Origin of the sequence: Neisseria sp. P0008.S004 (genome assembly GCF_051962755.1) — a bacterium.
GTDB lineage: Bacteria > Pseudomonadota > Gammaproteobacteria > Burkholderiales > Neisseriaceae > Neisseria > Neisseria subflava_A.
In genome coordinates this window covers 1-55,134 of record NZ_JBQCUZ010000003.1, presented here as the reverse complement: position 1 = coordinate 55,134, position 55,134 = coordinate 1, and the positions used below count along the sequence as shown (strand labels likewise).

The following is a 55,134-nucleotide window of genomic DNA, read 5'->3' as shown; positions in this document are numbered from 1 at the left end:
TTTGGTATTGGTTGATACCGATACTCCGGCAGGTGTAGAAGCTTGGAAAGAGTCGAAGAAAACTTATCCGGAAGTACCTGTGGCTATGTTTTCTTCCGAGTTGCCGACAGTAACGACTCCTTATTTGGCTAAGCCGGTCAAATTTGATACCTTGTTTCCTGTTTTGCGCAGCCTGGCTCAAGGCGGTAATGTTTTTGAGCCGTCTGAGCAACAAGCGGCTGAAGAGAATAAAAGACAATCAAATTCCGATGGCACTAGAAAAGCAACCATTCGCCGATTTAATCCAAATAAAGGCTTGTTGGGTGCGCTGAAATTTGCCAGTCAAGGACACCAAGATATTGCCGTCTTGCATGAAGGCAAGCCGATATTAATCGTGTTTCCTAGTATTCAGCGTGTACTGTTGACAGTCACTGCCAATGAGTTGGAGAAATTGTGTAAGAACGATAACTTGGCTGTCGTGTGTAAGGCTGTTCCTGATAATCCTCAATGGAAAGAAAAAGCCAAAGTCACCATTATGTCATGCTTGTGGCAAATGGCTATTTGGACTGCATCAGGCCGTCTGATTTATCCGATGACGCCGCAAACTGTTTTTACACTCAAGCGGTGGCCAAACTTAACCCGTTTGGCACATGTTCCGGAATCTATGCGTCTGTCGGCATTTCTGACAAAAACGTCTGTTAATCTGAACATCCTCTATAAAGTTATGCCTTTAGAAATGCCTGATATTTTAAATTATTTATCGGCAACATATATGACAGGCTTTTTGGCAACAGATACAGAGTTTGCAACTGATGCGAACAATACGCCTTCGTTGAATGAACAGATTGATGTGAATAGCAAAGACGTACCTGAAACAGCAATGAGCAAAGAGGCTCAAAAAATTGCCGGTCCGTCGAAAGAACAACCTCGCGGCCTGTTGCAACGCCTGATGCGTAAGTTGCTGGGTAAATCGTAAAGGACACGTCATGAAAGAAAATAAAATTATCTTTACCGGTCCTGTTGGCGTAGGTAAAACCACTGCAATTTCAGCTTTATCTGATGAACCACCAGTTCAAACCGATGCATCCGCATCCGATATGACACTTGTCCGCAAGGGGTACACGACTGTGGCGATGGACTACGGTGTCATTCATTTGGATGAGGAAACCAAGGTTCATCTGTATGGTACGCCTGGTCAGGAGCGTTTTAATTTCATGTGGGAAATTCTGAGCCAAGGCAGTATGGGCTTGGTGCTTCTTTTGGATAATACAAGAAGCAATCCATTGAAAGACCTGCAATTCTTCTTGGATGCATTCCGGGAGTTGCTGAAAAAAGCGCCTCTGGTTGTAGGGGTAACAAAGATGGATATCCGATCCTTACCAAGCGTGGATGTTTATCAAAAATATTTAGCACAGAATAATTTTAATGTCCCGGTTTTTGAGATTGATGCGCGTCGAGAAGACGATGTAAAACAATTGGTTACTGCCATGTTGTTCTCAATTGACCCCGGATTAGAGGTATAAGATGGAAGCGACACTTTCTTTACAAGCAAATTTATATCCTAAGATTACACCGGCGGGTGCGTATTATGCTGTTTCAAATGATACGCCCAGTGCCAGCAGAACTTTATTGTATGGCCTGTTGCGTGCAGAGCCGTCTGAAACCATCAGCAGCGAAAAAATCTTGGCATGGGCGGATACCAGCGACATCAATACTGCTTTGAACCTGCTGTATCGGCTCCAACGCTTGGAATTTTTGTATGGTGATGAAGAAATCAGTACAGACGATATCCATTTGACTGACGAGCAATTGCCTACATTGTTGGGACAGTTGTCTAATTCTGGCAAGGCTTTATTGGCTGATGAAAACGGTTTGTATTTTGCCAATGCCAATTTCCATCACGAGGCTGCGGAAGAGTTGGGCCTTTTGGCGAGTGAAGTAGCCAAAATGGAAGACAAACACCGTCTTTTGATTCGCAATAACCTACATATCAATAATAGCGCATGGGGTATTTGTGATCCTTCAGGCCAAAGTGAATTGACCTTTTTCCCCCTGTATATTGGCATGACCAAGCTGATTTTGGTAATTGGTGGAATGCCTGACTTAAATAAAGAGGCTTTTGTTACTTTGGTTAAAGTGCTGTATCACCGATACGGCAGCCGTTGATTTTTGCCTGACCGATATTTATTTTAGAATGGAGCGACTATGCAACAACTATTAATCTCTGTATTAAGCGATTTGAACAATACTTCTGCGGATATCACTGCCTCTGCAGTTATTTCTACAGACGGCCTGCCGATCGCAACCATGCTGCCTTCCCACTTGAATGCAGACCGTGTAGGTGCGATGTCGGCAACGCTTTTGGCATTGGGCAATCGTTCCGTACATGAGTTGGCTTGCGGTGAGTTGGATCAGGTAATGGTTAAAGGTAAAAATGGCTATATTCTGTTGAGTCAAGCAGGTGAAAATGCAGTGTTGGTATTGATGGCAAAAGAAAGCGGTAAATTGGGCTTGATTTTGTTGGATGCGAAACGTGCAGCCAAACAAATTGCTGAAATCTTATAAAATTTTTATAAATTAAAAAGATATAAAAATATTTTTGTTTTTATATAGATTGTTGCTTGACAGGTTTCTGATATTTTCTATATAATTCCATCTTTAATTCCCCGATAGCTCAGTCGGTAGAGCGACGGACTGTTAATCCGCAGGTCCCTGGTTCGAGCCCAGGTCGGGGAGCCAAATTTTAAAACCACCATGTTACATGGTGGTTTTTATTTTATCTATTTATTAGTATTTTTAATATATTGATAATGCGTGGTGAGATGATTGCAGTTAATGCTTCAATTTTCAGACGGCCTACCAGCATATTTAAATATCTCATTTATTTTTTTAGCTATACATAATATTTATAGAAGAAATAATATCTTATTGTTATCTATGGAAAACGCACATACATTACATTCTTCACCACGCTTTCGGTTCGCATTAAAAAATGCGGCATGGCATTTGTTGATTAGTCTGATTTTGGCAGGATTGGCCGCTTTGTTAGTATTTGGAGTTTGGTATCCTTATCCGTATGCCGAGCTGACAGGCGGATTGGCTTTATATAAACTGGTCATTTCAGTAGATATTGTTTGCGGCCCGTTGCTGACTTTGATTCTTGCCAGTCCGAGCAAAAAACTTAAAGAGAGGATTGTTGATTTTTCCTTAATCGGCATGATTCAGCTGGCTGCTTTAATTTATGGTTTGTGCAACGTATCTTTGGCGCGTCCAGTGGTTTCCGCATTCGAAACCGATAGGATAAATGTGGTAACTGCTGCAGAAATTGATGTAAATGATTTGAGCCATGCTCCGAAGGATTTGCAGGATTTATCTTGGTTTGGCGTACGCCGTGTTGGGTTGCGTGAAGCGATGAGCCCGGACGAAGCTAACCAAGGTCTTGATTTGTCTTTGAAAGGTGTTGAACCGAGTATGAGGCCTTCTTGGTGGTTGCCAGATTCGCAGCAGGAACGTGAGAAAATTCGTAAAGCAATGAAACCGTTGTCTGTCTTGGCAAAAGCCCGTGGCATGAATGAGGAGTCAATTTTGGAACAGGCTTCGCTGAGAAATGATGGGAAAGAGTTGTATTTCTTGCCGTTTACCAGTGCGCGAAGTAAAGAATGGGTTGTGATATTGAATGAACAGGCAGATTTCTTGGGTTATGCGCCGATTGATGGTTTTATCAAGTAAGAAAAGGCCGTCTGAAAGCTGGTAAGTGCTGGTATAGGCTGTTTTTAAAAGAAAATATGCTGTCAGATTTTGCCTTTCTTTCGTCAAACTGATAAACTGATTGCCATTATTGTTGATCGAGGTATAAATTTTTCATGAAAGACGCAGAGCAGAGTAGTTGTTATACCGCTTCTTTCCCTTTATTTATGTCCGAACTTTGGCAGTCTGTCCGTTTTAAGCGGAGCGGCTGCCTTTTTGTATTTTAAAGGAACACAATCATTATGGATTTCAGTTGGTTGGCAGAGCCGCATACTTGGATAGGCTTTGCCACGCTTCTGGTTTTGGAAGTTGTTTTAGGTATTGATAACCTTGTTTTCGTAGCGATTTTGGCAAACAAGGTTAAGCCGTCGCAACGTGATAAGGCGCGGATAACGGGCTTGGGCTTGGCCGTTGTTATTCGGATTTTCATGCTGGGCTTTATGGCGCACATCATGACGCTGACGCGTCCTTTGTTTGAGTTGGGCGGCCTGGAGATTTCCGGTAAAGACATGATTATGTTTGCCGGCGGTATTTTCCTGCTTTATAAAGCGACTACCGAGCTGCACGAACGACTTGAAGGCCACAATCAATTTGCTGTTGCTGAAGGGCAGAAGAAGCATTCTGCTTTTTGGGGCGTTGTGGCGCAAATCTTGATTTTGGATGCAGTTTTCTCTATCGATTCTGTTATTACGGCAGTGGCGATGGTGGATCATATTGTGGTGGCAATGGGTGCGGTTGTTGTGGCGATGACGGTGATGATTTCTGCCAGCAAACCGTTGACTGCCTTTGTGGACAAGCATCCAACCGTTGTGATGTTGTGTTTGGGTTTCTTGTTGATGATTGGTTTCAGCCTGATTGCAGAAGCCTTCCATTTCCATATTCCGAAAGGCTATTTGTATGCGGCGATTGGCTTCTCGATTTTGATCGAACTGTTTAATCAGGTTTCGCAAAAGAATGCCCGTAAAAATGACTATATCAGCACTTCTTGGCGTAAGCGTACCGCTGAAAATGTGTTGGGCATGATGGGTATCCGCGAAAGCATTTTGGCAAAAGCAGGCGACAACGGCGGCGATGACGAGCATTTTGAAGAAAACGAAAAATCCATGATTCGCAGCGTGCTGACTTTGGCGGAACGCCCGATTATGGGCGTGATGATTCCGCGTCGGGAAATCGAGAAATTGGATATTTCCCAAAGTCGGGAAGAACAAAATGCGCAGTTGAAAAATACGCCGTATAGCCGTTTGTTGGTTGTCGGTAAGGCAGGTGTAGATGAGCCTTTGGGCTATATCAGTAAAAAAGATTTGCTGAACCAGCTGCTTGAATCGGGAGAAATCAATATTCAGACGGCCTTGCGCCAGCCATTGATTTTGCCGGACAGTACGACGGCGTTAAATGCGATTGAATTGTTCCGTCAAAGCAGCGCGGATTATGCGTTGGTGGTGGATGAATTTGGCGCGGTGTTGGGTATGGTGACCATGAAAGATTTGTTGGAAACCATTGCCGGTGAGTTCCCAGAGGAATTCGAGCGTGAGGAAGAAGAAGCTGCTCCAGCCAGCCAGGATGAAACGCTGTCTGTGGATGGTGCATTGGAGTATGTGGAATTGGCTTCCCAGTTAAATCTGCCTGCTCAAGAAGAAGATGCGGACTTCCATACTGTTGCCGGCTTGATTATGGAAGAATTGCAAAGTATTCCTGATGTGGGCGACTTCATCGATTATCATGGCTGGCGTTTTGAAGTGGTTGAGAAGGACGGACAACGGATTGCCCGTGTGAAAATCAATCGTTTGCCGGAAGAAGAATAAGGAAAGGCTAATATAGTAAAGGCCGTCTGAAAATGTTCAGACGGCCTTTTTATTGATTTAACTTTAGTTGCCGTAATGTCCTGAGCCTAAAATTCGGTGTGAATGTGCGCCGGTTGCATGGTGGGGATTGCTCGGGACTTGATTGCACCAACAGGCTGCAAGCCAGGCAAAAGCGGCGGCTTCCACCCATTGCGGGTCAAGATGGAGCTTGGCTGTACTGTGCAATTTGGTGTCGGGAGAAAACAGGGTTTCCAAGTCTTGCATCAAAACAGGATTGCGGATGCCGCCGCCGCAGATATAAAGATGATGAATCACCGGAGCAGCTTGTTTGGCCGCGTCAAAAATGGTTTGTGCGGTATAAAAGACCAATGTACGTATCACATCTTCCGGCTTTTCATTACCTTTCAGATGGCCTTGAAGCCAGCTTAGGGAAAACAACTCTCGGCCTGTACTTTTGGGATAAGGGCGGCTGAAATAAGGATGGTCGAGCAGGGAAGCGAGCAGATCAGGGAGGATTTTGCCTTGTGCAGCTTTTTCCCCGTTTTTGTCGTAAGGCTGCTGCCAAATATGTTGCATCCATGCATCCATCAGCATATTGCCGGGGCCGGTATCGAAGCCGAAAGAAGGGCTGTCGTGTGGGAGGATACTGATATTGGAAATACCGCCAATGTTGAGTACGGCGCGGGTTTCATTCGCATCTTGAAACAGCGCTTCGTGAAAGGCTGGAACGAGGGGTGCACCTTGGCCGTTGCAGGCAAGGTCGCGGCTGCGAAAGTCGCCGACAGTGAAAATGCCGGTCAGTTCAGCTAACAGGGAGAGGTTGACCAGTTGAATGCTGTAACCGTGTTCAGGCGCATGGCGGATGGTTTGTCCGTGGCAGCCGATCGCGGCAATGTCTTTGGCCGACAGGTTTTGTTCTGCCAATAGTTGTTGGACGGTTTGGGCGTATAGGCGGCTGAGTGTTTGCGCCAGGATATTGCTTCTGTGCAATTCATTTTCGCCTATGTCTTGCAGTGCCAACAATTCTTGGCGCAGGCCGTCTGAATAGGGTAGAAAGCTGTGGGCAACGGCTCGTTGCCATTGCTTGCCCTGCATTTGAATCAGTACGGCATCGGCACCGTCCATGCTGGTTCCTGACATGATGCCGATATAGTATTGGGGTTGCATTTCGGTTACAGAAAGAGAAGGTAAAACGACATTTTAACGCCTTTTGACGTTTTTACGGGAATTTCGGCATTTAATGTAAATAGTTGGTGCAAGAAAGATTACAAAAAGGTTAAAATAACGCGACTCAACATGTTTTCCAAAAGGAAACTTTCCATGGCTCAAACTCAGTCGAGTGCGAACTTGAAGCTGATTAATACGGTTTTTGCCGCTATGCTTGTGAGCATGGTCGGCTATTTTATTTATTGGGGTTTGGGTTATACCCACTACAACCACTCAGTCCTGTTTATCCTTGCTACCTTTTTCGGCGTCTTCATGGCGTTTAATGTGGGTGGTAATGATATTGCCAACTCTTTCGGTACAAGTGTCGGCTCCGGCACATTGACCATTCCGCAAGCTTTGCTGATTGCGGCAGTATTTGAAGTCAGCGGCGCAGTGATTGCCGGCGGCGAGGTAACAGATACCATCCGTAAGGGTATTATCGATTTGAATGGCATGCATCTGGATCCGATGCAGTTTGTCTTTATTATGATGTCTGCGCTTTTGGCTGCGGCATTGTGGCTGCTTTTCGCATCACGCAAAGGTCTGCCGGTTTCCACGACACATGCCATTATCGGCGGTATCGTCGGTAGTGCCTTGTGTATGGCGGCATTGAACGGTGTGGATTCCGTTGCGCTGATTCAATGGGACAAGTTGGGCGAAATTGCCTTGTCTTGGATTTTGTCTCCGGTATTGGGCGGTATCGTTTCCTATCTGTTGTTTTCACGAATTAAGAAAAACGTTTTGGACTACAACTCTTGGGCCGATAATACGCTCAAAGGCATCAAGCTGGAGAAGAAAGCCTATAAAGAAGAACACCGCCTGTTTTTTGAAGCCTTGAGTGAATCTGAAAAAGTCGAATACGCCACCAAAATGGCGCACGATGCCCAAATTTATGATGAGCCGGACTTTGATCCTGAAGAATTGCAGTCTGAGTATTATCGCGGTCTGCACCGCTTTGACAGCCGTAAGGGCGAAGTAGATTCTTACAAAGCCCTGCACTCTTGGGTGCCGTTTATCGCTTCTGTCGGCGGCATGATGATTGCGGCCATGTTGATTTTCAAAGGTCTGAAAAATCTGCATTTGGGCATGAGCAACGTCAACAGCTTCCTGACCATTTTCATGATCGGTGCGGCTATTTGGATGGGTACGTTTGTATTTGCCAAAAGTTTAAAACGCAAAGATTTGGATAAATCGACTTTCCAAATGTTCTCATGGATGCAGGTATTTACCGCTTGCGGTTTCGCATTCAGCCATGGTGCGAACGATATTGCCAATGCGATTGGTCCGTTTGCCGCGATTATGGATGTGTTGCGTACCAACAGCATTACTGCCCAAAACGCCGTGCCGCCGATTGCCATGTTGACTTTCGGTATCGCTTTAATCGTCGGTTTATGGTTTGTCGGCAAAGAAGTGATTAAAACCGTAGGCACCAGCTTGGCAGAGATGCATCCCGCGTCAGGCTTCTCAGCCGAGCTTTCTGCTGCCGCCGTCGTGATGGCCGCATCATTTATGGGCTTGCCTGTTTCCAGTACCCATATCTTGGTAGGTGCAGTTTTGGGTATCGGCTTGGTTAACCGCAATGCCAACTGGAAATTGATGAAACCGATCGGCCTTGCTTGGGTTATTACCTTGCCTGCTGCTGCCGTTTTGTCTGTTGTCAGCTATTTGGTTTTGCAAGCCGTGTTTTAATTGATTGCTTGATTTCAAAAGGCCGTCTGAAAGATAGATTTCAGACGGCCTTTACTTATTTTTGTAAAGGATAGATTTTAGTTTGTTTTAACGATGCACAAATCATGCTTTTCAATGTTTGAACTGATACAAGAATAATCAAGGTAATAGAGAAATACCTTATTAGGAATATCTTGGAAAAGATTTTGGGGTTTAGTGAGGATAAACAAAGCTATTTTTAATTAGTCTGCTATAAGGTTAAGGTAATAAAAAAGCCCCAATTCATCGACGTTTAAGTGTCGTATTGAATTGGGGTTTTTCTATTTAGTGTAAGCCTTTACGGCCGTCTGAACATTATTCAGCAGCTTCGTTGGTCTCGGCTTGAGTAGGAGCTACTTCTGCTTCTGTAGTAGCCTTAGCGGCTTGACGTTCGGCTTGTGCAGCCAATGCCTGTTGAACGGCTGGGTGCTGTTGGGCAATGGTTTGTTCTTCTGTACTGACTTCGCCTTTGAAGCGGTTGTTCAAGTCAAAACGTTTGCCGCCGCGAGCCAGGGCTTTCAGATAGCGCGGACGGCGGCAGTGGTTGGCCAGTACGCGTGCAATCAGTGCTGGGTCGTATTGGGGCAGGGCGGCAACCAAGTCTTGGTCGATACCGACGGCCAACGGTTTGAATCGTTTGAATACATCATATTTGCCGTAAATGTGGTCGGCAATCATGTCTGTCTGTTTTTTCTTGCTCATAGTTTGGACGGCAGATTTCAGCGCAGCGCCCAAAGCGGTTTCTTGTGCCATTGCGGTTGTATTCCTCTAATATAAATCCGTATTTTCGTCATACGGCAATAAGGTGCTATTGTAGTATAAAGACTGGGATTTGGCTAAATTTTTCTGAGAATATTCAGAAATAAACGGTTATTTTTCCAATTTGGCAATGTCTGGTGTATTAACCTGAACATCGGCATTTTGCGCACGATGGCGTAAGGCGTGGTCAATCAATACCAATGCCAGCATGGCTTCTGCAATCGGAGCAGCGCGTAATCCGACGCAGGGGTCGTGGCGGCCGTGTGTGGCAAGCTCGACAGGGTTGCCCTCTATATCAATGCTCCGGCGCGGTGTGGCGATGGAGCTGGTGGGTTTGATGGCAATATTTACATGAATGTCTTGTCCGGTGCTGATGCCGCCCAAGATGCCGCCTGAGTGGTTGGATAGAAAGCCTTGTGGCGTGAGCTCGTCACCGTGTTCGCTGCCACGTTGCGTTACGCTATTAAAACCTGCACCGATTTCCACGCCTTTGACAGCATTGATGCCCATCATGGCATAGGCAATTTCTGCATCGAGGCGGTCAAAAACCGGTTCGCCCAAGCCAACAGGGACGTTGGCTGCTTCGATATGAAGTTTTGCGCCGACAGAATCCAATGATTTGCGCACGCTGTCCATATAGTTTTCCAAGTCTTCAATTTGGCTTTGGTTTGCTGCAAAAAAAGGATTTTGGGAAATATATTTGTAACCTTCAAACTGGATTTCTTTTTCACCGACTTGGGTAACGTAAGCGGTAATTTCCGTGCCGAATTTTTCTTTCAGCCATTTTTTTGCAACTGCTCCGGCTGCAACGCGGGCAGCGGTTTCGCGGGCGGAACTTCTACCGCCGCCGCGATAGTCGCGTGTACCGTATTTGTGCCAGTAGGTGTAATCGGCGTGTCCGGGACGAAAACTGGTGGCGATATTGCCATAGTCTTTGCTGCGTTGGTCGGTATTGCGGATCAGGAGGGCGATGGGGGTACCGGTGGTTTTGCCTTCGAATACGCCGGAGAGGATTTCGACTTGGTCGGCTTCGCGGCGTTGGGTAACGTGGCGGCTGGTGCCGGGTTTGCGACGGTCAAGGTCAAATTGGATATCCGCTTCGCTCAATTCTAATCCGGGCGGGCAGCCGTCAATGATGCAGCCCAAGCCTGCGCCGTGGCTTTCGCCGAAAGTGGTAACGGTAAAGATTTGTCCGAAGGTATTGCCTGCCATAGGGATACTCTTTTGAAATTGGGTTTGGAAATTTTTTGCTTATTTGGATAATTCTCAGGCCGTCTGAACGGTGAAACGAGAATCTTTGATTTCGTTTTTACACTTATTCAGACGGCCTTTTGAGATGACTGCTTAGTTTAATTTACCGTGGCACTGTTTGTATTTCAGGCCGCTGCCGCAAGGGCAAGGATCGTTGCGGTGAACAATCAGGCCATTTTGTGCAAGCGCTTCAGGGCTGAAGTCTGTGCCGTCAGGATCGAATGCTTCGGTAACCAAATCGGTTTGCGATTGACCTAGCAATTCTTCCATATCAGGCGCATCGGAGTGGACGGTTTGAACATCGCTGACGCTTTGTGCGGCAGTATGGTCGTATTCGCTGTTGCGCTCGATTTGAACGGCGGTCAGCAAAGCGGCAATGTTTTGTTTGATACCGCGCCACAGATTTTCAAACATGGCGAAAGCTTCGCGTTTGTATTCCTGTTTCGGATTTTTCTGAGCATAGCTGCGCAGGTGGATGCCTTGGCGCAGGTAGTCCATAGCGGCGAGGTGTTCGCGCCATTGGTTGTCGATAACTTGCAGCATAACATTGCGTTCGAAGTCAGACATGGCCTGTTTGCCGACCAATTCGACTTTCTCGGCATATTCGTCTTCGATGCGTTTGATGAGGCGCTCTTTAATGTCTTGGTTGTCCAAAGTGCTGTCTTCTTTCAGCCAGCCTTTAATATCGACATGCAGGCGGAAATCGGCGGCAAGTTGGTGCTCCAGTGCCGGAATGTCCCATTGCTCTTCCATGCTGTCAGGCGGGATGTGGTAATCAACCAAGTCGCTGATAACGTCGGCGCGGATTTCGCGGGTCAAATCGCTGACGTCTTTGCTGGTCAGGATTTCGTTACGTTGATGGTAAATCACTTTACGTTGGTCGTTGGCAACGTCATCGTATTCCAAAACCTGTTTACGCATATCGAAGTTGCGGCCTTCGACTTTACGTTGCGCGCCTTCGATTTGACGGGTCAGCAGGCCGTGTTCGATGGCAACGCCGCGTTCAGGTGCCAGACGGTTGAGGATGGCAGCGGCACGGTCGAGTGCAAACAGGCGCAATAATGGGTCTTCAAACGACAGATAGAAACGGCTGGAGCCGGGGTCGCCCTGACGGCCCGCACGACCGCGCAACTGGTTGTCGATACGGCGGCTTTCATGGCGTTCTGTACCGATAATGTGCAAACCGCCTGCGGCCACAACTTGGTCGTGTTCAGCTTGCCAACCGCTTTCAAGGGCTGAAATTTGCGCTTGTTTTTGCTGTTCGCTCAAGGTTTCATCGGCATGGATGGCTTCGATTTGATGTTTGAGGTTGCCGCCCAAGACAATATCGGTACCGCGGCCGGCCATGTTGGTGGCAACGGTAATCGCGCCGACTTTACCGGCTTGAGCGACAATTAATGCCTCGCGCTCGTGTTCTTTGGCGTTCAGAACGTTATGCGGCAGACCTGCTTTATGTAATAAGTCAGAAACCAGTTCGGAGTTTTCGATGCTGGTTGTGCCGACCAAAACCGGTTGGCCGTTTTTATGGCATTCGGCGATGTCTTTGACAACGGCTTCAAATTTTTCTTCGGCTGAGCGGAAGATTTGGTCGTTGAAGTCTTTACGTTGTACAGGACGGTTGGTCGGGATGATGACGGTTTCGAGGTTGTAAATGCTTTGGAACTCGAAGGCTTCGGTGTCGGCCGTACCAGTCATACCGGACAGTTTGCTGTACAGGCGGAAGTAGTTTTGGAAGGTAATAGATGCAAGCGTTTGGTTTTCGCGTTTGATTTCTACGCCTTCTTTAGCTTCAACAGCTTGGTGCAAGCCTTCGGACCAGCGGCGGCCGGCCATCAGACGGCCTGTAAATTCGTCCACAATCACGATTTCGCCGTCTTGAATGACGTAATGTTGGTCTTTGTGGAACAGGGTGTGTGCGCGCAATGCCGCCATGAGGTGGTGCATCAGGGAAATATTGGCGGCAGAGTAGAGCGAATCGTTTTCCTGCAATAAGCCCATTTGGGTCAGGATTTGCTCGGCGTGTTCGTGACCGGCTTCGCTCAGGATGACTTGGTGTGCTTTTTCATCTACCCAGTAATCGCCTTCGCCTTCTTCGGTTTCTTGGCGGATAAGGTGGGCAGGAACAGCGTTCATTACACGGTAGAGCTGGATGTTGTCATCCGCCTGGCCGGAAATAATCAGCGGCGTACGCGCTTCGTCAATCAGAATGGAGTCCACTTCGTCGACAACGGCAAAGTTCAATTCACGTTGAACTTTGTCGTATTGGTCGGTCACCATATTGTCGCGCAGGTAGTCGAAACCGAACTCGTTGTTTGTACCGTAAGTAATGTCGGCACCATAAGCAGTTTGGCGTTCAAAAGGTTGCAAATCGGCGACGATCACGCCGACGCTCAAGCCTAAGAAGTTGTACAACGGCTCCATAATGCTCGCGTCACGGGAGGCGAGGTAGTCGTTTACGGTAACGACGTGTACGCCTTTTCCTGACAATGCATTCAGATAAACGGCAAGGGTGGCCACCAGAGTTTTACCTTCACCGGTACGCATTTCGGCGATTTTGCCGTTGTGCAGGACCATACCGCCGATCAGCTGTACATCAAAGTGGCGCATGCCCAATACACGGCTCGATGCTTCGCGGCAGACGGCAAAGGCTTCGACCAAGATGTCGTCCAGGCTTTGTCCATCGGCGAGACGTTGTTTGAATTCGGCTGTTTTAGCTTGCAGTTCTGCATCGCTCAAGGCCTGCATTTGTTTCTCAAGCGCGTTGATTTTGGCAACGGATTTACGATATTGTTTCAGCAGGCGGTCGTTGCGGCTGCCGAAGATTTTCTTAGCAATGTTTGTCAGCATGAATAATTCCTGCGCCTTGATATAATAGTGGGCGAAATTGGGATTTTAACACAAGCGCTTGTATAACGCGGTAATGCTGTTTGAAATAAAGGCGGTTTTGCTGTATTTCAATTGTAATTGTTTGGTTAATTTACTGAGAGGCCGTCTGAAATATATGGATTTAGCACAATTAGGCAAGCGCGATCATTTATTGGCGGGCTTGTTGCAACAATCGCAACAATGGCGGAAATTGGATGCAAAAATCAAAACGGTTTTGCCGGCCAACCTGCATCTGCATTTTCAGACGGCCTGCGTAGAAGACGGAAGATTGGTCTTGCTTGCCGCCAACAATATGGCTGCTTCGCGTTTGAAGATGATCCTGCCTGCCATGTTGCCCAAGTTGCAAGCATTGCATGCAGGGGTAAGGGAAGTGGTGGTCAGGGTAGTCCCCAAGCCTCCGACTCAGCCGAAAACCAATAGTTTGCGATTGAGCGAGGCAGCTTTAGACAGTTTTGACGAGGCGGCAGCCAAATTGGAAGGCAAACATCCCGAATTGGCGGCGGCATTGGCAGAATTGGTACGCAAGCACAGCCGTTAAAATTATGTCAGATGAGATTATTGTTAATAAATGTTAAAACTTATTTCATTCGGATGATAGCATCTAATACTAAAGAAATACGACCTAGAAAGTATCTGTTTTCTTTTAGGTAAACTGATGTAAACTTGGCTTGAAACTTTGATTTCGTGTGAAGTTTGTAGCAAAATAACGCCTGAATTTCACATCACGCTATGCGGATAAATTTTAGTTTGGCGTTTGCCTTTTATTAATATATTCGTGTGGTGCTATTAATAGAACTTAACAAAACTCTCATCATTAGGAGATACATCAATGAAAGCTTATCTGGCTCTGATTTCCGCTGCCGTTATCGGCTTGGCTGCATGCTCTCAAGAAGCTGCAAAACCTGCTGAAGCCCCTGCTGCTTCCGAAGCTGCCCCTGCAGAAACTACTGCACCTGCTGATGCAGCTCCTGCTTCTGAAGCCGCTCCAGCCGACGCTGCCGCTGCTCCTGCTGCCGGCAACTGCGCGACTACTGTTGAAGCCAACGACGCTATGCAGTTCAACACTAAAGAAATCCAAGTAAGCAAAGCTTGTAAAGAATTCACCATCACCCTGAAACACACCGGTACCCAACCTAAAGCCAGCATGGGTCACAACATTGTTATCGGTAAAACTGAAGACATGGACGGTATTTTCAAAGATGGCGTTGGCGCAGCTGACACTGACTACGTTAAACCTGATGATGCACGCGTTGTTGCCCACACCAAACTGATCGGTGGCGGCGAAGAATCTTCTTTGACTCTGGATCCTGCCAAACTGGCTGACGGCGAATACAAATTCGCTTGTACCTTCCCAGGTCACGGTGCTTTGATGAACGGTAAAGTTACTTTGGTTGACTAATCCGCCTCAAGTTCGAAAACAGACAGCCTGCCTTGCGCAGGCTGTTTTGTTATAATCTGGAAACATTAATTTAAGAATAAATCCTATGAATCCGTTTGAAACCAAAAGCGTTACTTTTGCCGAACCCATTGAAATGCTGTACGCCTGCCACGGCAAAGTGCGCCGTTTCTGCAATCAGGTTGCCATGTTGTCGGACTATATTGCCGAAAACGGCTGCAATCAAGTCGTTTTGCAAACCATCCGCCAAATTGCCCAGTATTTCAATATTGCCGCACCGTTGCACCATGAAGATGAAGAAGAAAACTTCTTTCCGCTTTTGTTGCAATACGCGCCGCAAGCACAAGAAAGCGTTGACGAGCTGTTGCGCCAACATGTCAGCCTGCATAGCAACTGGGACGGCGTAGCGGCTGAATTTGCCAAGCTTGAAGCAGACAACGCCTATATCCCTGATGCCGAAGCATTCACGCGTTTTGTCGCAGGATATGATATCCATCTGGCGATTGAAGAGCCGCTGTTTGATATGGGCAAAACCTTTATCCCCAAAGAAAAATTGACCGAAATCGGCGAAATTATGGCCGCACGCCGCCGCAAATAAGGCCGTCTGAAACAATCGTCTCAAGGAATACACTATGCTGACCCCAAAAAGTTGCAATTTGTTCAATATCCCTTTTTTCCAGTTTTCCCAGCTTAAAAAATACCAGCCTGAAAGCATTCCGCAAATCAAGGCAGACTATAAAGAAAACTGGCAGGTATGGCAGCAGCTGATCCAGCAGGTTGCCGCTGAATTGGGTGCGCCGTTCGCGCCGCCGCATATCGAACGCTGGTGTAACGGCTGGCAGGTCCGCGCTCATTTCTTTGCCTATTTCAAATACGAACAATATAAAAATTCCGCAGCGATTTTATCGATTTTGCTCAACCGTCGCCGCCTGAGCGTCAGCTTGGATTGGCATTGCTATAAAGCCGATGTTTCCCCAATTGCGCTGCCTGATTACAACCGCTGGCTGGATAATTTTGATACTGAAAAATACGCTTCATTCGATATGTGGCACGGTGCGGAAAGCGAATATGATGATTATCGTACCGTCTCCCAACAAAGCGACGGCGATAGAAAGCTTCGAGACGACAAAGATTTCTTCTGCATCGGGAAACACATCGAACGCGATGATTTAGGCAAGCAGGATGTCGCGAAATGGATAGTGGAAACAGTGGAAGACTTACTGCCGCTGTATGAAGCTTGTCATGGAAAATAACTCAGAATACCGAAAGGCAGACTGCCCATTCAGTATCTTCAAATAAACTCAAGGCCGTCTGAAAATTATATTCAGAACGTTTCAGACGGCCTGTTTCTCAAAGTGAGCAAATATGACCGAAACTCAATCCTTAGAGCTTGCCAAAGCGCTGATTTCCCGCCCGTCCGTTACGCCGGATGACCAAAACTGCCAACAACTACTGGCCGAACGTCTGCAAAAAATCGGTTTTGCCGTAGAAGAGCTTTATTTTGGCGACACCAAAAATGTTTGGTTGCGACGCGGTACTCAGGCTCCGGTGTTCTGCTTTGCCGGACATACCGACGTCGTGCCGACAGGCCCTGTTGAAAAATGGGATTCGCCACCGTTTGAACCGACCGAGCGTGAAGGCCGTCTGTATGGCCGCGGCGCGGCGGATATGAAAACCAGCATTGCCTGTTTTGTTACCGCCTGCGAGCGATTCGTTGCCGAAAATCCCAATCATCAAGGCAGCATCGCGCTCCTGATTACTTCGGACGAAGAGGGTGATGCGCTGGACGGTACGACCAAAGTCGTCGATGTGTTGAAAGCGCGCGGCGAGTTGATTGATTACTGTATCGTCGGTGAACCGACTGCCGTGGATAAATTAGGCGATATGTTGAAAAACGGCCGCCGCGGCTCGCTGTCGGGCAATCTGACCGTCAAAGGCAAGCAAGGCCATATTGCCTATCCGCATTTGGCAATCAATCCCGTGCATACTTTTGCCCCGGCCTTGTTAGAGCTGACACAAGAAGTCTGGGACGAGGGCAACGAATACTTTCCACCGACCAGTTTCCAAATTTCCAATATCAACGGCGGTACAGGCGCGACCAATGTTATTCCGGGCGAGCTGAACGTCAAATTCAATTTCCGCTTTTCTACCGAGTCCACCGAAGAAGGACTGAAACAACGCGTCCACGCCATTTTGGACAAACACTGCGTGCAATATGATTTGCAGTGGTCTTGTTCCGGCCAACCGTTTTTAACTCAGGCCGGAAAACTGACCGATGTGGCGCGCGAAGCCATTGCCGAGATTTGTGGCGTTGAGGCCGAATTGTCCACTACCGGCGGTACTTCGGATGGACGCTTCATCAAAGCCATTGCCAAAGAACTCATCGAATTAGGCCCGTCTAACGCGACCATCCACCAAATCAACGAAAACGTACGTTTGGAAGATATTCCGAAGCTGTCGGCAGTATATGAAGGTATGTTGAAACGTTTGTTTAAGTGAAAAAGGCCGTATAGGCTTTGAAAAACGATAGGGCGATATGATTCTTTTGCTCTTTTTGTTTTCGTTTAAGTTATCGATAATTGGACAAGGCAAAATATGATTACTCTGCCTTCTTTAAACGACCTTCCATCAAGGTGGAATGAAATCCGAGAGCAGTTGGAAACTGACTTTCCCGTTACTCTCGAAGCCTTGCTGCACGAGCGTCTTACGGAACACGAAGCCAAGCAGTTCGAGCAGGATTTTATCGACCGTATCGGCTGCACGCCCGAAGAATATGTCCGTATCCGCCGAGCCATCCGTCTGTTGGAAGCGCGTTATCCTGATAGTCCGAACGAACTGACTGCGGCCGCGGTTGCCACGCCGTTGGGTGAGATGTTGGCGGTGTTCGGCAGTAAGGGTTTGTGTCTGCTGGAATTTGTCGGGCAGAAACATATGGAACAGGAAATCATGGCTGTCCAAAAAGCTTTGAACGGACAGTTTATTTTCCAAGAAAATGAGCAAACGCAACTTTTGCGTCAAGAATTGGATTTATACTTCCAAGGCCGTCTGAAAGTTTTTGCGACACCTTTGGAAACGATAGGTACAGCCTTTCAGCAGCAGGTGTGGAATGCGCTGCTGACCATTCCTTACGGCGAAACGCGCAGTTATAAGGAGCAGGCGCAACAGTTGGGTAATCCTAAAGCCATTCGTGCCGTTGCCGCTGCAAACGGGCAGAACAAGGTGTCTATCCTGATTCCCTGCCACCGTGTCATCGGCAGCGATGGCAAGCTGACCGGCTACGCAGGCGGTTTGAACCGCAAACAATCGTTGCTTGCCTTGGAGCGAGGTGAAGTTCAGACGGCCTTGTTTTGATAGAGGATAAGGAGCCGCGCTTCGGGCAGGCTTCGCATTCTGAAAAATTGAGCAGCAGAAGGTCGGGGAAGCCCGGAAAAATCTGCATGGAGAAAAATGTTGGGCAACCCCCACGCTAGAAAAAGAGAAATAAGACATGAGCCTGAAAAACCGCCATTTTTTAAAACTTTTGGATTTTACGCCGGAAGAAATCACTACCTATCTCGACCTTGCCGCCGAATTGAAGGCCGCTAAAAAAGCAGGGTGCGAGGTGCAGCGGATGCAGGGAAAAAACATTGCCCTGATTTTCGAGAAAACATCAACCCGCACCCGTTGCGCGTTTGAAGTGGCTGCGCGTGATCAAGGGGCAGGGGTAACTTATCTGGAGCCGTCTGCCAGCCAAATCGGGCATAAGGAAAGCATTAAGGATACGGCGCGTGTTTTAGGGCGGATGTTTGACGGTATCGAGTATCGCGGCTTTGGACAGGATGTGGTGGAAGAGCTGGCCAAGTATGCAGGCGTGCCTGTGTTCAATGGTTTGACCAACGAGTTTCACCCGACTCAAATGCTCGCTGATGCGCTGACGATGCGCGAGCATAGCGACAAGCCTTTGAACCAGATTGCGTTTGCCTATGTCGGCGATGCGCGTTACAACATGGCCAATTCGTTGCTGGTGTTGGCTGCGAAACTGGGCATGGATGTGCGTATCGGTGCGCCGAAAAGTTTGTGGCCGTCTGAAAACATTATCGAGACGGTGCAGGCTGTTGCCAAAGAGACCGGCGGACGGATTCTGTTGACGGAGAATGTGAAAGAAGCCGTGAAAGGCGTGGATTTTATCCATACCGATGTGTGGGTCAGCATGGGTGAGCCTAAAGAGGCGTGGCAGGAACGTATCGATTTGCTGAAAGATTACCGAGTTACGCCCGAATTAATGGCCGCGGCGGAAAATCCGCAAGTTAAATTTATGCACTGTCTGCCTGCTTTCCATAATCGCGAAACCAAAGTCGGCGAATGGATTTATGAGACATTCGGCCTGAATGGTGTGGAAGTAACGGAAGAAGTTTTTGAAAGCGAAGCCAGCATCGTGTTTGATCAGGCAGAAAACCGGATGCACACGATTAAAGCGGTGATGGTGGCGGCATTGGGCGATTGATTGTTACGCTCAATATTGCTTACTGCTTCATTTAATAGAGATTAAATAAAGGCCGTCTGAAAGAAAGACTTTCAGACGGCCTTGTCGTTTGATTGGATTTATTGCCAAATCAGGACTTTGGGTTCGGGTGTTACTTGATAGCCTTCTTTACGCAGTAGTTCGATTAGACCTTTTTCGCTGGGTAAATGGGCAATGCCGACAGCAAAGAGGGTACTTTGTTTGGCAGATTGCTTGCGGATTTCAGGCAGCCATGCCAAGTTGCGACGGATCAGAAGGTCGTTTTTCAGCCAATCGGACATAGCTTTGGCGTATTTGGTATCAACAAGTTTGAGGGTGCGTTGTTCGGTTTCTTCCAAAAGTGGGATGAGTTCTTCAAAGCGGCCGTCTGAATAGGCTTGATGGAGTTTTTTGACATCTTCGGTTTCTTCTTTATAGGTTTTAATACTGGCTTTCAGAAAGTTGAGCATGGTTTCTTCAGGCTGAGCTTTGAAGATCGCGGTAACATCGTCCAAACTTTCTAATGAACCACGCAGCTTATTGATGTCGGCGGCCGCGTTGGTCAGCAACATATCTGCACCGGTTTCTGCGCTATACCCTCGGGGAAATGTACTGCCGGCAAAAATGAATGCCGCCCACGGATGGAGTTTGTCGGCAATTTGGGTGATGGGTCGGCTTTCTTCATTTTGCGAATAGATTTCTTGTAAAAGACGGAAATCTGCTTTGCCGAGCTTACGGCTGAGTGGTTCGGTACTCATGACTTCCTTGAAGTATTTTTGATACATTTTTGCCGTTTCCGGGCTGCTGTCCGGCAATGCGTCAACTTCTGTCGTCAGTTGGGCGGTGGATTGCAACAGTTTGACTGCATCGGAAGACAAGGTTTGATTGGTTCGTCCCATATGGATGGTGCCGAGCAGGTAGGAATCGGGTTGGCCTTCTTTGCTGATTTTCCAAACATTGCTGGTGAGTTTAGGCTGCTGCCAGTTGAGTTCGGCGGGTTTGTTGTCGGATGAAGTTGCGGCGGGTTTGCAGGCGCCCAGGGCAAGGGCGGTCAATGGTACAAGCAGGCAGGCAAGCAGTTTTTTCATGTTTTTCCTTATTGTGGTGTGCGGTCGGCAAGGGCAATTTAGAAATCGAGCAGGTTTTGAACCGGATGTTCGCCCGTTTCGGTTTTTTCCAGTTTGCGGTTGCGGATTTTGGCCTTCCTGAGGGATAGAAGGTGCATGACTTGATGTTTTTGGCTATCGGTCATCTGGAGCCAGTACAAGCGCTCTTCCCGGCTGCGCAGGCAGCCTTTGCAATAACCTTTGGCATTGGCTTCGCAAACGCCGATGCAGGGGCTGGGAATGGGGAAGAAATCGGGTTGATCCATTTTGTGTTGCTTTTGATGTGAAAAAAGGCCGTCTGAAATATAGCACATATGTTCAGACGGCCTAAGTGTTTATACGGTTTGCGAGTATTTGGCTTTGGTTTCTTTATGGCGTAAATGGTAGTCGAACACCATGGCGATGTTGCGGATCAGGAAACGGCCCTTCGGCGTAACGGTCAGGCCGTGCGGTTTGAGGTGGACCAGGCCGAGGGTTTCCAGTTGCTTCATATCTTCCAGTTCCGCTGCAAAATAACGGCTAAACGGAATGCCGAACACGCTTTCGTAAATCCGATAGTCGAGCGAGAAGCGGCACATCAAATCCTGAATGATGTTGCGGCGCAAAATGTCGTCTTGATTGAGCTGGTAGCCGCGCATAATCGGCAGGTGTCCGGCGTCGAGTGCGGCGTAATAGGCATCGATATCGCGCTCGTTTTGGGAGTAGGTGCTGCCGATTTTGCCGATAGAGGACATGCCGATCGCCACCAAGTCGCAGTCGGCATAGGTGGAATAACCTTGGAAATTTCGTTGCAGGAAACCTTCTTTGAGTGCGATGGAGAGCTCGTCGTCAGGTTTGGCAAAGTGGTCCATGCCGATGAAAACGTAGCCTCGCTCAGTCAGGGTTTGGACGCAATATTGCAGCATATCGAGTTTTTCTTCACTGCCGGGTACGACATTGGTGTCGATACGGCGTTGCGGTTTGAAGATATGCGGCAGGTGGGCGTAGTGGTAGAGGGCAAGGCGGTCGGGATCGAGGGATAAGACTGTATCGATGGTGGTTTTGATGCTTTCGGTGTTTTGGTGCGGCAAGCCGTAAATCAAATCGACGCTGACCGATTTAAACCCGGCTTCACGCGCGGCATCAATCACTTCTTTGGTTTCTTCGTAGCTTTGAATGCGGTTGACGGCTTCCTGTACTTTAGGGTCAAAGTCTTGAATACCGACACTCATGCGGTTGAAACCGAGTTTGCCCAATTTGAGGACGGTTTCACGGCTGACTTTACGCGGGTCGATTTCGATGGAGTATTCGCCGTTGGGAATCAGCTGGAAGTATTTACGAATCATGTCGAAGACGCGTTCGAGTTGGTCATCGCTCAGGAATGTGGGCGTACCGCCACCGAAGTGGAGCTGTGCGAGCTGGTGTCTTCCGCCTAAATGAGGTGCCAGCAACTCCATTTCTTTTTCCAGATATTGGATATAGGCATCGGCACGGCTTTTGTCTTTGGTAATGATTTTATTGCAGCCGCAGTAATAGCAGATGGTATTGCAGAAGGGAATGTGGATGTAGAGCGAAAGGGGTTTGTTGAGCGCACCCATGTTGCGCAGGTTTAAAGCTTGGATATATTCGGCTTCTTTAAAGCCTTCATGGAAGCGGTCGGCGGTCGGATAGGATGTATAACGTGGACCGCTTGATGGCAAACTGGCAATTAATTCACGATCAAATTCCGGTAATTCATTGTTTGTGTTGGTGTTATTTGAGATGGGGATGATTTTCATGGTCGGGGCTTGTAGTATGAAGTAAGGAAATTAGGGAAAATTTTAGTCAAAATTTCGATAGTTTGGTAGAATGCCTCATAATGATATGCCGACTTTGACATGGGTCAATAGTTATTCGGCTTAATCAGGGGTTGAGAGAATTAAGCAAATTAAAGGTGCGTTATGGCTACACACAATGCAACACATCAAATGAAAACCTTGTGTTCCACATGTTCTTTACGAGAACTGTGTTTGCCTGTCGGACTAATGCCTAACGAATTTTCACAATTAGATGCGGTTATTCGTCAAAGCCGCCGTCTGAAAAAAGGTGAATACCTGTTCCGTGCCGGCGAGCCGTTTACCTCTTTGTTTGCCATCCGTGCGGGCTTCTTTAAGACAACAGTCGCCAGCCAAGATGGACGAGATCAGGTAACCGGCTTTTTTATGTCGGGCGAGCTGATCGGTATGGATGGGATTTGTTCCCATATTCACAGCTGTGATGCTGTGGCTTTGGAAGACAGCGAGGTATGCGAGCTTCCGTTTACACATATTGAAGAACTCGGTCAGGATATTCCCAGCCTCCGCTCTCACTTTTTCCGCTTGATGAGTCGCGAAATTGTTCGAGATCAGGGCGTTATGCTGCTTTTGGGCAATATGCGCGCTGAAGAGCGATTGGCGGCATTTTTACTCAATCTGTCTCAGCGTCTCTATTCACGAGGTTTTGCCGCCAATGATTTTATCTTGCGGATGTCGCGTGAGGAAATCGGTAGCTATTTAGGGCTGAAACTGGAAACGGTCAGCCGCACCTTATCCAAATTCCATCACGAAGGCTTGATTTCGGTTGAACACAAGCACATCAAAATCCTAGATGCGACGACTTTGAAGAAAATGGTTTCCGGTTGTTCACACGCTATCTGAATCTGAGGCCGTCTGAAATATTTCAGACGGCCTTTTTAACAAGAATTAAAGAATAATTGTTAAGTTGCGCAAGTGATAGTCAAATTTTAAATTGAAAAATCTTCAACAACCGGCGTGTACAGAATGCGGTCGACTACTTCTCTGGTCAGTTTCGGTGCAAACATCTGGATAAAGTCATACGCGTAACCGCGCAGGTAAGTATCCGAGCGTAAGGCTATCCAAGTGGGCGACGGTTCAAATAAGTGTGCCGCATCAATCAGCTGCAAATCTTGATCAACCGCGGGATCGTACGCCATTTTGGCCATCAAACCAACGCCCAAGCCTAAGCGTACATACGTTTTCAATACATCCGTATCGGCAGCCGATAAGGCAACATCAGGTTGCTCGATATGCGCTTTATTAAAGGTACGCGCGATACTGCTGCCGGAATTAAAAGCAAATTCGTAAGTAACCAGCGGAAAAGAAGCCAAATCTTCAAGGCTTAAAGGATTGCGGCAGTCCAAAAGAGGGTGGTCATGCGGAACAATGACGGCATGGTTCCATTCATAGCAGGGCAGTTTGCCCAACTCGGGATGATCGTCAATGCGTTCGGTAATAATTGCCAAATCCGCTTCGCCGCTGCTGACCATTTGCGCAATGGCAGAAGGGCTGCCTTGTTTGATGGTCAAATTGACTTTAGGGTAGTTTTTGACAAATTCCGCAACGATTGTGGGCAAGGCATAACGCGCCTGGGTATGCGTTGTCGCGATGGTCAGCGAGCCGCTGTCGTGATCGGTAAACTCGCTGCCGATATTTTTAATGTTTTGTACATCACGCAAAATTCGTTCCGAAATATCTAACACGGCTTTGCCCGGTTGCGAAACGGAAACCACACGTTTGCCGCTGCGGATAAAAATTTGGATACCCAATTCTTCTTCAAGCAGGCGGATTTGTTTGGAAATGCCGGGCTGGGATGTAAAAAGCGCATCGGCAGCCTCGGAGACATTCAGATTGTGCCGGTAAACTTCAAGGGCGTAACGTAATTGTTGCAGTTTCATGGTAGCAGTACCGAATACGTTGTTATTGTGGATTTTGTGCGACAAACGGCATGTAATTTAACATATTTTGCCCAGTTTTGCCCCGAGTTTTGAAAATGGTTGTTTTTAATGAAAATATCTTTTAATGATATGAAAACAGGAAATTCAGGAAAGAAGAGGGAAAGGGGTTTTGTTGTTTTTGTACAACTTTAGGTAGGTGAATTGTCTGATTTTGCCCTAAATTAATGACACAAGATTGATTTTTCGGCATGATTAACTACTAGGAAGCAGGCACTTCATGATTGTTTGAAGGCATCGAGTATTGACAGTTTGCCTTGCGCTTCTTTATAGTGCAACCTGATATATCCGATTTGCCGCTGTTTTGATACTGCGGCCTGTATATTGGTACTTTGCAGCGGTTGCTTTCCTAGTCCGCCGCATAACAATTTGATGAGGGAATAAAATGACCAAACAGCTGAAATTAAGCGCATTGTTCGTTGCCTTGGTTGCCTCTGGCACCGCTATGGCCAGCGAAGCGCACACCAAACACGGTTACACCGTAAGCAGCCAATCTCAAGAAATCGTCCGTAACAACTACGGCGAATGCTGGAAAAACAGCTACTTCGACAAAGCTACCGAAGGCCGTGTTGAATGTGGTGACCGCGAAGCAGTTGCTCCTGTACAACAAGCTCCTGAGTATGTTGATGAAACTGTTTCTCTGTCTACTAAAACTCTGTTCGGCTTCGACAAAGACAACCTGCGTCCTGAAGCTCAAGAAAACTTGGACTCTTTGGCTCAACGCCTGAGCAACGACAGCGTACAAACTGTACGTGTTGAAGGTCACACTGACTTCATGGGTTCTGAAGAATACAACCAAGCTCTGTCTGAGCGTCGTGCCAACGTAGTTGCTAACTACTTGGTAGGCCGTGGCGTTGCTTCTAGCAAAATCTCTGCAGTAGGTCTGGGCGAGTCTCAAGCTCAAATGACTGCTACTTGTGAAGCTGAAGTTGCTAAACTGGGTAAAAAAGTTTCTAAAGCTAAGAAACGTGCTGCCCTTATCGCTTGTATCGAACCTGACCGTCGCGTTGATGTTAAAATCCGCAGCGTTGTTACTCGTCAAGTTGCTCCAGGCCAAACTATCGAAGGTCAAGGCGAATTGCCTGCTACTGATGAAGGTTGGATCCCAGCTCCTTACAATGGCGTTCACGGTTACGCTAAACCTTAATCGGTTTGTGAAAAATGCCCTGCATATTGCAGGGCATTTTTTTATGGTTTATATTTGAAGAGTCGGGGAATTCATGATTCAAAATAAAAGGCCGTCCGAAAATAAGTCTTTCAGACGGCCTTTTATTAAGACGGATTAGTTTGGCTTGGGCCATTTCCATACGCAAACAGCGGCGAGTATTGTGCAAATCAAAAAGATGATACTGGATAAGCCATGCCAAATGCCGAATGTACCGCCTACTAGAGACAGCAGCCAGTTATCCAGTCCGTACTTGTGTGCCTCGATAACCGGCGTAACCAAAAGATGATTACAGGCTAAGAGTAGCCAAAGTACCAAGATCCACCAAGAGAGGGAGGCAAGTTGCCGTCTGAAAAAGGCATAGGCTGCGCCAAAAATAGCTAAGCCGCATATTGCTGTGATGGCAAATAAAATGCCGGCGATTTCTCCTGCCAGCATTTTGGGCAGGATGCGGAACAGGATAGGGGCAGTAACATAGCCTGCTGTCAGCTGCATACCAAGCCACATGGCGGCAGCGGTTTGGATAATTTTGTATAGTAGATTCATTATGCTTCTCCTGGGAAGATTTTATTTTCTTTAATTATGGTGTTTTTAGGTATAACAAAAGGCCGTCTGAAAATGTTTTCAGACGGCCTTTTGTTTATTTAGATATATTGTACGGCAATGATGTCATATTCACGCACGCCGCCGGGTGCTTGAACTTCTGCAACGTCGCCTTCTTCTTTGCCGATCAGGGCTCGGGCAATGGGGGAGCCAACGTAGATTTTGCGTTCTTTGATATCTGCTTCATCTTCACCGACGATTTGGTAGGTAACTTGTTCTTCGGTTTCCAAGTCTTCCAGTGTCACAGTTGTACCGAACACGATTTTGCCTTCTGCATGGATTTCGGCAGGGTTGATGATGTGCGCCATAGAGAGTTTGTGTTCCAACTCGGCGATACGGCCTTCGATAAAGCCTTGACGCTCTTTGGCGGCTTCGTATTCTGCGTTTTCAGACAAGTCGCCGTGCGAACGTGCTTCGGCGATGGCTTCAATGACTTCTGGACGTGCTACGCTTTTGAGGTGTTGAAGTTCTTGTTTCAACAATTCTGCACCACGGACGGTCAAAGGGATTTTTTGCATTGAGTTCTCCATGAAAGCATGATGATGCTTTTAAAATTTTATCCGGCCACGCGCGGTAGCCGGATTGGAAATAAAAATACAAGCCGCCAAAGCTTGGCGGCTTGATGAATAAATAAGTAATGCCTGTATTCTACCAAATTCTGCCGAAACCGCAATGATTAAAACGGATTTTCAGTAAAGTGTTGTTTTCTGTTCTATTTTGTTTTTTCAGACGGCCTGAAAACTAAATATTGAAGTATTTCAAAGCTGCATGGGAAAAACGGTTTCTTAAATGAATGTTTTTGATTAAAATACCTGATGCTAATTCGTAGTAATTAGTCTGCTTTAACTATACGAAGAGATTATATGGAAACAAAACCAACTCCCCAAAATGAACAACGGGCTAACCGCCGTTATTTGACTGTTTGGCGATGGCATTTTTATGCCGGACTTTTGGTTGCGCCGTTTTTAACCCTGCTGGCTGTTACAGGGTTGGGAATGCTGCTATTTGCCAATATCACCGGTAAAGAAGGCGAACTCATACATGTTTCGCCGCAGGCAGTGGTTCAGCCTTTATCGGCTCAGGCGGAAGCGGCACGGCAGTCTGTGAACCCTGAAACCGCTTCGGTGGTGCAATACATTGCGCCGCGCACCAATGATATGGTTGCCGTGTTCCGTGTGGACAATGACGATAAGGCTGCTATGGTTGCCGTTGATCCCTATACGGCGAAGGTCGTCAATTCAACGCCGCGCAATGACGGCTGGTATCACATCATGGACGAAATCCATGGCGATATGATGATCGGCACGGTGGGCGACTATATACTGGAAACAGCCGCTTCACTGACTATTTTGATGATCATTACCGGGATTTACCTGTGGTGGGCAAAACAGCGCGGTGTGAAATCCATGCTTGTACCGAAAGCAGGTAAAGGACGTACATGGTGGCGTAGCATGCACGGCGCATTCGGCACTTGGGTTTCTTTGCTTCTGTTGCTGTTCTGCCTTTCGGGCGTTGCTTGGGCGGGAATTTGGGGCGGTAAGTTGGTTCAGTCTTGGAGCCAATTCCCTGCCGGTAAATGGGGCGTCGAACCGAACCCTGTATCTACCGTGCCGACCCACGGCGATGTGTTAAACGACGGTAAAATCAAAGAAGTGCCATGGGTTCTGGAGCTTACGCCTATGCCTGTTTCCGGTACGACGAAGGGCAAAAACGGCATCAATCCGAGCGAACCGATGACTTTGGAAACAGTTGACCGCTTTGCCCGAGAAATCGGTTTTGAAGGCCGCTACAAGCTTAATTTGCCTAAAGGCGAAACGGGCGTGTGGACGCTGTCTCAGGACTCGATGAGCTACGATATGCCCAGTCCGACCGCCGACCGCACGGTACACATCGATCAATACAGCGGCAAAGTCCTTGCCGACATCCATTACGATGATTACAACTGGTTTGGTAAATTCATGGCGGTCAGCATTGCGCTGCATATCGGTACGATGGGCTGGTGGAGTGTGCTGGCGAACGTTTTGTTCTGCTTGGCAGTCATTTTCGTCTGCATCAGCGGCTGTGTGATGTGGTGGAAACGCCGTCCTTCGGAAGCGCGTGGTCTGGTTCCTCCTGCGCAGAAAATCAAATTGCCGGTATGGTGGGCAATGGCTGTGCCACTTCTGATTTTGGCTGTGATTTTCCCAACAGCCATTGCCGCAATCGCTGTGATTTGGATTTTGGATACACTGTTGTTGTCGCGTATCCCTGCATTGGCAAGATGGTTTAAATAACCGTCCGATGTGATTAAAGTCCGTCTGAATCTTTTGTTTCAGACGGCGGCCTTTTGTATAAAGGTTAAAAGAGGTAGGGAAGTTACGATTCTGTTTGAGTTTATATGTGAAATGGAGATGGTGGTTGGCTTGCAGGATTGTGTAAGAAAGACGAGGAGATCTTGTATAAAAACAAAAACCCACTTCATTGAAGTGGGTTTTTGATGAAGGTATTAACCTTTGCGAGCAGGCAATTTTTCTTTAATGCGAGCTGCTTTACCGGTCAGGCCGCGCAAGTAGTACAGTTTGGCGCGACGTACGTCACCACGGCGTTTAACTTCGATTTTTTCTACGGTAGGAGAGTACAGTTGGAAAGTACGTTCTACACCTTCGCCGCTAGAGATTTTGCGAACGATGAAGTTGCTGTTCAGGCCACGGTTGCGGCGAGCGATAACAACACCTTCGTATGCTTGCAGACGGCTGCGAGAACCCTCAACCACGCGTACAGATACGACAACGGTGTCGCCTGGAGCGAATTCAGGGATTTCTTTGTTCAAGCGAGCGATTTCTTCTTGCTCTAATTGTTGAATCAAGTTCATTTGTTTTTCCTAAGTTATGATTGGATTTCCTGTTGCTCTTGCAAGATTTCTTTTAAGAGGCGGGATTCCTTTGGGATTAAACTGCGCTTTTCCAATAAATCAGGTCGGCGCTCTAAAGTGCGTCGCAGGGATTGTTTCAATCGCCACTCGGCAATCAAGCCATGATTTCCTGAGCGTAAGACCTCGGGAACCATCATGCCTTGGAATTCTACGGGTTTGGTGTAATGAGGACAGTCTAAAAGGCCGTCTGAAAACGAGTCTTGTTCGGCTGACTGTATATCGCCCAACACACCTGGAACCAACCTTAAGACGGCATCCATCAACATCATGGCGGGTAATTCGCCACCCGAGACGACAAAGTCGCCAATGCTGATTTCTTCGTCCACACTGCTTTGCAATAGTCTTTCATCTATGCCTTCATAGCGTCCGCATAGAAGAACAAGATGAGGCAGTTCGGCAAGTTCTGCAGCTTTTTTGTGTGTCAGCGGCTGACCTTGCGGACTGAGATAAATTACTTTGGCAGGTTTTTGCGAGTTTGCTTTGGCTTCTTCAATTGCCGCTTGAAGCGGCGGCGCCATCATAATCATTCCCGGACCACCTCCGAAGGGGCGATCATCAATATAGCCAAGTTTGTTATCGGCAAATTTTCGGGGATTGATGGCTTGAAACTGCCAAAGATTTTGTTTTCTTGCTCTGCCTGTAACGCCATATTCAACAATGCTGTCGAACATCTCTGGGAAAATGGTGATGGCTTGGATCAGCATCAGTAGTCCAAACCCCAGTCGGCGATAATGGTTTTGCTGTCGGTATCGACAGATTCGATATAGTTGGAGACAAAGGGAATCAGGATTTGTCCGTGTTCGCCTTTAATCATCAAAACATCATTTGCACCGGTTTCCATCAGGTTGCTGACTTTGCCGAGAACGATGTTTTCTTTGTTGATGACGGTCATGCCGACTAAATCTGCCCAGTAGTATTCGTCTTCCTCAGTAGGGGCGAATGACTCTCTGGGGATTTCGATGGTATAGCCGCGCAAGGCAAAGGCTTGGTCGCGATCGTCTATACCTTCAAATTTGACCTGAAGTTCGCCATTGACAATTTTACCTGCCTCAAGCACAACATTCAGGGTTTTGCCATCCTTGCACAACTGCCACTCGGGGTAGTCCAGCAGGCTGTCGGTATATTCGGTATTGGTGGCAATTTTAAGCCAGCCTTTAATGCCGAATACACCTTTGATGTAGCCCATGGCTACCCGTTTTTGAGTGTCTGTCATGGTCGTTTCGGCTGATTAAGCAGCGATTTTTTGCTCTTTAATCAGTTTGGCAACTGCGTCGCTAACTTTCGCGCCTTGAGCAACCCAATGGTTGATGCGGTCTGCGTCGAAACGTACGCGTTCTTGTTTTTCGTTGGCAACGGGGTTGTAGAAACCTACGCGCTCGATGAAGCGGCCGTCACGACGGTTGCGAGAGTCAGTTACGACTACGTTGAAGAAAGGGCGGTGTTTTGAGCCGCCGCGAGCCAAACGGATAACTACCATTTTGAGTCCTTTTGAAAAATGCGGATATATAGAAACCGCTAATTTTAGGATATTTCACACGGGTTATGCAAGTTTTTATTTGTTTTTGTTGCTGTTTTGCCATTCATTCAAATCGAGGCTGGCTTGATACAGGCCGCGGTCGGTTTCCGATGGGGTAACGGTAAATCCTGATTTTTCAGCGAGTTTGAGCATCGGTGTGTTTTCTTTGAGGATTTCCGCATTCATGGTTTGGTAACCTTGCTGTGTGGCAGTTTGGATAATAAGGCTCATCATTTTGCCTGCCAAGCCGGTTTTGCGTGCTTCAGGTGCCAAAGTAATGCCGAACTCGCACTCATTGCGATTGATGCGGCTGTAACGGCTGACTGCGACGATACGGCCGTCTGAAGCGAAGGCTGCCCACGCGCATTCGGTATGGAAATCGGGACGGGTCAGCCGTGCGAGTGTGGGCAGCGGTAACTCGTTGGTATGGGTCATGAAGCGCGTATAGCGGTCGGCCGTGGGTAATTGGCGGACAAATTTTTGTTTGGCTTCGGCATCTTCAGGCTCTAGTGCGCGGATGTGCAGTGTGTTGCCGTCGGGCAGGGTAAATGTATCGGTTTGGCTCGGATACGGTGCGAGTACGTTTTGTATCTCGGGCGTTTCGGTTTTAGGGTGCAGCAGTTCGGAAGCGGCTTCGCCGGTGTTGCGTAGGAATTCGGCTGCGGCCGGATTTTTTTGTTGGAGGTAGGCGGCGGCACTTTGCATTTTAGCGGCGGCCTGTTCTAAGGTTTGGACGGCTTTTTTGGGGATTTTGGTTGTCGGCGCGGCTGGTTTTTCCACAATTTCGGGAATGATGGTGCTGCTGTATTGGCTGCCGTTGTAGTTGAGGATGATGTCGCCGATATGCTGGTTGTTGTGGATAAGCGTGTTTAGGGAATGCAGGAATTGATTGAGAACGGAAGTGTTGTCGAGTTCTGCAAATTGGCTTAAACGCTGGATATCGAGTGTGGTAAATGGAGGTAATGCGGCTTCGGTTTGGCCGTTGTAATGGGCGGAAAGGATGTTGCCGTAAATGGCATGGCGGCTGAACCGGAACTGGACGGCATTGTGTTTTTGGGTTTGGCACGGAGGCAGGTATAGGGCTTCCACCATCAGTTCGGTTTGGCCGGAAGCAATGGCTTTATCGATATTTTTGCTTTTAGGTGTTTTCAGACGGCCTGTTTTGGCTGGCGCAGGGGTATTTTGCACTTGTAGCAAATAGGCGGTTTGATTGCGGAAATAAAGTGTCAGCAAGGCTTCTTCCGGTGTGTTAAACCGAGTCAGGCCGTCTGAAAAACGATAGCTGACGAGAATGGGCTTGCTGGTTTTTTGTGCCAAATTATTCAGAGTTTGATGAATACTGTATGCGTCCGGCGTATCTGGCGAAATAATGCCGAGCAGGGCTTGAGTATGTGGATTTTGTAATTGTTCGAGCACCAGACGGTGGATGCGTGCAGGCGTGGGGTTGCTGCCGATGCAGCCTTGTCGGACGGATGGTGCATCGGTTGGGAGGTCGAGGGTCAATTCACAGGCATTGGCGCTAGTGCGCAGCCATTCTATCGGCGTGTCGGACAGAATGGTGGGGTTGGTAATGACGGGAATGCCGGAAAGGTGGGCTTTTAGGGCTGCTTCCAGTTCGGCGTTATTGAATACCGGTTGGAAATTGCAATGGCGGCTGAGGCTGCGCAGGATGGCTTTGTCTGTGTCGTCGGTGTAGTGTGTGGACAACAGGATAAGCGGAGTGTGGCGTGTAAAGTGTTGGATGGCGCTGAACAGCTCGCGTTGGTTTTCAGCCGGATTGTAGTGGATGACGGCAACTTTGGTATGGCGGTTGTGGCCGAAGCGGTTGAGCCAGTCGGCGGATATGGTAGGGCTTAGGTCAAAGTTGAGGCTGATGTGGCGCGATACGCCTTGGTGCAGCGTGTTCAGCAGGTGGTTGATGTTGCGGCTGACAGTGCTGTGGCCGGTCAGTAATGCGATATGGCCGGCCGGATAGTCGGCTTGGGTGCCGATATTGAGATTGAGTGAGGGAAGTTGGACGCCTGCGCTGTTGCATACGGTGATGTTCAATTCGTCGCCGTGATATTTTTGAATGATGGAACGGGCGTTTTTACAGGATTCGGGAGGCAGGTTTTCCCAATCTTGAATCAGGATAATGTGGCGCAGGTCTTTTTTACGGCAGGCTTTGAACAGCGAGTCGTAATGGTCGGGCGGGATAACGGCAACAACCAAATCGGCTTGGCCCGGGATTTTGCTGAGGCTGGAGTAGGAGGGAATGCCTGCGACACTGCTGTGTCGAAGATTGACGGGGGTAATTTTGCCTTGATATGAGGAACCGAGCAGGTGGCTGAAAATGCGTTCGCCAAGGCTGTGCGGACGTTCGCTGGCGCCGACGAGGATGATGTGTTCAGGCATGAAGAAGTAGCCGGTTTGGGCAGTTGCACTCATGATGGTTCCTTATTTGTGTTTTTGGCCGTCTGAAAAGTTTCAGACGGCCTTATTTTTAGACTTCTTTTTTGTCTCCGGCTTTCTTTTTAGGAAGAATAAAACGCATCCTCAGGCCGTTGGGTTTGACATTTTCAGCAATGATTTTACCGCAGTGCTGTTCCATAATATGCTGCGTCAAGGCAAGCCCTAAACCTGTACCGGGCTTGTGCGCACTGGAGTCGGCGCGATAAAAGGCAGTGAAAATATGCGGAAGCTGCATTTCATCTACGCCAGGCCCGTTGTCGGTAACATCGATAATCCAGTTTTTGCCGTCTTGTCCGATATGGGTTTGAATGGTGCTGCCTTCCGGACTGTAATTGATGGCATTGCGGATAACGTTGTCAAAGGCGCGGTATAGATAGCCTTCGTTGGCGCTGACTACGGCATTTTCGGGGATTTTTGGATCAATGCTCAGGGTAACGCTTTGGTTGTTTTGGTGGGCAATGCTTTGGTTGTCCTCAATCAAGTTGGTCAGGAAAGGAACGAGTTTGAGGTTTTCTTTTTCCAAAGGAATATTGGAAGTCTCTAGGCGGGAGAGGGTCAATAATTCACCTACCAAAGTATCCATGCGCACCAATTCGCCTTCAAGCCGCTTGAGGTATTGCTCTTGTTTTTGCGGCTGAGATTGAATCAGGCCGACAATTGCCTGCATGCGCGCCAGCGGCGAACGCATTTCATGAGAAACGTGGTGAAGCAGGTGGCGCTCTTTGGCAACAAGTTTTTCAAGCTTTTCGGCCATTTTGTCGAACTGCACGGCAAGATGGGACAATTCGTCGTCACGGTCGTCAACTTGTTGGGAAATGCGGGTTTCGAGTTCGCCGTTGGCTACTCTGTCCATGCCGCCGCCAAGAATTTTAATAGGCTTGGTAATATTGTTGGCAAGGATGTATGCCATCAGCAGGCCGACGATGATGATGAAAGACAGAATAATAAATTCGTGCCAAATAGGCGAAAGCGGCAGGCCGGGAATGAAGAGCGGGCTAGGGAGGCGTTGGGCCTGATGGTTGTCCCAGCCTTTAATGAAGAAGAGGTATTCTTCGCCGAAACGGTCGTATTCGATGTGTGCCAAATCAGATTCAGGATTATTGATGGCAAAAATACGGGCGCGCTCAATGGAGAGGCTGTCGATATTGCGGCCTAAAATATCTTTTTTATCATCGCCGGTAATCACATAGACGGCATTGGAAACTGGATTGTTTTTCCATTCGGAAAGAATTTCGCGCGCACCGCTGTCTCCACGCGAGTTGAAGGCGGAAACGATGCTGTTCATCAGTGTGGTTTCGATGGTGCGGCGTTGGTTGAATTGGTTTTCGGCGAGGGTGTTTTGTACCAGCCAAAATGAAAAACTCGCCACAAAGATTGCGCAGACGATGACTGCGCAAAATGTGGCGAAGATGCGTTGAAACAGTTTCATTGATCTGTTTAATCTTTAGTTTTTAACAAACAGGTAGCCTAAGCCGCGTACAGTTTGAATCAGGGAAGCATCGCCCAGTTTGTGGCGGATGCTGGAGATGTGTACGTCGATGCTGCGGTCAAATTTAGCCAGCTTGCGGTCGAGTGCTTCGATAGACAAGGTCTCTTTGCTGACAACTTGTCCGGCGTGGCGCATCAAAACTTCGAGCAGATTGAACTCGGTGCTGGTCAATTCAAGCGGAGTGTCTTTGATGCTGGCTTGGCGTTTGGCAGGGTAGAGGACAACGTCACTGACAGAAATGCTGTTAGGCGCGTTGTTTTGTTCGTTGCTGTGTTGCGCACGGCGCAAGATGGCGTTGATACGTGCCAAGAGTTCGCGCGGTGTGCATGGTTTCGGTACATAATCGTCCGCACCCATTTCCAAACCGATGATGCGGTCGATGTCGTCACCTTTTGCAGTCAGCATGATGATGGGTACAGTGCTTTGGGTACGTACGTTTTTCAGTACGTCCAAACCGTTCATTTTAGGCATCATGGAGTCTAATACGATGACATCGTATTGTCCGGTCAGAATTTCTTGAACGCCGGCTTCGCCGTCAGGAACGCTGTGAACGTTGAGGCCTTCGGCAGTCAGGTATTCGGTCAGCAATTCGGTCAAGAGGGCATCGTCATCTACGAGTAATACGCGACTCATGGAATTTCCTTTTCGTGATTGTATGCGCCGTGGCACTAAATAGGCGGTGCGGCGATTAAAATAGAGTTGTATTCAATCTTAACATGCAATCTGCCTTTGTTGATAGCGTAATTTTCTGTGCTTTTGCGCTTTTTTGCATAGAAACTTGTCGCTCTTTACATTTTCAGACGGCCTGTAAGGACAAACTGACAATTGAGTGAGTTTTATTTAGGGTTTGTCACATGATTTGGCAGTTTGGTGTTTCGGTGCATTGATGAAATCTTTGCAATCGGACAAAAGTTTGGGCAGCAAGGGGGCGAATGCCGGGTGGCTGCGTATTTTGTCGGCGTAGAAATACATCATATAAGGGTAATAATATTGCATTGCCTGCATCCATTGCGCACCTTCTTCTTTTTTGCCTTGCCGGTAGAGGTAAAGGCCGACTTGGTAGGCGCTGGAGTAGGGGCGGTAGGTCAGGGCTTTGAGTGCGGCTTCTTCCGCCCACGGATGGATGTAGGCATCGGTCGGGTCTGCACGTTTGCTCAAGCTCAAATCGGCGTAATAGGCAAGCATGGGACTTTCTTTGGAAAGTCGTTGCAAGCCGTCGATTTTGTTTTGAACCGTTTGCGGGTCATCAGTTTTTCCTACGCGGCTATATTGGGTCAGATTTTGATATTTCCAGCTGAGGTTTGCCATGCCGATTAAAATCGATAAAGCAGCTATACCGCCTGCCCACTGTCTGATTCGGATAGATAAAGGGCCGTCTGAAACATCTTTCGGATAAGAGGGTGTCAGTGACAGAATCAGGCTGAATACGGTGAGGAAGTAGATATACCAAAGCGGATATTCAAGCATGCTGTGGCAAAGGCTGACGGAGGCGGCAGTCAGTAAAAACAGCGAGGCCGGTGTTTGGTTGCGGCACAACAGTCGCCACACGGCTGCAAGCAGGGTTAAGGCTGCAAGCAAGGTGCCGGCAATGCCCATTTCGGACAATAACTGCATGACGATATTGTGCGAATGGGTAAACAGTACGCCGAGGATGTTGTTGGGAAAGTATTGTTGTTGGGCATTGATCAGGAAGGTTTGCTGGGCAAAGCTGTTCCAGCCGTGGCCGAACCAAGGTGCAGATTGAAAGGCAATCCATGCTTTGCTCCATTCGATTTGGCGCATGGAACCTTCAAAACCGCTGGTGCCTGCGCGTTCGACAGCAGTTTCGTATTTGATGTTGCCAAACAAATCCAACAGGCTACCCATGCCGAATTGGAAAGCGGCGGCCAGGATTGCGGTCAGGAGAAAAATGCACAGTGCGCGTTTGTGTTGGAAACGGGTACGCCAAAACCATAACGGCGTAATCAGGAATAGGGCGGCAATATAGCCTAAGATGGTGCGCGAATTGACAAGGCCGAGGGTCGCAGTCAAAGCCAATACGAACAGAAAACCTGCTGCATTGGACATTTTGCGCGCCGTCCATAAATAGGATGCCGCCAAAATGCTCCACATTAAATAATGTCCCAAATGGTTTCGTTGGCCGAGTTGGCCGTTTACGGTGCCGTTGCTTCGGGCAATAATGCCGTTCAACCACTCTACGTTGGACCAGCCTTTAAATTGCAGCCAGACGATGGCAGCCTGCATAGTTGCACCTATCAATAAAGACCAAGCGAAGATGCTGACGACGCGCTCCTGTCCGTAAGCTGCTACCCAGCCACGCACCGACCATGCGCCCAGTGCCAAAATGACAAAGGTCCAGGCGGTAATGTCGCTCATACCGGGGTAGATGGAATGCATGAGGCGCGCTTGGAGCGACCAAAATGCGGCCATGGCAAACAAGCCGATACTGAGTGCAGGAAGGCGGATGTTCAGCAGGCCTTTGTGTGCGCTAATCAATGTCAGTACCAATGAACCGCTCAGTGAGATGGCTTCCAAATAAAAGCTGGGCAGTGGACCGACTCGGTAGAGTGAAAGAAAAGGGACGGCACAAATCCAAAGAAAACTGAGCCATAAAGGCCAAAAGGTTTTCACTGAAGATTCAGTCAGGCCGTCTGAAAGTGTGTGGTAGGTCATTTCGATGTGTGTTTTTGTTGTTTGATAAATGCAAGGCAACCGAGGAAAAAGGCAATGCACAATAATACGGAAACGGCGGCGCAAATCCGGCTGGCGACGGCTGTGTCAGCCAGGCGCATACAAGCTTCGGCAAAGTAAATCAGAATCAGCATGGAGCTGTATTGATAAGTGTAGATGCGTTTTTTCAAAATGCCGGTCAACGGCAGGCACAGGGGCAGGGCTTTCAGGGCCAGCCATGAGCCGCCTTCGCGCAATGGAGCGATCCACAATTCCCATGACAAGGAAAGCAGAATCAGCAGGATAAGGCTTATGGAAGTTGCAAGATAAGGTAATGGGGAGCGTGTATTGTTCACAATATTGAGGGCGTAAAGCCGTACTGGAAAACTTAAAATTATACCGCTAAAAAGGCGGGGTAAGCCAAGAATATTGCTTAAAGATGCTGAAGAAAGGATTTATTGTTTTTTCTTCAAACGAATGAAACTTTATCTTGTTTTATAGTCTTATTAATATATATATTTAATAAAGATTGTGCTATTATTCTAAATACTTTATCTCAGGAGGATAGAAAACCATGAATCGCGTTGCTGATGTTATCCGTGATGATATTAAAGTAATGACAGCCTATCAGGTTGCTGATTTGCCGGAAGGTTTTATTAAGTTGGACGCCATGGAGTGTCCGCATCATCCTTTCGCCGGGTATGAATCTTTATTATCGGAATGGGCGGACTTGGCAAAGCAGGCGCCGATTCATTTGTATCCCCATGCTGCCAAGAGCGGTATTTATGAAGAATTGAGGGAGGTTTTCGGTATTCCCGATAAAGCGGAAATCGCATTGGGTAACGGCTCCGATGAGCTTATCCAATTTTTGACTATGCTGGTTGCCAAACCAAATGCGCGTGTATTGGGTATTGAGCCAAGTTTCGTTATGTATCGTCATAATGCCGCGCTTTATGGCATGGAATATGTCGGCGTTCCCTTAAATCCAGATTTTTCTTTAAATCTCCCTGCCGTTTTGACCGCTATCGAGCAACATCAGCCGTCATTAATTTTTATTGCCTATCCCAATAATCCTACCGGCGTGTGCTTTAAGCGAGAAGAAGTAGAGGCGGTCATTCGTGCGGATACCGGCATTGTGGTTGTCGATGAGGCATATGGTGCGTTTCATCATGACAGTTTCCTTCCGTGGGCGGGCGAAGTCGAAAACCTGGTCGTAATGCGCACCATCAGTAAAATCGGCTTTGCCGGCTTACGGATGGGGTATGCGGCGGCAAGCCCAAGCATTATGGGTGAACTGGCCAAAATCCTTCCGCCTTACAATATGAATCAATTAAGCTTGGCGGCGGCGAAATTCTCATTGAAGCATCATCCAATCATTCAGCAAAACATTGATACATTAAAAAACGAGCGTTCGCGCGTGATGAATGAATTGTTGAAATTAAACCGTTTGGAAGTTTTTCCGAGCGAAGCCAACTTTATTACCGTTCGCGTACCTGATGCGAACGAGCTGTTTGAAACATTGAAGCAAAACCGCATACTGATTAAAAAACTGCATGGCAGCCATCCGCTTTTGGATCAGTGTGTCCGCATAACCATAGGCTCGGCAGCGCAAAATGATGCCGTCTTGGCCGTTATTAGAAACCTTTACCCCAATCTTTGATTTCAAGGAAACTACCATTATGAACAAAGCTCAACTGCATTTGACCAATTTTCTGTTACTGGTTGAAGAAGCCGGCTCATTGACCAAACTCGCACGCGCATGCGGTTATGAAAACTCCGCCTCTTTGTCTCAGCTCAAACGCCGTTTGGAACAACAAGCAGGCGATGAGTCTGCACGCGGCATTCGTCCGAGCCTGGCTGCGAAGTTGGAATCCGGTATGCACAAACGCAAAGGCTGGCTGAACCGTGATCACAGCAAAGACCAAGAAAAAGCAGCAGTTGAAGCGGCGCGTTTGGAAAAACAAACTGTCGAAACAGCCGAAGCTGGTGTTTCAACTGAAGGCCGTTTTGTTACTGTTACCCGCAATACCTGCGAAACCCAAATTACCGTTAGCCTCAACCTTGACGGTACCGGCAAATACCGCTTGGATACCGGCGTTCCTTTCCTTGAACACATGCTTGCTCAAGTGGCGCGTCATGGTTTGATTGACTTGGATATTACCTGCAAAGGCGATTTGCACATTGACGACCATCACACGGTTGAAGACATCGGTATCGTATTGGGTCAGGCCTTGAAACAAGCACTTGGCAATAAAGCCGGCATTACCCGTTATGGTCATGCCTATGTTCCGTTGGATGAAGCGTTGAGCCGTGTAGTCATCGACCTTTCCGGCCGCCCTGGCTTGGTGTACAACATCGACTTTACCCGCGCCCTGATCGGCTGTTTTGATGTTGATTTGTTTGAAGAATTTTTCCACGGCCTTGTGAATCACAGCATGATGACCTTGCACATCGATAATTTTAGAGGTCGTAATGCACATCATCAAGCCGAGACTGTTTTCAAAGCCTTCGGCCGCGCATTGCGCATGGCGGTTGAATACGATCCGCGCATGATGGGTCAAACGCCTTCTACCAAAGGTACGCTGAGCGAAGAGTCTGTTCAGGAAGAAGCAGAAGCCGCATCTGAAGAATAAGGCATCGTGTGAATGAATAAAGGCCGTCTGAAACCGATCGGGATTTCAGACGGCCTTTATTATTTGTCTTGTATATCGACAATATTTTGTTTTAAACCATCTTTTGCTACAATCATTCTTATTATTATATTAATCATTAAATGTTTTCAGACGGCCTGAGGAGAAGCAATGAAAGTAGCGATTGTTGATTATGGAATGGGAAACCTGCACTCAGTATTGAAATCTGTTCAGGCGGCGCAGGTTTTGTCTAATCAAAATGCCGAGGTTTATCTGACTTCGCGGCCTGAAGAGGTGATGGCGGCGGATAAGGTTATCTTTCCAGGGCAGGGTGCCATGCCGGATTGCATGTCGGCGCTGGAGGCAAGCGGTTTGGGTGAGGCGGTTTCAGACGGCCTGAAAAACAAGCCGTTTTTTGGAATTTGCGTAGGTGCGCAATTATTGTTTGAACACAGTGAAGAAGGCGATACAGATGGTTTGGGTTGGTTTGAAGGTCAAGTAAAACGGTTTTTGCCCAATCAAACCGATGAGCAAGGAGGCCGTCTGAAAGTGCCGCATATGGGTTGGAATACAGTGCGCCAAACCCGTCCGCATCCTTTATTTCAAGACATTGGGCAAAACGAGTATTTCTATTTTGTTCACAGCTATTATTTTGCACCGAAAAATGAAGAGATTGTTTTAGGCGTTAGCGAATATCCGAATGAATTTGCCTGCATTGTCGGTAAGGACAATGTGTTTGCCACACAGTTCCACACGGAGAAAAGCCATCAGGCAGGATTGCTGCTGCTGCGTAATTTTTTAAATTGGCAGATTTGAGGCTTTTAACATAAATCTGCTAAAAATCGCTAATTTGTGTAAAATATACTGAAATTGAATAGAGGAGAAGAAAATGCTGTTGATACCTGCCATTGATTTGAAAGAAGGACGCTGTGTTCGCTTAAAACAAGGCTTGATGGAGCAGGCGACGGTGTTTTCCGATTCACCGGCAGAGATGGCTTTGCATTGGCGCAATCAAGGCGCACGCCGTTTGCATTTGGTTGATTTGAACGGCGCATTCGCAGGCGTTCCTCAAAATTTTCCGGCGATTAAAGAAATTTTGGCCGCCGTAGCCAAAGATATTCCGGTACAGCTTGGCGGCGGTATCCGTGATTTGGGCACCATCGAAAAGTATTTGGATTTGGGTCTGACCGATGTGATTATCGGTACGGCCGCGGTAAAAAATCCTGAATTTGTGCGCGAAGCATGTAAGGCCTTTCCGGGTCAGATTATCGTCGGCTTGGATGCCAAAGACGGTATGGTGGCGATAGACGGTTGGGCAACGGTAACGGAGCATCATGTCGTCGATTTGGCCAAGCGTTTTGAAGACGATGGCGTCAACAGCATTATTTATACCGATATCGGCCGCGACGGCATGATGAGCGGCGTGAATATCGAAGCTACCGTCAAATTGGCCCAATCCGTGAATATTCCGATTATCGCTTCCGGCGGTTTGACGAATTTGGATGATATCCGTGCATTGTGTGCCGTTGAAAACGAAGGCGTGAGCGGTGCAATTACCGGCCGTGCAATTTATGAGGGAAGCATTGATTTTGCACAGGCGCAAAAACTGGCCGATTCTTTGGCTTAAGTGTGTCAGATTATGCGGATAAGACCTTGCAGGCCATTAAAACGCAGCGGCTGACGCAGCACACAAAAATGCACTCAAAGGGATTGCCTGTATAGGTCATGGGTTTATATCTGTTTGAAATAATTATAAAAACAACCCAATCGATATTTTATTAAGGGATTAGTATGCTTGAAGCGTTTGTTTTGGGTTTTTGGATTATCTGGTCATCCGACCGCGAAGTGTATCCACTAAGTGAAAGTTTGTGGTTTACACTGATTGCAGTGATATTGCGGCAGCTGACGGCGTTTGATTTGCCGATTATCGATACCTATTGGATGATTTTCAACGGGATAATATGGGCATTTGCCGGTTTGATTTTTTCCATCGTCGGTCGCATCGACAGCAATTTCATTATTTCCTGCGTTTTGGCGATGATGGCGGGGATTGGTTATTTTCAGCTGTTGCAACATTTGCCGGATTGGTTGAGCAAATTTTTGGCCTGACGGTTTCAGACGGCCTGAGAACGGATAAGAGGTATTGAGTATGACATTGGCAAAACGAATTATTCCTTGTCTGGATGTAAAAGACGGTCGCGTGGTAAAAGGTGTCAACTTTTTGGGTTTACGCGATGCAGGCAATCCGGTTGACGTTGCCAAACGCTACAACGATGAAGGCGCGGATGAATTGACCTTTTTGGACATTACTGCCTCCAGCGACAATCGCGATACTATTTTGCACGTTATTGAGGCAGTCGCATCACAAGTTTTTATTCCATTGACGGTCGGCGGCGGTGTGCGTACGGTTGCCGATATCCGTCGCCTGCTTAATGCCGGTGCCGATAAGGCCAGCATCAATACGGCCGCTGTAACCAATCCTGATTTGGTAAATGAAGCGGCCGGTTTTTTTGGTTCACAAGCGATTGTCGTTGCCGTGGATGCCAAAGCGGTCAACCCTGAAAATACCCGTTGGGAAATCTTTACCCACGGCGGACGTAATCCGACCGGTTTGGATGCGGTGGAATGGGCTGTCGAAATGCAGCGGCGCGGTGCGGGCGAGATTTTGCTGACCAGTATGGATCGGGACGGCACCAAGCAAGGTTTTAACCTGCCTTTGACACGCGCGGTCAGTGAAGCGGTCGATATTCCGGTCATTGCTTCCGGTGGCGTCGGTTCGGTACAACACTTGGTGGACGGCATTAAAGACGGAAAGGCAGATGCGGTATTGGCCGCCAGTATTTTCCACTTTGGCGAAGCGAGTATCCGCGAAGCGAAACTGGCCATGCGTGAAGCAGGAATTGAAGTGCGTTTGTGATTGCTACCCAAAGGCCGTCTGAAAAATATGGGAGAAAAACGCGAATGTCGAATATAAACGAAACGCTGCTGAATGCCGTAAAATTTGATGAAAAAGGTTTGGTTTGCGCCATTGCCCAAGATTGGCAGACACACCGTGTGCTGATGGTCGCCTGGATGAACGCAGAAGCCCTGCAAAAAACCGTAGAAACCGGTTTTGCCCACTATTACAGCCGTTCCCGCCAAAAACAATGGATGAAGGGCGAAGAGTCGGGGCATACGCAAAAAGTACACGAATTGCGCCTGGATTGCGATGGCGACGCTGTGGTTATGTTGATTGAACAAAACGGCGGCATTGCCTGTCATACCGGGCGTGAAAGCTGCTTTTACAAAGTTTGGCAAGAGGGTGCATGGCAGACAGTGGATGCCGTGTTGAAAGACGAAGAAGCAATTTACGGATATAAACATCCTTAAGGCCGTCTGAAAGAAATAAGAGAAACCGACCATGACCGATACCATCCTTACCCAAATCCAAAACGTCATCGATTCGCGCAAAGGCGGCGATCCCGATGCTTCTTACGTTGCCCAACTGTTGCACAAAGGCGAAGACAAGATTCTGAAAAAAGTCATCGAGGAAGCGGGCGAAACCTTGATGGCTTCTAAAGATGGCGGCGGCGAACATTTGGTTTACGAAGTGGCGGATTTGTGGTTTCACACCATGGTTTTATTGGCGCATCACGGATTGCGCGCCGAAAATGTGGTCAACGAGCTTGCGCGCCGTCAAGGTTTGTCGGGATTGGTGGAAAAAGCTTCTCGCAAAGAATCTTGAATTTATATTACAATCCCGTATTTGACCTGTTTCAGAATCCGTCTCTTGGGGCAAAAACGATTTCACTTTGTTTGGCGAAACCCGTTGCACCCGTTTTCAGACGGCCATTGGAGCCATTATGGATAATTGTATTTTCTGCAAAATCGCCGCCAAAGATATTCCGGCACAAACCGTTTACGAAGACGATGAGATGCTTTGTTTCAAAGACATCCGTCCTGCCGCGCCGGTACATCTGCTGCTGATTCCGAAAGTACACTTCGATTCACTGGCACACGCCACTGCCGAACATCAAACCCTGTTGGGTAAAATGATGTTGAAAGTCCCTCAAATCGCCCAAGAGGCAGGTTTGACCGACGGTTTCAAAACCCTGATCAACACAGGCAAAGGCGGCGGACAAGAAGTCTTCCACCTGCATATCCATATCATGGGTACGCCCGCATAATTATTATCTCTTTTTAAATTAAACAAATTCAAGGACTTATCATGGGTAGCTTCTCTCTTTGGCACTGGATTATCGTACTGATTATCGTCGTTTTGGTATTCGGTACCAAAAAATTGCGCAACGTCGGCAAAGATCTCGGCGGCGCAGTGCATGACTTCAAACAAGGCCTGAACGAAGGTACAGACGGCAAAGATGCCAAAAAAGACGAAGTCATCGAACACAAAAAAGACGAAGACAAAGCATAATCCATGTTTGATTTCGGTTTGGGCGAATTGCTGCTGGTCGGCGTTGTTGCCCTGATAGTGCTTGGCCCCGAACGTCTGCCGCAAGCCGCGCGTACGGCTGGGCGTTTGGTCGGTAAATTGCAAGGATTCGTCAATAACGTCAAGCAGGAACTCAACACTCAGGCTGAGTTGGACGAATTGCGCAAGGTGAAGCAGGAATTTGAAACCGCCGCATCCGAGTTTCGCGACGGTATCAAAGACTTGGGCAACGATGCACAAAAAAATCTGAGCGATATTTCAGACGGCCTCAAGCCGTGGGAACGCCTGCCCGAACAGAAAACGCCTGCCGATTTTGGCGTGGACGAGTTCGGTAATCCTCTGCCTGATTTGGCTTCAAGCAGCACTGAAAATGAAAGTGCGGCCCAAGTTCCTGAAGAGGGTGGAGCAGCGCAAACTCAAGAGCCTGTCGGGGCTGAAAATGCCGAGTCCGAGCAAGACCGCGCTTGGCGTGAGTATTTGACCGCATCGGTTTCACCCACTCCGGCGGTCGAAGTCAGCTATGTCGAAGCCCCTGTCGCCGATGTTCCTTCGCTGCATACGACTTCTTTGCGTAAGCAGGCGATGAGCCGCAAACGCGATATGCGTCCGAAATTCCACGCCAAACCCAAACTGCGCGTCCGTAAGTAAAAAGTGAGTCAACCGGTGTCCGAACCTCAACACGAACAACCCGTCCAACCGCTTATCGAGCATCTTCTCGAGCTGCGCCGCCGCATGATGTGGATCGTCATCGGTATCGTCGTCTGCTTTTTGGGTATGATGCCGTTTGCCCAGCAGCTCTATACCTTTGTTGCCGAACCATTGATGGCCAATCTGCCTAAAGATACCAGCATGATTGCAACCGATGTGATCGCGCCGTTTTTTGTGCCGGTCAAGGTTACTCTGATGGCGGCATTTCTGCTGTCGTTGCCGCACACGCTGTATCAAGTTTGGGCGTTTGTCGCTCCTGCCTTATACCAAAACGAAAAACGCTTGATTACGCCGCTGGTGTTGTCCAGCGTGACGCTTTTCTTTGTCGGTATGGCGTTTGCCTATTTTTTGGTATTTCCCGTTATTTTCAAATTCTTGGCCGGGGTAACCCCTGTCGGCGTCAATATGGCGACCGATATCGACAAATACCTGTCCTTTATTTTGGGCATGTTTGTTGCATTCGGTACGACGTTTGAAGTTCCCGTCGTTGTGGTGTTACTTGCAAAAATGGGCATTGTTTCGACTGAACAGCTTAAGAATGCGCGTCCGTATGTGATTGTCGGTGCGTTTGTCGTGGCTGCAATCATCACGCCGCCTGACGTAATTTCTCAAACCCTGCTTGCTGTTCCGCTGATTCTGCTCTACGAAGCAGGCATTTGGTTCAGCCGCTTTATCAAAGCGAAAACGCAGCAGGAAGATGAAGATACACCGCAACCACCGGCAGAAGTTTAAGAATCAAGGCCGTCTGAAGAATTTTTCAGACGGCCTTTGTATCATCGCACTTCAGTTTTTAAGAAAAAGTATGATGGATGTTTGGGGAGTCGTAAAACATTACTGCCCAGATTCTTTTGATTCGGCTAAAATTTTTGACCGAGGATTTTGCCGAAATCGAAGCAGTAATGTGTAACAGTCCCTCATGCCTCAATGGGCTGGATTTTAATACCAAACTGCCGGAATTACGTTTGGGAAATGGGGTGATTTTTACCAAGGCATAAGCCGAAAATACTTGATTTTAGGTAATTGAAAAAATATTCGTTTCTATTTTATCGAGAAGAATGATGTCAGGCCGTCTGAAAATTAACTACGTTTCAGACGGCCTTTTTATTGCCTTTGTTTTTTCTTTGCTATTCTTAGTTATCAAGCATCTTGCAAAAAGGGTTTTGAAAAAGAGAAATTTATATTTTGACTAAATCCATCCATATGAACCCATAGTGAAATGTGTTATCTTATCTAAGTGTGTTAAGAAACATTAATAAGTTTGTATTTTTCTTACAGAGAAAGGCTTCAAAATGGATGGATGGACTCAAACGCTGAGTGCCGGTACCTTGCTCGGTATCGCCGCGGCAGCGATTTTGCTAATCTTGATTTTGATTGTAAAACTGCGCGTTCATGCCTTGCTGACGTTGGTATTGGTCAGCCTGCTGACTGCCATCGTAACAGGTCTGCCTATGGGCAGCATTGTTAATGATGTATTGGTCAAAAACTTCGGCGGTACGCTCGGCAGCGTGGCGTTGCTGGTCGGTTTGGGCGCAATGCTCGGCCGTTTGGTGGAAACTTCCGGTGGCGCTCAGTCTTTGGCAGATGCGCTGATTCAGATTTTTGGTGAGAATCGTGCACCATTTGCTTTAGGCGTGGCTTCTTTGATTTTTGGTTTCCCGATTTTCTTTGATGCCGGCTTGGTGGTGATGTTGCCGATTGTGTTTGCAACGGCACGCCGTATGAAGCAGACCGTTCTGCCATACGCGATGGCGTCTATTGGCGCATTTTCGGTCATGCACGTCTTCCTGCCGCCTCATCCTGGCCCGATTGCTGCTTCTGAGTTCTATGGCGCAAATATTGGTCAACTGCTGATTTTGGGTTTGCCTGTTGCCTTGATTACTTGGTATTTCAGCGGCTATTTATTGGGTAAAGTTTTGGGTCGCAGCATTCATGTACCTGTTCCTGATCTGATCAGTGGTGGTACGCAAGATAATGACCAACCGAAAGCGCCTGCAAAAGCATCTACCGTTGTTGGTATTATGCTGATTCCTATGCTGTTGATTTTCTTAAATACCGGTTTGTCCACTTTAATCAGTGAGAAAGTTGTCAGTGCAGATGAAGGCTGGGTGCAATTTGGTCGCATGATCGGTTCGACACCGATTGCTTTGCTGATTTCTGTTTTGGTAGCCCTGTATGTATTGGGTGGCAAACGTGGCGAAAAAGCCAGCGCTTTGGAGAAAACCATTGATGGCGCATTGGGTCCGGTTTGCTCGGTCATTTTGATTACCGGTGCGGGCGGTATGTTCGGCGGAGTGTTGCGTGCTTCCGGTATCGGTAAGGCTTTGGCCGACAGTATGGCGGACTTGGGTATCCCTGTTTTGCTGGGTTGTTTCTTGGTGGCTTTGGCTTTGCGTATTGCGCAAGGTTCTGCGACCGTTGCATTGACTACCGCTGCCGCGTTGATGGCACCGGCCGTTGCGGCGGCAGGTTTCAGCGATTGGCAGATTACTTGCGTGGTATTGGCTACGGCGGCAGGTTCCGTTGGTTGCAGCCACTTTAACGACTCCGGTTTCTGGCTTGTCGGCCGTCTGTTGAATATGGATGTGCCGACGACCTTGAAGACATGGACGGTCAACCAAACACTTATCGCACTCATCGGTTTTGCTTTATCGTCAGTGTTGTTTGTTTTGGTTTAATCGGAAGAACGGGCGGATAGTGTTTTTGAGATAACACAATCCGCCCGTTTTTAAATACCGTTAAAATCTAGATAAACAAGGAGTAGAAAAATGACGACACATTTTGTCATGATGGGCGTGTGCGGTTGCGGTAAAACCACTGCCGCGCTGTCTTTGCAAAAACATCTCAACCAATGTCCGTATGCTGAAGGCGACGATTTTCATACCCAAGCCAACCGCGATAAAATGGGTGCAGGTATTCCGTTAACGGATGAAGACCGCTACCCATGGCTCGGCAATTTGCGTGACTGGATGACGGAGCAGGCAAAAAATGGGGAAACATATTCCATCGTTACTTGTTCCGCACTCAAACGCCAATACCGCGATATTCTGCGTGGTGCAGAAGGGAAGGTGGCTTTTATCCATTTGACTCCGCCTCAAGCAATCAATCTTGAGCGTATGCTGTCGCGTCAGGGGCATTATATGAAAGCCGGAATGCTGGATTCTCAGCTGGAGATTTTGGAAGAGCTGGGTGCTGATGAGTACGGTGTCAAAATTGACAATCCGGGTTCGCCTGAAGCCGTTGAGGCAGATATTGTGAACTGGGTGAAAGCGCAAGGCTTGATTTAGTAATGATCAGAAATGGAAAGGCCGTCTGAAATATTTCAGACGGCCTTTTCCTATGGGATTTAGAATGTTTTTTGCGAATCAAGCAATAAGGTAACCGGCCCGTCATTGCAAAGGGAGACCTGCATATGGGTTTGGAATCTGCCGGTTTCGACAGTCAATCCATGTTCGCGCAAAAGTTGCGCGGTGTATTGATAAAGCTTGTCTGCTTGTTCGGCAGGGGCAGCATTGGAGAAGGACGGACGGCGGCCGCTGCGCGCATCGGCGTAAAGGGTAAACTGAGAAACCAGTAATATCGAGCCACCGACATCTTTGAGCGATAAATTTAATTTGCCGTTTTCGTCTTCAAAGATACGTAGGTTGGCGGTTTTATCCGCAATGTATTTGGCGTCCGCTTCTGTATCGGTGTGGGTAACGCCGATCAATATCATAAATCCGTTGTTGATTTCGCCACAGGTTTCGCAGGAGTTTTCGGACAAAACGTCAACTTTAGCTTGGGTAACTTTTTGGATAACAGCGCGCATGATGTTTTTGAATAAAAGAAGTTTGTAAAAAAGGGCGTAAGATACGCCCTTGGGGTTTAAATATAGTTTCAGACGGCCTGAAACCATTGAATTAATTTACGGATTAATGTCGTTTTCTTTTAAGATACGTTCGATCTGATTCTCGACTTTTTGTCGTTTAACGGCTTGGGCAATCTGATTGCGTACCAGTTCGAAAGGTTCGGCATTGGGATCGCGTTCTACTGCACTGAGTTTAAACAGATAAAAACGGCTTTCCATCTGAATCGGCTCATGCGTTACATCGCCTCGGTTCATGTCAGCAAAAGCGGTAGCCAGTTGAGGAGAGAGCTGCTGCGGAGAGATGAAGCCGTCGAACTCTTGTTCGGGGTTGGGATAGCGTTTCATCAGCTCTTCAAATGACAAGCCTTTGAGCAGCAGTTCTTGCGCGGCGCGTACTTCGTCGGCTGAAGCAAAGCTGACTTGTTGCAGCTTGATAATGCGTGTTTGCTGGTCGTAGAAACGGCGCAACTCAGCATCGTCAACCGCGGTTTGGCGTTCTAGATAGGCAGCGTATTGGTTGGCATAAAACTCAGCTTCAACGTTTTTAAGCTGATTCTGCACTTCCGCATCTTTGTCCAAACCAGCCTTGATGGCTTCATTTTTCAAAATTTCCAAAGTCTGCAAACGTGTAACCACATCTTTGCGGATTGCCTGGCCATCGGGTTTGGCAGTCTGGTTGGGATGTTGATCGGCCTGTCTCAATACTTCGGCGACCATGCTGTCGATACGGGCGGGATCGATTTCAGGCGCTTTGGCGGTTGCTAAGCTCACGGTTGACAAGGCGAGGATAGCCAAAACGGCAGTTTTGGGCTTGATGTTCATGTGAGTTCCTTATTGCCCGCCGCTATCACGGCGGGCACCTTATATTATTTGTTGACTTTGATGCTGGCTTTTTTCAGTAATGATTGAATGGCCGCATCAACACGGGCTGCCTGTAAGTCGTTGCCAATCTCGTTTTTAGCGGCTTCGTAAGAAGGTACAGTAACGTTACGACGGTCATTGACATAGAAAACGGCGTACAAATTACCGTTTTGCAGTGGAGTTTTAGTGTGTGCACCTTTTTTCAGGTCTTTGACAGCAGCGTAAAGCGGAGGCGCTGATTCTTGCAAATCTTTAAGCGGAACATAAGCTTTAGGGATGCCGCCGGCTTTTTTGGCCGCTTCGTCAATTGAGTATTGGTTCAATATCGAAACAAAGCTTTTTTTCGCATCCAAATCGGCAATGGCTTTTTGGGCATTGCTGCTGCTGTCGGTCACGATTTCGCCCAGTTGGACTTCCTGAGTACCTTTATAGAAGTTGCTGAAGTCGTTGTAAGCGGCTTTGACATCTTTTTCTTGGACAGGATATTGACGGACGATATGCGCCGCGAAAGCTTGGCCTAACAAATCATTTTCGAAAACTGCCCATTCGGTTTTGAATGTGGCTTTTTTATCTGCACCTTGTTTGGCGGCATCGGCACGCGCTTGCTCCAATGCAGTTTTGAATTCAGCGCTTTGATCCAGTTTTAATTTTTTAGCTTCTTGGGTAACAACAGTGCTGATAACTTGGCGTTCAGTCAGCATTTGACGCAATTCAGGAGTGTCTTGAACGTTCGGGTTGCTGGCGCGTACGGAAGCGATTTGGTCATCGATAACGCTGCTGTCGATGGCTTGGCCGTTGACGGTCACCAAAGTTTGGGCAAACAGGGTGCCGGAAGTCAGAGCAAGCATCAAGGCTGAAGCAAAGTAGGTTTTTTTCATCGTATTTCTCTTTTAAATTAATGATTGGAAATCAAAGTTTGGGCAGTAATCTTAATGGAAGTATTCGTCCGGCGTGGCTGCTTTGATACTGAGTGCATGAATCAGGCCGTCTGAAAACAAGTCCTGTAAAAGCTGCTTAATCATACGTTGCCGCTGGAGGCGGCCAATGTTTTCAAATGCGTTGCTGACCACCACTATGGCGTAATGCCCGCCGCCTTTATTACCGGCATGGCCGGCGTGCAGGTGGCTTTCATCTTCAAAATCGAAGAACTCAGGCTCAAGCGCCTGCAGGCGTTCCTCGATAATTTGACGCATATTGCTCATTTGAATACGGCTTTAAAGGGTTTAATCAATACTTCTGCGTATACGCCGGCATCGACGTAAGGGTCTTGTTCAGCCCATTCTTGTGCAGCGTCCAAAGATTCAAATTGAGCCACTATCAGGCTGCCGGAAACGCGTTCCGGATTATCTGGTAGAGGATTGGGGCCGGCAGTCAGCAGACGGCCTTGCGCTTTCAATTCTTCTAAGCGTGCTAAATGGGCAGGGCGTGCTGCCATGCGTGCTTCGTGGACATCTTCGGCATCAGTAGCCAAAAGCATGAAATATTCCATTATTGATCCTCCTTAGGCTGAAAACGCATCAGATACATACCCTGTGCGATGGAAAAAATGATTGTGAAACCCAATGTGCCGAACAGTTTGTAATTGACCCATTGGTCTGGAAAATATGTAAAGACAAAGAGGTTGGCCGCACCCATAAAAATCAGGAAGCCAATCCATGCATAAGTCAGGTGCGTCCATACAAAATCAGGGAGCTGCATTTCTTTGCCCATGACGGCTTTAAGCCCGTTTTTACCGGCAAGGTGGCTGAACAGCATGACGATGGCACCGATCCAAAACAGAACGGTCGGTTTCCACATGATAAAGCGGTTGTCTTTCAGCAGAATCGTTGCGCCGCCAAAAAAGACAATCAAAATCAGGCTGACCCATTGCATGGTATCCAGTTTACGGTGTTTCCAAAAGGTCAGCGCAGCTTGGGCAATGCCGACTATAACCGCAACAGCTGTTGCGGCAATCATGTCTTTGGTGATGATATATGTGATGAAAAATAAGAATACGGCGAATAAGTCGCTCAAAATCTTCATATATTAATGATGAAACTAATTGAGTAAATGCTAATCATACAGGGAGATGTGTTTTTTTGCACCTTTCCCCATGACTTTAATACCACATATATTTATATAAAATATTTGTTTTGGGTTAGCGAAATTTGTAAAAAAGAAACACAAGCATGCAAAAGTAATAGATTTGCTAAGGAATTTTAGGCTGAATAGCCTCTATTGCTTGGCAGGAATAGGTTAAAAATATATCATGACGTAATATCTAGTAAATATATGGTTGAATGCGCGCACATTGGTTAGTACCATAATTTTCGAACAGGGGATCCGTTTTGAAAAAACATCACAATATTAAATTAATTACAGCTTCTATCGCTTTAATGACATCGCTCAGTGCCTCTGCGGGTTTGGGGGGCTTGAATGTTCAATCTCATTTGGGTGAGCCTTTTACAGGCAGTATCACTGTGACTGGTGAGGAAGCTCAGGCTCTGCTCAATGGCGGTAAGGCCACTATTTCAAATGGCAATTTGCGCGCGGCGGTACGCAAATCAGGCGATAAGGCAGTCGTTACTATCCGCTCTTCTCAAGCCATCAAAGATCCTGTTTTGGTTTTCCAAGTAGGTATCGGCGCGCAATCGCGTGAATACACCGCCATTATCGATCCGGCCGGATATGATTCTAAAGATGCTGCATCTGTTCGTACCCGTCCGGCCACTGAATCTCAATCCTCCGAGCCGACACGTAATGTCCAACAGCCTGCAACGAAAAATAATAAAGCAGCAGGTAATCAGGCCACTCAGGTGCGTAAGGATGTGCAGCGTAAGGCTGAGAAAAAACAAGTTCAGACGGCCTCTGCTAAAAACGACACTGCCTCACGTTTAGGCAGACAGCATTTGGTGCGTACGGGTGAAACCCTGATGGCCATTGCGTCGAGCATCCGTCCGCAAGGTATGACCTTGGATCAAACCATCCAGGCTTTGGTAAATGCCAACCCGGATGTGTTTATTGATAATAATGCCAACCGTATGTTGGCAGGTAAAGTACTGAATATTCCAAACCGTAGCGAATTGCAACGCTTGGCTGCTTCTGCTCCTGCTAAAACTAATACGGCAACAGAAAAAGCTAATGAAACCGCTAATACAACAGAGGCTAAAACAGAAAAACCTGTTGTTCAGCCTGATGCTCAAACTGAAGCTCAGGTTAAAGATGCTGGCGTAAATACACAGCAACAGGAAGAAGTAAAACAAGCTTCAGCTGAACAAACAGAACAAGCAGCATCTGCAGCGGTTAATGAAAAAGCCGCATCGACTGTTCCTGCGTCCGATATTCAAGAAGCTATGGCTTCCGATGCTCAAGAGAATATAGTGGCTTCTGAGCCTGTTGCAACCACTGATTCTGTCGCGGAGCAAACAGAAAGCGAATCAGATGGTAATTTATGGAAATGGTTATTGGCAGGCGGTGCAGCCCTTATTGCTGCTTGGTTGTTGTTGAAAGCTGCCGGTAAACGTAAAGATGAGCCGGAAGCAGCGCCTGTAAGCCGTAAGGATGAAGAAAAGGCTGTACAGAAAAATGTTGCTGCTTCAGCTGCTGCGGTTGCTACAACTAAAGTAACGCCGTCTGAAAAAATTCAAGACGGTCTGTTTATCGAAGACGATTTCGAAGATGATGTGGTCATCAATGAAGTAGAAGAATCTTCCACTATTAATGATGTTAAACTTGATTTGGGTAAGATTGACAATAGTCAGACAGGTATTCTTTCAGGTGCAGTAACGCATGATGCAGAGACAGAGCAACGTCGCTATGCTGATTGGGATAGTATCGAATCAACAGAAAGCGTGTACGAGCCTGAACCGGAAAATCCATATCAGCCGGTATCCGTTGTTATGCCTGAACGTAAAGAAGAGCAGGTAAATACATTTGATGAGTTTGATTTTGCGACAGAAACAAAAGTCTTCGAGTCAAGAAATGAAGAGCCACTCGAGTTTACGGTAGATACCCCTGAAGATTCAGACGGCCATGTGTTGCCATTCGATATCAAGCAAGATCAAGACTTGCAAATTCAAGAAACCAAAGAAGAAGTAGAGAAAGAAGAAGCTGCTTCTGAGTTTGTGATTGAAGAAGGTGCATTGGAATGGGGAGCTGAAGATGTTTCAGTGGCTGCCGATAAAAGCAATAGTGAAAGAGGCTTTGTTTCAGAATCAGTCGGTATGACTGCACCGCTTGAAGCCAAATATGATTTGGCTAAGATGTATATCGAAATCGGTGATCCTGAAGCGGCTCGAGAAACATTGCAAGCGCTGATTGAAGAGGCTGAAGGAGATATTCTGTATAAAGCCCAAAAACTGATGAAAGAGCTTGGCGTATAAGTACTAGTAAAATGAAGATGCCGTTTCAGACGGCATCTTTTTTATGGTAAATTAAGATGAAGGCCGTCTGAAATACATGAGAGGCGTGTGTTAATCACGCCTTTTTAATATTTGTTACTTAAGCGTAGGCAACAATATCAATTTACAAGAAGTATAAGAAATGACTGAAAAAGGAAATACAACAGGGCATCTCGTGCAGCGTTGGGCTTTGACCCTCTCTTATGACGGTAGCCGTTTTTATGGTTGGCAAAAACAGGCGGGAGATTTGCCGACTGTTCAGACGGCCTTAGAGCAGGCGTTGTCTTCAATAGCAAGGGAGCAAATTAATACTATTGTTGCGGGAAGGACGGATACGGGTGTGCATGCAACTGCTCAAGTGGTGCATTTTGATACGTCAGTAAGTCGTCCGGAGCAAGCATGGGTGCGTGGTGTCAATGCACATTTGCCTGATGGTGTTGCTGTGTTGGTTGCGCAAAAAGTTGTACCTCATTTCCATGCCCGATTTGATGCTTATGGCCGCCATTATCGCTATTTATTGGAATCTTCACCGGTTCGTTCTCCATTATTAGTTGGCAGAGTAGGGTGGACGCATTTGAAATTAGATTTAAATCTGATGAGGCAGGCTGCTGCCTTGTTGGAGGGGGAACATGACTTTTCCAGCTTTCGAGCGGCCGAATGTCAGGCGAAGTCCCCTATAAAGACACTATATAGTACAAAGATTAGTGGAACTTCTCGCTATCTGTGCCTTGATTTGCATGGAAATGCATTCTTGCATCATATGGTACGCAATATTATGGGGGCATTGGTGTACGTAGGTAGTGGCAGAATCAGTGTAGATGAGTTTGAGTCGGTCTTTCATGCAAAAAGCAGATTGAAGGCTCCGCCAACTTTTATGTCTGATGGTCTATATTTAACAGGTGTTGACTATCCTGATGAGTTTGGGGTGACACAACTATCTTTGCCCGAGTGGATGAGCGTTCTAGGTAATGATTTTCAGACGGCCTGACTGCGGATTGTTGGTATAAAAGCAACAAAATAGCGTGATTGATGTGTAAACTGATAAAGTGTTGTAAAAATGCAAATTTGGGTTTTGAAGAAATTTATCATTGATTTTAAATAATAAATTTCCATTATTTGGGTTGTCTCTACCTTTATTTGGTTTCTACGGTAGTGGGGGGAATTGAATAAAGTTTGTTTTTTTAGAAAGGAACAATTATAGTGACAGCCATGGAATCGCTGATTCCAGCGATAAAGTAAGCCTAAGCGGATTGTCCGGTCTGCTTAAGTTATTTCTTCACAATAGAAAAGGAATACAGCAATGAAAAAATCCCTGATTGCCCTGACTCTGGCTGCCCTGCCTGTTGCAGCTATGGCTGACGTAACTCTGTACGGTCAAATTAAAGCTGGCGTAGAAATTTCTAAAGTAAAA

58 protein-coding genes, 1 tRNA gene and 1 pseudogene (1 of these 60 only partly in view) are annotated in these 55,134 nt (G+C 47.4%); 35 read left to right on the top strand and 25 right to left on the bottom strand.

Going from position 1 to position 55,134, the window contains the following annotated elements:
* From ACTHSW_RS03795 to ACTHSW_RS03765, 7 genes are all read left to right on the top strand, one after another.
* A protein-coding gene (locus tag ACTHSW_RS03795; protein WP_070460113.1) for a response regulator transcription factor crosses the window boundary here: on the top strand, window positions 1–955 show its 3' portion. It extends 149 nt beyond the left edge of the window; 955 of the gene's 1,104 nt are visible here — the last part of the coding sequence; its start codon lies beyond the left edge, outside the window; the stop codon is at window positions 953–955.
* A gap of 10 nt (window positions 956–965) precedes the next feature.
* A complete protein-coding gene (locus ACTHSW_RS03790) occupies window positions 966–1,502 on the top strand; it encodes a GTP-binding protein (protein WP_003748733.1) in 537 nt (178 codons plus the stop codon).
* A 1-nt stretch (window position 1,503) separates the two neighbouring features.
* Window positions 1,504–2,145: a peptidase M23 gene (locus tag ACTHSW_RS03785; protein ID WP_070460116.1), complete on the top strand. Its 642-nt coding sequence runs from the start codon at window positions 1,504–1,506 to the stop codon at window positions 2,143–2,145.
* 39 nt (window positions 2,146–2,184) lie between these two features.
* Window positions 2,185–2,544, top strand: a complete 360-nt coding sequence (locus ACTHSW_RS03780) for a roadblock/LC7 domain-containing protein (RefSeq protein ID WP_070460119.1) — start codon at window positions 2,185–2,187, stop codon at window positions 2,542–2,544.
* 98 nt (window positions 2,545–2,642) lie between these two features.
* Window positions 2,643–2,718: transfer RNA gene (locus tag ACTHSW_RS03775), tRNA-Asn, on the top strand.
* 198 nt (window positions 2,719–2,916) lie between these two features.
* Window positions 2,917–3,708, top strand: coding sequence for a fimb protein (locus ACTHSW_RS03770; protein WP_070460121.1), 792 nt, complete (start codon window positions 2,917–2,919; stop codon window positions 3,706–3,708).
* Between the two features lie 260 nt (window positions 3,709–3,968).
* On the top strand, window positions 3,969–5,528 hold the full coding sequence (locus ACTHSW_RS03765; RefSeq protein ID WP_003684289.1) for a TerC family protein: 1,560 nt from the start codon (window positions 3,969–3,971) through the stop codon (window positions 5,526–5,528).
* 63 nt (window positions 5,529–5,591) lie between these two features.
* On the opposite strand, the gene ACTHSW_RS03760 is transcribed toward ACTHSW_RS03765, so the two are convergent.
* Window positions 5,592–6,695, bottom strand: a complete 1,104-nt coding sequence (locus ACTHSW_RS03760) for an anhydro-N-acetylmuramic acid kinase (protein ID WP_070460125.1) — start codon at window positions 6,693–6,695, stop codon at window positions 5,592–5,594.
* Between the two features lie 153 nt (window positions 6,696–6,848).
* On the opposite strand from ACTHSW_RS03760, the gene ACTHSW_RS03755 reads away from it, so the two are divergent.
* Window positions 6,849–8,423 (top strand): inorganic phosphate transporter, encoded by a 1,575-nt coding sequence (locus ACTHSW_RS03755; RefSeq protein WP_070460128.1) that lies wholly within the window; start codon window positions 6,849–6,851, stop codon window positions 8,421–8,423.
* Window positions 8,424–8,756: 333 nt separating this feature from the next.
* Here ACTHSW_RS03755 and ACTHSW_RS03750 read toward each other — a convergent pair whose 3' ends face one another.
* From ACTHSW_RS03750 to secA, 3 genes are all read right to left on the bottom strand, one after another.
* Window positions 8,757–9,194 (bottom strand): ProQ/FINO family protein, encoded by a 438-nt coding sequence (locus ACTHSW_RS03750; RefSeq protein ID WP_070460131.1) that lies wholly within the window; start codon window positions 9,192–9,194, stop codon window positions 8,757–8,759.
* Between the two features lie 117 nt (window positions 9,195–9,311).
* Window positions 9,312–10,412: a chorismate synthase gene (aroC, locus tag ACTHSW_RS03745; protein ID WP_070460134.1), complete on the bottom strand. Its 1,101-nt coding sequence runs from the start codon at window positions 10,410–10,412 to the stop codon at window positions 9,312–9,314.
* A 132-nt stretch (window positions 10,413–10,544) separates the two neighbouring features.
* Window positions 10,545–13,298, bottom strand: coding sequence for a preprotein translocase subunit SecA (gene secA / locus ACTHSW_RS03740; protein WP_107810701.1), 2,754 nt, complete (start codon window positions 13,296–13,298; stop codon window positions 10,545–10,547).
* Window positions 13,299–13,452: 154 nt separating this feature from the next.
* Here secA and ACTHSW_RS03735 point away from each other — a divergent pair, with 154 nt between their 5' ends.
* The 7 genes from ACTHSW_RS03735 (at window position 13,453) to argF (ending at window position 19,216) form a co-directional block, all read left to right on the top strand.
* Window positions 13,453–13,875 (top strand): DciA family protein, encoded by a 423-nt coding sequence (locus tag ACTHSW_RS03735; RefSeq protein ID WP_070460140.1) that lies wholly within the window; start codon window positions 13,453–13,455, stop codon window positions 13,873–13,875.
* A gap of 291 nt (window positions 13,876–14,166) precedes the next feature.
* Window positions 14,167–14,736 (top strand): azurin, encoded by a 570-nt coding sequence (gene azu, locus ACTHSW_RS03730; protein WP_070460143.1) that lies wholly within the window; start codon window positions 14,167–14,169, stop codon window positions 14,734–14,736.
* An 85-nt stretch (window positions 14,737–14,821) separates the two neighbouring features.
* Window positions 14,822–15,331, top strand: a complete 510-nt coding sequence (locus tag ACTHSW_RS03725) for a hemerythrin domain-containing protein (protein WP_070460146.1) — start codon at window positions 14,822–14,824, stop codon at window positions 15,329–15,331.
* A 34-nt stretch (window positions 15,332–15,365) separates the two neighbouring features.
* Window positions 15,366–15,986 carry a glucose-6-phosphate 1-dehydrogenase family protein gene (locus tag ACTHSW_RS03720; protein ID WP_070460149.1) on the top strand — a complete coding sequence of 207 codons (621 nt, stop codon included), beginning with the start codon at window positions 15,366–15,368 and terminating at the stop codon, window positions 15,984–15,986.
* A gap of 112 nt (window positions 15,987–16,098) precedes the next feature.
* Window positions 16,099–17,232 (top strand): succinyl-diaminopimelate desuccinylase, encoded by a 1,134-nt coding sequence (gene dapE / locus ACTHSW_RS03715; protein ID WP_070460152.1) that lies wholly within the window; start codon window positions 16,099–16,101, stop codon window positions 17,230–17,232.
* Window positions 17,233–17,328: 96 nt separating this feature from the next.
* Window positions 17,329–18,084 (top strand): methylated-DNA--[protein]-cysteine S-methyltransferase, encoded by a 756-nt coding sequence (locus tag ACTHSW_RS03710; protein WP_070460155.1) that lies wholly within the window; start codon window positions 17,329–17,331, stop codon window positions 18,082–18,084.
* Between the two features lie 136 nt (window positions 18,085–18,220).
* The gene (gene argF / locus ACTHSW_RS03705) at window positions 18,221–19,216 is read left to right on the top strand and encodes an ornithine carbamoyltransferase (RefSeq protein WP_070460158.1); all 996 of its coding nucleotides are present in this window, start codon (window positions 18,221–18,223) and stop codon (window positions 19,214–19,216) included.
* Window positions 19,217–19,314: 98 nt separating this feature from the next.
* Here the strand turns inward: argF and ACTHSW_RS03700 are convergent, their stop codons facing one another.
* The 3 genes from ACTHSW_RS03700 to hemN all read right to left on the bottom strand — a co-directional run bounded on the left by ACTHSW_RS03700 (window position 19,315) and on the right by hemN (window position 22,076).
* Complete coding sequence (locus tag ACTHSW_RS03700) at window positions 19,315–20,301, bottom strand: TraB/GumN family protein (RefSeq protein WP_070460161.1); 987 nt, start codon at window positions 20,299–20,301, stop codon at window positions 19,315–19,317.
* A gap of 38 nt (window positions 20,302–20,339) precedes the next feature.
* A complete protein-coding gene (locus ACTHSW_RS03695) occupies window positions 20,340–20,585 on the bottom strand; it encodes a DUF1289 domain-containing protein (protein ID WP_070460222.1) in 246 nt (81 codons plus the stop codon).
* A gap of 69 nt (window positions 20,586–20,654) precedes the next feature.
* Complete coding sequence (gene hemN / locus ACTHSW_RS03690) at window positions 20,655–22,076, bottom strand: oxygen-independent coproporphyrinogen III oxidase (RefSeq protein WP_070460164.1); 1,422 nt, start codon at window positions 22,074–22,076, stop codon at window positions 20,655–20,657.
* A 162-nt stretch (window positions 22,077–22,238) separates the two neighbouring features.
* On the opposite strand from hemN, the gene fnr reads away from it, so the two are divergent.
* Window positions 22,239–22,973, top strand: coding sequence for a fumarate/nitrate reduction transcriptional regulator Fnr (gene fnr / locus ACTHSW_RS03685; RefSeq protein ID WP_039862092.1), 735 nt, complete (start codon window positions 22,239–22,241; stop codon window positions 22,971–22,973).
* A gap of 86 nt (window positions 22,974–23,059) precedes the next feature.
* Here the strand turns inward: fnr and ACTHSW_RS03680 are convergent, their stop codons facing one another.
* Entirely contained in the window at window positions 23,060–24,010 is a 951-nt protein-coding gene (locus tag ACTHSW_RS03680; protein WP_070460167.1) for a CysB family HTH-type transcriptional regulator, read from the bottom strand.
* 442 nt (window positions 24,011–24,452) lie between these two features.
* Here ACTHSW_RS03680 and ACTHSW_RS03675 point away from each other — a divergent pair, with 442 nt between their 5' ends.
* A complete protein-coding gene (locus ACTHSW_RS03675; RefSeq protein WP_049336752.1) occupies window positions 24,453–25,214 on the top strand; it encodes an OmpA family protein in 762 nt (253 codons plus the stop codon).
* A 135-nt stretch (window positions 25,215–25,349) separates the two neighbouring features.
* Here ACTHSW_RS03675 and ACTHSW_RS03670 read toward each other — a convergent pair whose 3' ends face one another.
* Window positions 25,350–25,778 (bottom strand): DUF4149 domain-containing protein, encoded by a 429-nt coding sequence (locus ACTHSW_RS03670; protein WP_070460169.1) that lies wholly within the window; start codon window positions 25,776–25,778, stop codon window positions 25,350–25,352.
* A gap of 98 nt (window positions 25,779–25,876) precedes the next feature.
* Window positions 25,877–26,353 carry a transcription elongation factor GreA gene (greA, locus tag ACTHSW_RS03665; protein ID WP_003684304.1) on the bottom strand — a complete coding sequence of 159 codons (477 nt, stop codon included), beginning with the start codon at window positions 26,351–26,353 and terminating at the stop codon, window positions 25,877–25,879.
* A 345-nt stretch (window positions 26,354–26,698) separates the two neighbouring features.
* Here greA and ACTHSW_RS03660 point away from each other — a divergent pair, with 345 nt between their 5' ends.
* Entirely contained in the window at window positions 26,699–28,108 is a 1,410-nt protein-coding gene (locus ACTHSW_RS03660) for a PepSY-associated TM helix domain-containing protein (RefSeq protein ID WP_440373767.1), read from the top strand.
* 212 nt (window positions 28,109–28,320) lie between these two features.
* Here the strand turns inward: ACTHSW_RS03660 and rplS are convergent, their stop codons facing one another.
* From rplS to ACTHSW_RS03615, 9 genes are all read right to left on the bottom strand, one after another.
* The gene (gene rplS, locus ACTHSW_RS03655; RefSeq protein ID WP_003679470.1) at window positions 28,321–28,686 is read right to left on the bottom strand and encodes a 50S ribosomal protein L19; all 366 of its coding nucleotides are present in this window, start codon (window positions 28,684–28,686) and stop codon (window positions 28,321–28,323) included.
* Window positions 28,687–28,700: 14 nt separating this feature from the next.
* The gene (gene trmD, locus ACTHSW_RS03650; RefSeq protein ID WP_003679468.1) at window positions 28,701–29,450 is read right to left on the bottom strand and encodes a tRNA (guanosine(37)-N1)-methyltransferase TrmD; all 750 of its coding nucleotides are present in this window, start codon (window positions 29,448–29,450) and stop codon (window positions 28,701–28,703) included.
* Window positions 29,450–29,959 (bottom strand): ribosome maturation factor RimM, encoded by a 510-nt coding sequence (gene rimM / locus ACTHSW_RS03645; protein ID WP_107868313.1) that lies wholly within the window; start codon window positions 29,957–29,959, stop codon window positions 29,450–29,452. Before rimM ends, trmD begins: the two co-directional genes overlap by 1 nt.
* A 15-nt stretch (window positions 29,960–29,974) precedes the next feature.
* The gene (gene rpsP, locus ACTHSW_RS03640; protein WP_003684452.1) at window positions 29,975–30,223 is read right to left on the bottom strand and encodes a 30S ribosomal protein S16; all 249 of its coding nucleotides are present in this window, start codon (window positions 30,221–30,223) and stop codon (window positions 29,975–29,977) included.
* A gap of 75 nt (window positions 30,224–30,298) precedes the next feature.
* The gene (locus ACTHSW_RS03635) at window positions 30,299–32,689 is read right to left on the bottom strand and encodes a GNAT family N-acetyltransferase (protein WP_440373766.1); all 2,391 of its coding nucleotides are present in this window, start codon (window positions 32,687–32,689) and stop codon (window positions 30,299–30,301) included.
* A 55-nt stretch (window positions 32,690–32,744) separates the two neighbouring features.
* Window positions 32,745–34,142: an ATP-binding protein gene (locus ACTHSW_RS03630; RefSeq protein WP_440373765.1), complete on the bottom strand. Its 1,398-nt coding sequence runs from the start codon at window positions 34,140–34,142 to the stop codon at window positions 32,745–32,747.
* Window positions 34,143–34,157: 15 nt separating this feature from the next.
* The gene (gene misR, locus ACTHSW_RS03625; protein WP_070632537.1) at window positions 34,158–34,835 is read right to left on the bottom strand and encodes a two-component system response regulator MisR; all 678 of its coding nucleotides are present in this window, start codon (window positions 34,833–34,835) and stop codon (window positions 34,158–34,160) included.
* A gap of 207 nt (window positions 34,836–35,042) precedes the next feature.
* Window positions 35,043–36,875 carry a Wzy polymerase domain-containing protein gene (locus ACTHSW_RS03620; RefSeq protein WP_440373764.1) on the bottom strand — a complete coding sequence of 611 codons (1,833 nt, stop codon included), beginning with the start codon at window positions 36,873–36,875 and terminating at the stop codon, window positions 35,043–35,045.
* Window positions 36,872–37,228 carry a DUF2069 domain-containing protein gene (locus ACTHSW_RS03615; protein ID WP_049336736.1) on the bottom strand — a complete coding sequence of 119 codons (357 nt, stop codon included), beginning with the start codon at window positions 37,226–37,228 and terminating at the stop codon, window positions 36,872–36,874. The genes ACTHSW_RS03620 and ACTHSW_RS03615 overlap by 4 nt, the downstream gene beginning before the upstream one ends.
* 218 nt (window positions 37,229–37,446) lie before the next feature.
* On the opposite strand from ACTHSW_RS03615, the gene hisC reads away from it, so the two are divergent.
* From hisC to ACTHSW_RS03545, 14 genes are all read left to right on the top strand, one after another.
* Window positions 37,447–38,532 carry a histidinol-phosphate transaminase gene (gene hisC / locus ACTHSW_RS03610; protein ID WP_070460183.1) on the top strand — a complete coding sequence of 362 codons (1,086 nt, stop codon included), beginning with the start codon at window positions 37,447–37,449 and terminating at the stop codon, window positions 38,530–38,532.
* 19 nt (window positions 38,533–38,551) lie between these two features.
* On the top strand, window positions 38,552–39,505 hold the full coding sequence (gene hisB / locus ACTHSW_RS03605; protein WP_070460185.1) for an imidazoleglycerol-phosphate dehydratase HisB: 954 nt from the start codon (window positions 38,552–38,554) through the stop codon (window positions 39,503–39,505).
* A 168-nt stretch (window positions 39,506–39,673) separates the two neighbouring features.
* Entirely contained in the window at window positions 39,674–40,318 is a 645-nt protein-coding gene (hisH, locus tag ACTHSW_RS03600; protein WP_070460187.1) for an imidazole glycerol phosphate synthase subunit HisH, read from the top strand.
* 73 nt (window positions 40,319–40,391) lie between these two features.
* On the top strand, window positions 40,392–41,129 hold the full coding sequence (hisA, locus tag ACTHSW_RS03595; protein ID WP_070460189.1) for a 1-(5-phosphoribosyl)-5-[(5-phosphoribosylamino)methylideneamino]imidazole-4-carboxamide isomerase: 738 nt from the start codon (window positions 40,392–40,394) through the stop codon (window positions 41,127–41,129).
* Between the two features lie 164 nt (window positions 41,130–41,293).
* Window positions 41,294–41,611 (top strand): multidrug transporter MatE, encoded by a 318-nt coding sequence (locus ACTHSW_RS03590; RefSeq protein WP_070460191.1) that lies wholly within the window; start codon window positions 41,294–41,296, stop codon window positions 41,609–41,611.
* 40 nt (window positions 41,612–41,651) lie between these two features.
* Complete coding sequence (gene hisF, locus ACTHSW_RS03585) at window positions 41,652–42,419, top strand: imidazole glycerol phosphate synthase subunit HisF (protein ID WP_070460193.1); 768 nt, start codon at window positions 41,652–41,654, stop codon at window positions 42,417–42,419.
* Window positions 42,420–42,463: 44 nt separating this feature from the next.
* A complete protein-coding gene (gene hisI, locus ACTHSW_RS03580) occupies window positions 42,464–42,871 on the top strand; it encodes a phosphoribosyl-AMP cyclohydrolase (protein ID WP_070460195.1) in 408 nt (135 codons plus the stop codon).
* Between the two features lie 31 nt (window positions 42,872–42,902).
* Complete coding sequence (locus tag ACTHSW_RS03575; protein WP_070460197.1) at window positions 42,903–43,226, top strand: phosphoribosyl-ATP diphosphatase; 324 nt, start codon at window positions 42,903–42,905, stop codon at window positions 43,224–43,226.
* Window positions 43,227–43,344: 118 nt separating this feature from the next.
* Complete coding sequence (locus ACTHSW_RS03570; RefSeq protein ID WP_003748648.1) at window positions 43,345–43,668, top strand: histidine triad nucleotide-binding protein; 324 nt, start codon at window positions 43,345–43,347, stop codon at window positions 43,666–43,668.
* 41 nt (window positions 43,669–43,709) lie between these two features.
* Window positions 43,710–43,913: a Sec-independent protein translocase subunit TatA gene (gene tatA, locus ACTHSW_RS03565; RefSeq protein WP_003679438.1), complete on the top strand. Its 204-nt coding sequence runs from the start codon at window positions 43,710–43,712 to the stop codon at window positions 43,911–43,913.
* Between the two features lie 3 nt (window positions 43,914–43,916).
* Window positions 43,917–44,579 (top strand): Sec-independent protein translocase protein TatB, encoded by a 663-nt coding sequence (tatB, locus tag ACTHSW_RS03560; RefSeq protein WP_070460199.1) that lies wholly within the window; start codon window positions 43,917–43,919, stop codon window positions 44,577–44,579.
* Between the two features lie 15 nt (window positions 44,580–44,594).
* Complete coding sequence (gene tatC, locus ACTHSW_RS03555) at window positions 44,595–45,371, top strand: twin-arginine translocase subunit TatC (RefSeq protein WP_070460201.1); 777 nt, start codon at window positions 44,595–44,597, stop codon at window positions 45,369–45,371.
* 557 nt (window positions 45,372–45,928) lie between these two features.
* Complete coding sequence (locus tag ACTHSW_RS03550; RefSeq protein ID WP_070460203.1) at window positions 45,929–47,314, top strand: GntP family permease; 1,386 nt, start codon at window positions 45,929–45,931, stop codon at window positions 47,312–47,314.
* Window positions 47,315–47,404: 90 nt separating this feature from the next.
* Entirely contained in the window at window positions 47,405–47,923 is a 519-nt protein-coding gene (locus ACTHSW_RS03545) for a gluconokinase, GntK/IdnK-type (protein ID WP_070460206.1), read from the top strand.
* Between the two features lie 59 nt (window positions 47,924–47,982).
* Here ACTHSW_RS03545 and dtd read toward each other — a convergent pair whose 3' ends face one another.
* From dtd to ACTHSW_RS03515, 6 genes are all read right to left on the bottom strand, one after another.
* Window positions 47,983–48,444, bottom strand: coding sequence for a D-aminoacyl-tRNA deacylase (gene dtd, locus ACTHSW_RS03540; protein WP_070460225.1), 462 nt, complete (start codon window positions 48,442–48,444; stop codon window positions 47,983–47,985).
* Window positions 48,445–48,540: 96 nt separating this feature from the next.
* The gene (locus ACTHSW_RS03535; protein WP_070460208.1) at window positions 48,541–49,305 is read right to left on the bottom strand and encodes a peptidyl-prolyl cis-trans isomerase; all 765 of its coding nucleotides are present in this window, start codon (window positions 49,303–49,305) and stop codon (window positions 48,541–48,543) included.
* A 44-nt stretch (window positions 49,306–49,349) separates the two neighbouring features.
* Window positions 49,350–50,222: a peptidylprolyl isomerase gene (locus ACTHSW_RS03530; RefSeq protein ID WP_070460209.1), complete on the bottom strand. Its 873-nt coding sequence runs from the start codon at window positions 50,220–50,222 to the stop codon at window positions 49,350–49,352.
* Window positions 50,223–50,273: 51 nt separating this feature from the next.
* On the bottom strand, window positions 50,274–50,546 hold the full coding sequence (locus ACTHSW_RS03525) for a BolA family protein (RefSeq protein ID WP_070460214.1): 273 nt from the start codon (window positions 50,544–50,546) through the stop codon (window positions 50,274–50,276).
* On the bottom strand, window positions 50,543–50,833 hold the full coding sequence (locus ACTHSW_RS03520; RefSeq protein WP_004519663.1) for a YciI family protein: 291 nt from the start codon (window positions 50,831–50,833) through the stop codon (window positions 50,543–50,545). Before ACTHSW_RS03520 ends, ACTHSW_RS03525 begins: the two co-directional genes overlap by 4 nt.
* Window positions 50,833–51,366, bottom strand: coding sequence for a septation protein A (locus ACTHSW_RS03515; protein ID WP_070460216.1), 534 nt, complete (start codon window positions 51,364–51,366; stop codon window positions 50,833–50,835). The genes ACTHSW_RS03520 and ACTHSW_RS03515 overlap by 1 nt, the downstream gene beginning before the upstream one ends.
* Window positions 51,367–51,719: 353 nt before the next feature.
* Between ACTHSW_RS03515 and ACTHSW_RS03510 the strand changes: the two genes are divergently transcribed.
* The 3 genes and pseudogenes from ACTHSW_RS03510 to ACTHSW_RS03500 form a co-directional block, all read left to right on the top strand.
* Window positions 51,720–53,705 (top strand): FimV/HubP family polar landmark protein, encoded by a 1,986-nt coding sequence (locus tag ACTHSW_RS03510; protein WP_107810942.1) that lies wholly within the window; start codon window positions 51,720–51,722, stop codon window positions 53,703–53,705.
* Between the two features lie 160 nt (window positions 53,706–53,865).
* Window positions 53,866–54,711 (top strand): tRNA pseudouridine(38-40) synthase TruA, encoded by an 846-nt coding sequence (gene truA / locus ACTHSW_RS03505; RefSeq protein ID WP_070460219.1) that lies wholly within the window; start codon window positions 53,866–53,868, stop codon window positions 54,709–54,711.
* A 312-nt stretch (window positions 54,712–55,023) separates the two neighbouring features.
* Window positions 55,024–55,134, top strand: a pseudogene (locus ACTHSW_RS03500) (porin); the annotation flags it as partial.

What these genes read in the sequence shown, in the direction of transcription:
- ACTHSW_RS03790 (WP_003748733.1), top strand. Translation starts at nt 966, where the DNA reads ATGAAAGAAAATAAAATTATCTTTACCGGTCCTGTTGGCGTAGGTAAA.
- ACTHSW_RS03785 (WP_070460116.1), top strand. Translation starts at nt 1,504, where the DNA reads ATGGAAGCGACACTTTCTTTACAAGCAAATTTATATCCTAAGATTACA.
- ACTHSW_RS03780 (WP_070460119.1), top strand. Translation starts at nt 2,185, where the DNA reads ATGCAACAACTATTAATCTCTGTATTAAGCGATTTGAACAATACTTCT.
- ACTHSW_RS03770 (WP_070460121.1), top strand. Translation starts at nt 2,917, where the DNA reads ATGGAAAACGCACATACATTACATTCTTCACCACGCTTTCGGTTCGCA.
- ACTHSW_RS03765 (WP_003684289.1), top strand. Translation starts at nt 3,969, where the DNA reads ATGGATTTCAGTTGGTTGGCAGAGCCGCATACTTGGATAGGCTTTGCC.
- ACTHSW_RS03760 (WP_070460125.1), bottom strand. Translation starts at nt 6,695, where the DNA reads ATGCAACCCCAATACTATATCGGCATCATGTCAGGAACCAGCATGGAC.
- ACTHSW_RS03755 (WP_070460128.1), top strand. Translation starts at nt 6,849, where the DNA reads ATGGCTCAAACTCAGTCGAGTGCGAACTTGAAGCTGATTAATACGGTT.
- ACTHSW_RS03750 (WP_070460131.1), bottom strand. Translation starts at nt 9,194, where the DNA reads ATGGCACAAGAAACCGCTTTGGGCGCTGCGCTGAAATCTGCCGTCCAA.
- aroC (WP_070460134.1), bottom strand. Translation starts at nt 10,412, where the DNA reads ATGGCAGGCAATACCTTCGGACAAATCTTTACCGTTACCACTTTCGGC.
- secA (WP_107810701.1), bottom strand. Translation starts at nt 13,298, where the DNA reads ATGCTGACAAACATTGCTAAGAAAATCTTCGGCAGCCGCAACGACCGC.
- ACTHSW_RS03735 (WP_070460140.1), top strand. Translation starts at nt 13,453, where the DNA reads ATGGATTTAGCACAATTAGGCAAGCGCGATCATTTATTGGCGGGCTTG.
- azu (WP_070460143.1), top strand. Translation starts at nt 14,167, where the DNA reads ATGAAAGCTTATCTGGCTCTGATTTCCGCTGCCGTTATCGGCTTGGCT.
- ACTHSW_RS03725 (WP_070460146.1), top strand. Translation starts at nt 14,822, where the DNA reads ATGAATCCGTTTGAAACCAAAAGCGTTACTTTTGCCGAACCCATTGAA.
- ACTHSW_RS03720 (WP_070460149.1), top strand. Translation starts at nt 15,366, where the DNA reads ATGCTGACCCCAAAAAGTTGCAATTTGTTCAATATCCCTTTTTTCCAG.
- dapE (WP_070460152.1), top strand. Translation starts at nt 16,099, where the DNA reads ATGACCGAAACTCAATCCTTAGAGCTTGCCAAAGCGCTGATTTCCCGC.
- ACTHSW_RS03710 (WP_070460155.1), top strand. Translation starts at nt 17,329, where the DNA reads ATGATTACTCTGCCTTCTTTAAACGACCTTCCATCAAGGTGGAATGAA.
- argF (WP_070460158.1), top strand. Translation starts at nt 18,221, where the DNA reads ATGAGCCTGAAAAACCGCCATTTTTTAAAACTTTTGGATTTTACGCCG.
- ACTHSW_RS03700 (WP_070460161.1), bottom strand. Translation starts at nt 20,301, where the DNA reads ATGAAAAAACTGCTTGCCTGCCTGCTTGTACCATTGACCGCCCTTGCC.
- ACTHSW_RS03695 (WP_070460222.1), bottom strand. Translation starts at nt 20,585, where the DNA reads ATGGATCAACCCGATTTCTTCCCCATTCCCAGCCCCTGCATCGGCGTT.
- hemN (WP_070460164.1), bottom strand. Translation starts at nt 22,076, where the DNA reads ATGAAAATCATCCCCATCTCAAATAACACCAACACAAACAATGAATTA.
- fnr (WP_039862092.1), top strand. Translation starts at nt 22,239, where the DNA reads ATGGCTACACACAATGCAACACATCAAATGAAAACCTTGTGTTCCACA.
- ACTHSW_RS03680 (WP_070460167.1), bottom strand. Translation starts at nt 24,010, where the DNA reads ATGAAACTGCAACAATTACGTTACGCCCTTGAAGTTTACCGGCACAAT.
- ACTHSW_RS03675 (WP_049336752.1), top strand. Translation starts at nt 24,453, where the DNA reads ATGACCAAACAGCTGAAATTAAGCGCATTGTTCGTTGCCTTGGTTGCC.
- ACTHSW_RS03670 (WP_070460169.1), bottom strand. Translation starts at nt 25,778, where the DNA reads ATGAATCTACTATACAAAATTATCCAAACCGCTGCCGCCATGTGGCTT.
- greA (WP_003684304.1), bottom strand. Translation starts at nt 26,353, where the DNA reads ATGCAAAAAATCCCTTTGACCGTCCGTGGTGCAGAATTGTTGAAACAA.
- ACTHSW_RS03660 (WP_440373767.1), top strand. Translation starts at nt 26,699, where the DNA reads ATGGAAACAAAACCAACTCCCCAAAATGAACAACGGGCTAACCGCCGT.
- rplS (WP_003679470.1), bottom strand. Translation starts at nt 28,686, where the DNA reads ATGAACTTGATTCAACAATTAGAGCAAGAAGAAATCGCTCGCTTGAAC.
- trmD (WP_003679468.1), bottom strand. Translation starts at nt 29,450, where the DNA reads ATGCTGATCCAAGCCATCACCATTTTCCCAGAGATGTTCGACAGCATT.
- rimM (WP_107868313.1), bottom strand. Translation starts at nt 29,959, where the DNA reads ATGACAGACACTCAAAAACGGGTAGCCATGGGCTACATCAAAGGTGTA.
- rpsP (WP_003684452.1), bottom strand. Translation starts at nt 30,223, where the DNA reads ATGGTAGTTATCCGTTTGGCTCGCGGCGGCTCAAAACACCGCCCTTTC.
- ACTHSW_RS03635 (WP_440373766.1), bottom strand. Translation starts at nt 32,689, where the DNA reads ATGAGTGCAACTGCCCAAACCGGCTACTTCTTCATGCCTGAACACATC.
- ACTHSW_RS03630 (WP_440373765.1), bottom strand. Translation starts at nt 34,142, where the DNA reads ATGAAACTGTTTCAACGCATCTTCGCCACATTTTGCGCAGTCATCGTC.
- misR (WP_070632537.1), bottom strand. Translation starts at nt 34,835, where the DNA reads ATGAGTCGCGTATTACTCGTAGATGACGATGCCCTCTTGACCGAATTG.
- ACTHSW_RS03620 (WP_440373764.1), bottom strand. Translation starts at nt 36,875, where the DNA reads ATGACCTACCACACACTTTCAGACGGCCTGACTGAATCTTCAGTGAAA.
- hisC (WP_070460183.1), top strand. Translation starts at nt 37,447, where the DNA reads ATGAATCGCGTTGCTGATGTTATCCGTGATGATATTAAAGTAATGACA.
- hisB (WP_070460185.1), top strand. Translation starts at nt 38,552, where the DNA reads ATGAACAAAGCTCAACTGCATTTGACCAATTTTCTGTTACTGGTTGAA.
- hisH (WP_070460187.1), top strand. Translation starts at nt 39,674, where the DNA reads ATGAAAGTAGCGATTGTTGATTATGGAATGGGAAACCTGCACTCAGTA.
- hisA (WP_070460189.1), top strand. Translation starts at nt 40,392, where the DNA reads ATGCTGTTGATACCTGCCATTGATTTGAAAGAAGGACGCTGTGTTCGC.
- ACTHSW_RS03590 (WP_070460191.1), top strand. Translation starts at nt 41,294, where the DNA reads ATGCTTGAAGCGTTTGTTTTGGGTTTTTGGATTATCTGGTCATCCGAC.
- hisF (WP_070460193.1), top strand. Translation starts at nt 41,652, where the DNA reads ATGACATTGGCAAAACGAATTATTCCTTGTCTGGATGTAAAAGACGGT.
- hisI (WP_070460195.1), top strand. Translation starts at nt 42,464, where the DNA reads ATGTCGAATATAAACGAAACGCTGCTGAATGCCGTAAAATTTGATGAA.
- ACTHSW_RS03575 (WP_070460197.1), top strand. Translation starts at nt 42,903, where the DNA reads ATGACCGATACCATCCTTACCCAAATCCAAAACGTCATCGATTCGCGC.
- ACTHSW_RS03570 (WP_003748648.1), top strand. Translation starts at nt 43,345, where the DNA reads ATGGATAATTGTATTTTCTGCAAAATCGCCGCCAAAGATATTCCGGCA.
- tatA (WP_003679438.1), top strand. Translation starts at nt 43,710, where the DNA reads ATGGGTAGCTTCTCTCTTTGGCACTGGATTATCGTACTGATTATCGTC.
- tatB (WP_070460199.1), top strand. Translation starts at nt 43,917, where the DNA reads ATGTTTGATTTCGGTTTGGGCGAATTGCTGCTGGTCGGCGTTGTTGCC.
- ACTHSW_RS03550 (WP_070460203.1), top strand. Translation starts at nt 45,929, where the DNA reads ATGGATGGATGGACTCAAACGCTGAGTGCCGGTACCTTGCTCGGTATC.
- ACTHSW_RS03545 (WP_070460206.1), top strand. Translation starts at nt 47,405, where the DNA reads ATGACGACACATTTTGTCATGATGGGCGTGTGCGGTTGCGGTAAAACC.
- dtd (WP_070460225.1), bottom strand. Translation starts at nt 48,444, where the DNA reads ATGCGCGCTGTTATCCAAAAAGTTACCCAAGCTAAAGTTGACGTTTTG.
- ACTHSW_RS03535 (WP_070460208.1), bottom strand. Translation starts at nt 49,305, where the DNA reads ATGAACATCAAGCCCAAAACTGCCGTTTTGGCTATCCTCGCCTTGTCA.
- ACTHSW_RS03530 (WP_070460209.1), bottom strand. Translation starts at nt 50,222, where the DNA reads ATGAAAAAAACCTACTTTGCTTCAGCCTTGATGCTTGCTCTGACTTCC.
- ACTHSW_RS03525 (WP_070460214.1), bottom strand. Translation starts at nt 50,546, where the DNA reads ATGAGCAATATGCGTCAAATTATCGAGGAACGCCTGCAGGCGCTTGAG.
- ACTHSW_RS03520 (WP_004519663.1), bottom strand. Translation starts at nt 50,833, where the DNA reads ATGGAATATTTCATGCTTTTGGCTACTGATGCCGAAGATGTCCACGAA.
- ACTHSW_RS03515 (WP_070460216.1), bottom strand. Translation starts at nt 51,366, where the DNA reads ATGAAGATTTTGAGCGACTTATTCGCCGTATTCTTATTTTTCATCACA.
- ACTHSW_RS03510 (WP_107810942.1), top strand. Translation starts at nt 51,720, where the DNA reads ATGACATCGCTCAGTGCCTCTGCGGGTTTGGGGGGCTTGAATGTTCAA.
- truA (WP_070460219.1), top strand. Translation starts at nt 53,866, where the DNA reads ATGACTGAAAAAGGAAATACAACAGGGCATCTCGTGCAGCGTTGGGCT.